Source organism: Paenibacillus sp. GYB003, from assembly GCF_036577625.1.
Classification (GTDB): Bacteria; Bacillota; Bacilli; order Paenibacillales; family NBRC-103111; genus Paenibacillus_AB.
Genome location: NZ_JARBDC010000005.1, coordinates 115,344 through 173,014, shown reverse-complemented (window position 1 = coordinate 173,014; position 57,671 = coordinate 115,344). Strand labels below are relative to the sequence as shown.

Here is a 57,671-nt window from a genome sequence, read left to right as displayed (position 1 = left end):
CGAACGCCCATGTCGTCAAAAATATGAGCAATATCGTCGTCGTCACGTCCGACGGCAAATCGTATCCGGGCAAAACGACCCACTTCGACGAGGAAAGCGATCTCGCGCTCGTCAAAATCGAGGCGTCGGGGCTGAAGGCGGCGGAATTCGCGGCTTCGGGCGACGTGAAGGTCGGCGAGACGGTCGTGGCGATCGGCACGCCGATTTCGTTCGCGCTGCGCAATTCGGTCACGGTCGGCATCATCAGCGGGATGGAGCGCTCGGTTCAATCGAAATACGAGCTGCTGCAAACGGACGCGGCGATCAATCCGGGCAACAGCGGCGGCGCTCTCGTCAATATGAAGGGCAAAGTCGTCGGCATCAATACGATGAAGTTCGTGGACAGCGCGATCGACAGTCTCGGCTTCGCCATTCCGGTCGATACGGTGCAATACGTGCTGCGTCATTTTTTTACATACGGCAAGGTGATGCGTCCTTATCTCGGCGTCGAGCTGGAGGAAAGCTGGGAGACGGTCGTCGGGCTGCCTTCCGAGGACGAGCTGCGGGTCGCCTACGTCGATCCCGACTCGCCGGCGGCGCTTGCAGGCATCAAGCAGGGCGACAAGCTGCTGAAGTTCGGCGAAACTTCCGTCAAGACGACGGTGCAGTTCAATGAATTGATGAAACACTATTTGCCGAATCAAACGGTGAAAGTAACGGTCGAATCGGGCGGCCGGACGGTCGAGCGCGAGGTGAAGCTCGGCGAAGAGGAAAGCGACGACGAAGGCTGGGTGAAGACGTCGGACGGCTCGTACATCGATTCGGACCGAGGCAAGACGCGAATCGGCGACAGCCATTACGGCTGGTCGCTCCATTACCCGGCCGGACTGATGAAGGTTCGCCAGTCCGAGGAAGGGGACGCGGTCATGTTCGCCGACGCCAAGGGCGAGTTCGCGCTCAGCATATCCGTGGAGGAGAAGCAGAGCGAGGATTTGTCCCCGGTCGGCCTGCTGCGCAAGGCGGCGGCCAAGTCGGGCGACATTTTGCTGGAAAAGCGTTACGTCGAGCAGGGCGACCATGCTTACGCGAAAGTCGTCGGCAAAACGTCCACGGGCGGCTACTACCAGACTCGGGCTTTTTTGAAGGGCGACAACATTTATTACGCGCTGCTGTACGTGCAGAGCGAAGACAATTACAAGAACGGGTTCAAGCCTAACATGTACGTCGATCTGCTCGACAGCTTCCGGCTGACGTTCGACGCGAAGGACGACGCGCTGAAGGACATTTCCGTTTACAAGGAAGGCGACGTCTCCTACACGAACGAATACGGCTTGTCGTTCGAGCTTCCGGCCGATTGGACCGAGAACGCGTACGCCGACCGGCCGACCTATACGAACAAGGACGAGACGGTGCAGGCGACCGTCACGGTCACGTCCGCTTCGTCGGGCGATACGCTGGACGCCTGGACCGGGCGCGAGCAGAAACGGTTCGAGGAAAGCTACGTGGAGAGCAGCCGCAAAGCGTCCGGCTGGCACGAGTTCGAGATCGCCGGAGGCGTGCCGGCGAAAGAAAACCGGTTCGCGTCGGCATTGGGCGACGAATGGGACTACCGGCATTCGATCTATTTCATCAAAGACAAATACAAATACGAGATCGCGGTCGAATACGGGGAAGACGAAGAAGGCTCCGACACGGAAAGCTTCCTTCGCAAGCTGAAGGATTCCTTGTCGGTGTCCAAGGATCGGATGAATCCGAACCTCGGCGTCATTCAGGACGAGAACGAGCTGCTCGATCCGAACCGGACGGTTACGGTCCGCAACGCCAAATACAAGTATACGGTGCAAATTCCGGAGACGTGGGAGCGGCTGTACGGCTATTACGGCAAGGAGGACGAGGCGGAAGCCGTTTATACGTTTACCGGCGGCGAGTTCGAAATTCGCGCCGACGACCGCGGCCGTCTGGACGACGCGGTGAAAAACCTCGAGCAATCGTACAAGAAGAGCTCCGAAAACGATGCGGAGTTCCGCTACGAGTCGACCGACGAAACGGTGCTCGGGCAGGAAGGGAAAAAGTTCACGGTCGTCTACAAGCAGAAGCAGGCGCCGTACGAGGAAACCGCGTACGTGTTCGCCAAAGGCGATATCGTTTATACGGTGACGCTTCGTCTCGATGACGCCGCGCATACGGAAGCCAATGCCGAGAGGCTCGAGAAGGCGTTCCGTTCGCTCGCGCTCGATTGACGGCAAGCCGGCGGCAAAGGGGGGATCCCGGGTATGAACGGCCCGGGCTCCCCGTTTACGCTATTTTCGACGAAAACGACGATCGAAAGGAGGGGCTATCGATGGATTGGACCATTACGGGGGCGGAGATGACGCACAGCAAGGAGGATGGCTATTCGGGCAAAGTCCGATTCACGCTCGAAGGGCATCGGTCGGCCTACGAAGTGACGCTGCTGAGCAAAAAAGGCACCGACTGGGACTACAGCCTGAGCTTCGCCAAGGAGTCCGGGAGCGAGCAGGAAATCGAGACCGCCGAGCGCCGGCTCGAGGAAGACGACGAGCTGTTCGACGCTTTGGTCGAAGCGGCCGTTCACGCGTCGCAAACGAAATAGGAGGGATGGGCGATGGAGTCGTTTCGGGCGTTTATCGTGGAGAAGGAAGGCGATCGCTGCGTCACCCGGGTCGGCGCGATTACGGAAAACGAGCTGCCGCCGGGAGACGTGACAATCCGGGTCGCCTATTCCTGCGTTAACTTTAAAGACGGGCTCGCCGTATTGGCTGACGGCAAAATCGTCTCCCGCTATCCGTTCATTCCCGGCATCGATTTGTCCGGCACCGTCGTGCGGTCCGACGACGAGCGGTACCGCGAGGGCGACCGCGTTCTCGTGACGGGCTACGGTCTCGGTGTTTCCCGCGAGGGCGGCTACAGCGAGCTGGCGCGCGTGCCCGGCGACTGGGTCGTTCCGCTGCCGGACGGGTTGAGCCTGCGGGAAGCGATGATCGTCGGGACGGCCGGCTTCACGGCGGCGCTGTCGATCGAGCGGCTGCGGGAGCAGGGCGTGCTTCCGGACCGCGGGCCGGTCGCGGTCGCAGGGGCGACCGGCGGCGTCGGCAGCATGGCCGTCGCGCTGCTCGCCGCGCTCGGCTACGAAGTCGTCGCGGGCAGCGGCAAGGCGGATGCGGCCGATTACTTGCGGGAGCTCGGCGCCTCGAGCGTCGTCTCTCGGGAGGAGCTGGCGGGGACGGTCCGCAAGCCGCTGCAGAAGGAGCGGTGGGCCGGAGCGATCGATCCCGTCGGCGGCGCCGGTTTGGCGGGGCTGCTTAGCGCGGTCCGCTACGGCGGGACCGTCGCGGTCAGCGGGTTGACCGGCGGCGCCGACGTGCCGACGACGGTATACCCGTTCATCCTGAGAGGCGTCAGCCTGCTCGGCATCGATTCGGTGCAGTGCCCGCGCGACTTGCGGGAGCGGATGTGGCGGCGGCTGGCGCGGGAGTGGAAGCCGTCCGGCGGGTACGAGCGGCTCGTCGCGGAGGAGACGGGATTGGACGGCCTGGCCCGTCCGCTCGCGGCGATCGTGCAAGGCGGGCTGAAGGGCCGCGTGCTGGTGAGGATATAAGTTTTTTGGCGGATTGACGCGGGCGGGCACTAGTCAGCATACCCGGAAGGTGTGTTAAAATAGGTAGAAGGATCCAGAGCGATAAGGGGATAGACGGCCTATGAAATTTCACGGTTTTGCCGGACCACTGCTTGCCGCCGCGATTCCGCTGCTGCTGTTTCAATTGTTGAGCTCGTGGTCGTCGATGGACGTGTCGATGCACCATCCTCGCGGCCACTTTTACATCGTCAGCTCGGTCGCGCTGCTGGCAACCGTCATCGCCCTGCTGGCGGGAGTCGCCGGAAGCCGGCTGCGCAACATCGAAGTCAGCTTCCTTTCGCTCGCCTTCATATCGCTCGCCGAAATGTTTACGGTTCACGGCTTCTCCACGCCGGGACTCGTCATGGGGCCTTCCTCCTTGACCGGGATATCCGCGCAGCTCAGCGTCCTGCTTGCGGCGCTCTGGCTGGCGCTGTCGACGCTGTCGTCGGATCATCCGGTCGTGGTCCGCTTATCCCGCTGGAAAAACAGCCTCGTGCCGGTCTGGACGATCGCGCTCGGCTTGTTCGCCGCCGCCGGGATCGCCTTCCCGGGCATCGTCGATATCGTCCCGTGGAACCGCAATCCGCTCAAAGCAGTCGTCGTCGTCGCCACGATCGCGCTCAATCTCGTCACGATCTATCGCTATTACCAATCGTACCGGTATTCCCGGTTTCCGCTGCAGCTGTCCATCGTCTACAGCTCGGCTTGGCTCATCGCCGCGCAGCTGATTATGGTGTCCGGCCAAACGTGGATGCTCAGCTGGTGGCTGTACCATTTCCTGCTGCTCGGCTCGATGATCGTCATGATCGTCGGTCTCGTGCTGCAGTACGCTTCCAAAAAATCGATCGTCGGGGCGCTCAAGGCGCTGTTCACGCAGGATCCGATCGAGCGTATTACGAACAGCATATCGCCCAGCGTGAAAGCGCTTGTACTGGCCACCGAAACGAAAGATTCGTACACGGCCGGCCACAATTTCCGGGTGACGATGTACGCGCTGCGGCTGGCCGAGGAGATGCAGGCGACGCCCGAGCAGCTGCGGGCGTTGGCGCAGGGCGCGATCGTGCACGACGTCGGCAAAATCAACGTGCCGGATTCGATTTTAAACAAGCCGGGCAAGCTGACCGACGAGGAGCGCGCCGTTATCGAGCAGCATCCGGTCAAAGGCTACGAGCTGTGCCGCAATCTCGGCTTCATGAAGGAAGAGCTGGAGATCATACGCCATCATCACGAGCGTTGGGACGGATCGGGCTACCCCGACCGGCTGCGGGGGGAGCAAATTCCGCTGCTTGCCCGCATTATCGCGGTAGCCGACGTATACGACGCGCTCACGTCGAACCGTTCGTACCGTCAGGCGCGTTCGCACGACGAGACGCTGACGTTTCTGATCGAACAGAAAGAAAAGCATTTCGATCCCGACTGCGTCGACGCCTGGGTGCGTCTGTGCGAGCGCGATCCGGGGGCGTACCAATACCCGGCGGCGATGATCCGCGAAGGCGGCATGCCCGCAGCCGCAGCCGTTTCCGGCGGCGCCGCCGTTTGAGCGGGGGCGGCCCCGCGCTTCATTCGCCGCCGCCCGGGCTCGGCTCGTACAGCCGCGACCGTCTCCGGAGCCAGCGGAACAGGTGGACGGCGACGACCTTCAGGATGGCGTAGCCGGGAATGGCGAGAATGATCCCGACGATGCCGAACAGCTTTCCGGCGGTCAAGATGACGAACAAGATCGTGATCGGATGGATGTGCAAGTTTTTGCCCATAATTTGCGGCGAGATGAACTTCCCTTCGACCAGCTGGACGATCGTCCAGACGACGACCATTTTCAGCAGCATGATCGGCGACGTGACGATGGCGATAATAAGCGCCGGCGCGATCGCGATGGCCGGCCCGAGATACGGAACGACGCTCGTGCATGCGGCGAAAACGGCCAGCACGAGCGAATAATCGAGGCCGATGACGAGATAGCCGACATAAAGCAGCAGGCCGATGCAGAAGCTGACGATAATTTGGCCGCGAATGTAGGAGCTGATCTGTTGGTTCATCTCCGACATGACGTCCAGCGTTTGACCGCGCAGCGCGGTCGGCACGAATTTGACGATATAGCGGGGCAGCCGCCGTCCGTCCCGGAGCAGGTAAAACAAGATGAGCGGCGTCATGACGACCGACAGCACCACCTCGGTGACCGCGCCGACCACGGCTCCGATGCGGGTCCAGGCGTTATTGAAAAAACCGGCCAAGTACCCCGCCGCCCGCTGCATATATTCGGCCGGATCGAAGCTGAACGTTTGCCGCAGCCGCTCGAACAGGCCGCTTCCGACGATTTCCGCGACCTGCAGCTCGACCTGCTTGCTGTATCTCGGAAAATTGTCCAGCAGGCTTTCGATTTGAACGCGGATGAACGGGACGACGATCGTCACGAGCAGGGCAATCAAGGCGACGACAATCAAATAAAGCAGGACGATCGAAGCCGATCGCCGAATCCCCCTTTTTTCCAGCAAATCGACGATCGGATTCAGCAAGTAATAGGCGATGCCGGTCAGCAAAACCGGCAAAAACATTGTCTTCACGAGCGCGATGACGGGCAAAAAAATGTACGATACCGTCGCATACACCCGAATGTTGAGCCCGATCAGCAGCAGGACGAGCAAGCTGAGCACGAACCGGTTGTTCAGGAAAAAGCGTTTGAACCGTTCCGTCCAAATCGTCGTCGAATTCATCCGTTCGATCGCCTCCGTGCGGATCTATCACTCTTGCTTATCGTTACAATCTGATGCGAAAGCCGTTTTTCCGAACGATTGCGCGCCGGCCGTTCCGCCCGAATAGCTTCGATCATAAGCTTTGCTTAACGTTATACAATTTATAAATTTTCGGGGAATAGGGGACGAAAAAAGTAAATTGTATACCAAGAATAAGCTACCGCTGAAACACGAATGCACATCGTCGAAAAGCTGCGATCATAAGCTTTTCTTATACAAATCCGAAAGCAAAACCGATTAAAGATTCAATAATAAACTGTTTTCGGCGAATTATCTGACTTTTCGTGCGGATATGACTCGATAAGAACGTTCGAGCGCTTTGATCTTTACTGACGTTTCTTTATAATGAATACTATAATGGTTCTACTTATACTATTGGGAGGTGAACCTGTCCGCCTCAAGAAAGGCGGGTAGGAACGTATTTGGAAAGTGACCCTGGTCCGATAATCCTGAATTTGTCCTTGGCGTTAGTTTTGGTGCTTCTGAACGGCTTTTTCGTGGCGGCGGAATTTGCCATGGTGAAAGCGAGAAGCAGCCGCATCGATGCTTTGGCCCTGGAGGGAAACATTAGGGCGAAATTCGCGAGCCGGATATTGGGCGACATGAACGCATATTTATCCGCTTGCCAGTTAGGGATTACGCTCACGTCGCTTGTACTCGGCTGGCTGGGCGAACCGACGATCGCCAGAATTATCGAGCCGCTATTGACTGAAATCGGAATGCCGGAAAGTGTTATTCATATTATTGCCTTTATTATCGGATTTACTATCGTTACCGCCTTCCACATTACGATCGGCGAGCAGGTGCCGAAAACGTACGCGATCCGCAAGTCCGAAGCGGTCACGCTATGGTCGGCGATTCCGATGATCGTCTTCTTCAAAATCATGTATCCGTTTATCTGGTTGCTCAACGGCGCTTCCAACTGGATGCTGCGCAAATCCGGGGTCGAGCCGGAATCCGAGCACGACGCGGTGCATACCGAGGAAGAAATTCGACTGCTCGTGAAAGAGAGCCACAAAGGCGGCTATATCGACAACACGGAGCTGACGCTCGTCGATAACGTCTTCGAATTTACCGAAACCGTCGCGCGCGAAATCATGATCCCCCGTACGGAGCTCGCTTGCTTGTACGCCGATCGCACGTTCGACGAGAATATGGAAATCGCCACGACGGAAATGCGCACGCGCTATCCGGTGGCCGATCCCGACAAAGACAATATTATCGGCTTTATTCACATTAAAGATTTGCTGAAGGCGAGAGACGGACTCGACAACATCCGCTCGATCGTTCGGCCGATCATGAGCATTCCCGAATCGATGCCGATCAGCGCCCTGCTGAAAATGATGCAGAAGAAGCGGACCGAGGTCGCGCTGCTCATCGACGAATACGGCGGCACGTCGGGACTTGTGACGATGGAAGACATCTTGGAGGAGCTGGTCGGGGAAATCCACGACGAGTTTGACGAAGAGCGGTCCAGCATCGAGAAAAAAGACGAAAATACTCACTCCGTGGACGGACTACTCCATATCGAAGAGTTCAACGACTATTTCGGGCTGGATATCGAAACGGATGATTACGATACGATAGGCGGCTGGGTCTATTCCCAGGTGGAAATCCCGCCGAAAAAAAATCAACGGGTGCAATTCAAAGGATTCGAGATGATCGTCGACGAAGTCGACCATATGCGCGTCTCCCGTCTGATCGTCCGCAAGCTGGCGGACGACGAGGACCGGATGGACGACGCGGCGATGCCGGTCGTCTCGTAACCGAATCGCCCCGAAAAGCTGGCTGACGAAGCGGCGCATGCGAAAGCGTGCGGCCGCTTCTTTCTCGTTTCGGGGCCGGACCTCCGCTAACCGCCGGCCCCGCCCTAGGACCGGCAGCGATCCAACCTTGCGACCGTGTCGGCGTTTTGCCGCCGCGAGTTACAATGTAGACGCCAATCAGGTTCGAGGAGGGGTTTCGAGATGTATTCGGTTGCGACGATGGCGGAATATTCGGCGGTGCTGCTTCTGCTCATCGTATCATGGATCGCCGGGGGGAAAGCGTCGAAGCTGCTGTTCAGCGGGTCGGTCGGCCGGCTTCGCAAGCGGGCGCGCGGCCTGCTGTTCTGGGCCGGGGGCGTCGCGCTGCTTACGTGCGCGATCATCGGCATAAACGCGTATATGGCGGCTTCGTACGATATGCTGTTTTGGATCGACCGGATCGCGGTGCACGATCCGCTCGTGGGCGTGCCGCTGCTTCTGCTGGCGGTAAGCGCCGTGCCGAAGCTCGCGAAGCTGCAGCGGGCGACGAAGGAGGGGGGCGACGGGCAAGCCGGTCCGCAGCTGCTCGCCGAGGCTTCGCACCCGGGGATCGTCGTCCCGTTTCAAATGTCGGCGCTCGGGGCGCTGACGACGTTTTATTTCGCAATGGTGCCGCCGGTCCCGTTCCGGTTGCCGGAGGTTGCGATTCCGGTTGCGCTGTACGCGCTGCTGTCGGCGCTGCTGTGGTGGCTGCATACGCTCCGCTCGCGCAAGGCGGCTCGCCACGAAGCGAAGTTCGCGACGCGCTTCTGGGCGGTACGGGTCGCGCGCAACGCGCTCGTGCTGGCCGTCTGCGGCGCGATCGCGTGGCCGTTGTTCGCGGCGGCGATGGAGCGAAGCCGGCTGCCGGCCGAGCTGGATATGATGGCCGGCGTCGCCGATTACGGCGGCGGAGCCGTATCGGCCGGCGGAGCGCATCATCATCATGCCGGCCACGCGGCCGTGCAAACGGCCGGCGCGCAGGGCGGGGCCGTTTCCGTCGACTCGCTCGCCGGGCCGCGGACCGGCAAGCCGGACCGTACGTTTGCGCTGACCGCCGAAAAAAAGAACGTGCAACTCAGCTCGGGCAAAACGGTCGAGGCATGGACGTACAACGGGCAAATTCCCGGCCCCGAGCTGCGGATGAAGCAGGGCGAGCTTGTCGAGGTGACGCTGACGAACAAGAACATCGAGGACGGCGTGACGATTCATTGGCACGGCCTGGACGTGCCGAACGCCGAGGACGGGGTGGCGGGCGCGACGCAAAACGCGGTCATGCCCGGCGAAACGTATACGTATCGGTTCGTGGCGGAGCAGGTCGGTACGTTCTGGTACCATTCGCACCAAAACTCCAAGACGGCCGTCGAGAAAGGGCTGTTCGGCGCCCTCGTCGTCGAGCAGAAGCAGCCGGAGCCGAACGTGAAGGATATCACCGTCATGACCCACGTATGGGAGGACGCCGGCTTCGCCATCGGCGCGTCGGATACGATTCAGCGCATGGCGATCGCGCCCGGCACCCCGGTACGGATGCGCCTGATCAATACGGACAATTGGGTCCGGCAAACGTATACGCTCGTCGGCGCCGAGTTCCAGGTCGTCGCCATCGACGGAACCGACTTGAACGAACCGGGGTCGCTGCGCGATACGCATCTGACGCTGACGACGGGCGGGCGGTACGACATCGCGTTCCGGATGCCGAACGGCCCCGTCTATTTGAGCGTCGGCCACAGCGGCATGAAGCTCGGCATATTCATGAGCCCGGACGGTCAAGGGGAGCCGCCGGCCATTCCGTCCACCGTGCCGTTCGAGCCGCAGCGTTACGGCCGCCCCGCGCCGACGCCGTTCGATGCGGACAGCAAGTTCGACCGCGAATTTACGATGGTGCTCGACAACAAGCTCGGATTTTACAACGGCACCTTCAACTCCAACTATACGATTAATGGAGCGATATTTCCGAATACGCCGATGTATATGGTAAGGGAAGGCGATCTGGTCAAAACGACGATCGTGGGTCGCGGCCAGGTCGACCATCCGATGCATTTGCACGGCCACCATATGCTCGTGCTGTCGCGAAACGGCGAGCCGGTTACCGGCAGTCCGTGGTGGTCGGATACGCTCGACGTGTCTCCGGGCGAAACGTACGTGGTCGCGTTCCGGGCCGACAACCCGGGCATCTGGATGGATCACTGCCACAATTTGGCCCATGCGGCCGTAGGGATGACGATGCATCTGGCGTACGAAGGCGTCACGACGCCATATAAGATCGGAAGCGCGACGAACAACCATCCCGAGTAAAACGACCGGCTTTTACAACTTCTTCATATGCGCGAAATATTCCGATTACATTTCTCGAGTATCGTGGACGTTAAGAGAACTCGTACAGGAGGAATGTTTCGTGGCGAAAAAGATCAACCGACGCACGTTTTTATCGTACATGGGTACCGGAGCCGCCGCGCTTGCCGCCGCTTCCGCGGGACTCGGCGTATTGGAGGGCAGCGCTTCCGCGAAGTCGCCGACGGCCGACCATTTATTCGGCTTCAAGACGAACAAGGTCAGCGGATATTTCGAGCCGATCGAGCCGTCGAAGGAAGATCGGCTGCTGCTTCCGAAAGGGTACAAATACGACGTCGTCGCCGCTTTCGACGATGTGATCAACGAGGCGGGCGAGAAGTTCGGCCAAGGCTCCGACTATAACGCCTACTTCCCGATCGACGGCTCGAACACGCGCGGCCTTCTCGTCAACAACCACGAATATACGAACATTTTCTCCATCGGACCGATCGCCGAGGACGGCAAATGGACGCGCGAGCAAATCGAGAAAGATTTGTATTACCAGGGGATGTCCGTCATCGAAGTGTATCAGGACGCGGACGGCGTCTGGAAAATGGATACGGCGTCCAAGTACGCCCGCCGCATTCACGGGAAAACCCCGTTCGAGCTGACCGGACCGGCCAGAGGGAGCACCGCCGTCGGGTATGCGACGAAGGCGACCGGCACGTTCGCCAACTGCTCGGGCGGCGTGACGTTCTGGAACACGGTGCTGTCGTGCGAAGAAAACTTCTCGGAGACGGCCGAACGGGCCGGATTGCCGCTTGCGCATTACGGCTGGGTCGTGGAAATCGATCCGTTCGACGGCAGCTTCTTGAAGAAGCATACGGCGCTCGGCCGGTTCAACCATGAGAATACGGCGATGGGCAAGACGGCCGACGGCCGCATCGTCGTCTATATGGGCGACGATAAGAAGGACGCGTGCGTCTACAAATTCGTAAGCGCGGGCAAATACGACGAGTCGAAGGGGCGCGCCAATTCCGCGCTGCTCGAGGACGGAACGCTGTACGTCGCCAACCTGAAATCGGGCAAATGGGTGCCGGTAACGTACGAGGCGATCGCGAAGCTGCTGGAAAATCCGAACTACAAAGCGCCGACCGGCGTCAAAGGAACGCGGGAGGAGCTGCTCGCGAAGTTCAAAAACCAGGGCGACGTCGTCACGAACTGTCACGAAGCGGCGCTGATGGTAGGCGGGACGCCGACCGACCGGCCGGAAGACATCGAAATTTCCCCGTTCGACAATACGGTGTTCGTCAGCCATACGAACAACGACGCGCACGGCAACATTCACGGACACATCACGCGCATTTTCGAAAAAGACGACGATTTGGGCGCGACCGAATTCGACTTCGAAATTTTTATCGCCGGCGGCCGCCAATCGGGCTTCAGCTCGCCGGACAACCTGGCGTTCGATTCGAGCGGCAATTTGTGGGTCGTCACCGACATTTCGTCGAGCAGCCATAACAAGGGCGTCTACAAAACGTTCATGAACAACGGTCTGTTCGTCGTGCCGACGCACGGGCCCGCCAAAGCGGAGGCGATGCAGTTCGCTTCGGCTCCCGTCGAGAGCGAGCTGACCGGTCCGTTCTTCACCCCGGACGAAAACACGCTGTTTTTGTCCGTGCAGCATCCGGGCGAGATGACGACCGATCTGAGCAAGCCGACCAGCCTGTGGCCGCATCGCGAAGGCGATACGATCGCCAGGTGCGGAGTCGTGGCGATTCGCGGCTTCCGTTTCGGCGTCTAATTCCCGCCATGTCATCCCCCAAGAAGCATCCGACCGGACCCGAGGGCCGACGCGGATGCTTTTTTGTCGTCCCGAAGCCGCTTGAAACAGCCTATTCATCGCGCGGGGGGGCTGGTACAATGGATTACAAATGATGACATCAGGCAGGGATGAAGGCGGGTCGTCCGGGCTCGATACCGCGGGCGCTCCGCCTGCCGACACGAAGAGGTGGTTCCGCATCCATGAGCTTCAAGAAATGGGCCTATCCGGCCGGGACGAATAAGCTGTATTTTCGCATCTTGTCGTACTTTTTATTTTTGCTGGTCCCCACGGTCGTCATCGGCTCGGCGATTTACGCGGCGAATATCGCGGTGTTCAAGCGGCAGACGATCGACCGAATCGATGCGAACCTGATTTCCTCCTCGAAGGCGATCGACAACATGCTGCGGACGACGGAACAAACCGGGATGAACGTGCTCATGAACGATACGGTGCAGCGGTATTTGGTTCCGTACGACCGGCAAAGCGTCAACGAGAAGGAAAAAATCCCGAGCATCGTCAAGTGGCTCGCCGTAAGTCGCAACATCGTAAGCCCTTATCTCGACGACATGTTCGTCTATACCGATCGCGAGTGGGTATACAAAAGCGACGGGGTCGAAAGCTTTTCATCGTTTTTCAATCAATTCAGCCGGTTCGAAGGCTACGGGGAAGCGTATTGGGCGGACCTGCTGGCGAGCGACTTCTCGTTTCGCGTGCTCGAGCCGACGAACGTCCGCAAATCGTTCAAGGACGGGAGCGAACCGGTCGTTCCGTTCGTGCTCTCCCAATACATTGCCGGAAACCGGGTCGTGCTCGTCGCTACGATATCCGCCTCCAAATTGAATCAGTTTCTGATCCAGAACCGAGCGGTCGATTCCAGCGAGTTCCTCGTGACGGATCAGCAGCATCGCGTGGTGACGGGCTCGCCTTCGAATCTGCAGCCGGGCGTTTTGCGACAGCTGACGGAAGGGCTGCGGGATCGGGATTCCGGGTATGCCGAGCTGAAGCTGAATAACCGGCGTTCCGTCGTTACCGTGAACCGTTCGGAATACGGCTGGCACTATTACTCGATAACGCCGACCAGCGAATATACGAAGCTGGCAGGCGGCATCTTGTCGTTGATCGTATGGATGTCGGTCATTTTGACCGTGCTGGGCGTGCTGTTTTCCTTCGTATTCAGCCGCAAGCTGTACAACCCGATCCGCAACCTGTTGGACGCTCAGCATCGGCGGGAGAAGTTTTCCGGCGAATTTTTGGAAAATGCGTTCACTTACGTGCTGAACGGCAGCCCTCTCAGCAAGCACGAGGCGCTTATGCACGAAATCGGCTTCGAGAGCGGACGGTATGTATGCGCTTGCATCAAATTTCATTTCAAGGACAAGTTTTACGAGGACATCCAGGACACGGATCGGCTGCTCATATTGGAAAATATGAAAAAGATTATCCAGGGCATTCTGCAGCGGCATATCTCCGCCTATGTGATCGATGTTCAAAAGAACCTGTACGCGGCGATGATCAATCTGAAACGGGAGGAAGACCGTTCCGCGCTCGACCGGGCGCTCGCGTCCTTGCTGGAAACGTTCGACTATGACACGAAATATTGCAGGCTGGTCGTCGGAGTGGGGAATGCGTACGAGCAGATCGGCGATTTGGCCAAATCGTACGGAGATTCCAGGATGGCGCTGGCCAAGGCCGACGAGACGGCGGACTGCCAAATTATCGACGCCTCGCGCTTCCCGCTCGGGCAATACTATCAGTTCGGCTTCGCCGAGGAGCGGAAAGTGATCAACGGCCTGCGCGGCGGAGATATGGCCGTGCTGGAAGCGGAAATACGCGCCATCGTCGACCTGAATGTGGAGAAGGGCACGTCCAATTGGTACATGAATTTGCTGCTCGTGGAGCTGTACCATATCGGGGTCAAATTTTTGCTCGAAAAAGGGATCGGTCCGCAGCGGATGCTGACGGAGCGCGATCATCTCATCCTGGTCGGCAAAGCGTCCCAGCTGCTCGACCTGCAGGAGCACCTTGCGCTGCTGCTCCGCTTTTTCCGGGAAATCGTCGAGACGGCCACGACGCAGGAGGATAACAAAGCGGCCAAAATCGTCGCCAAAATGGTCGCGTATATCGACGCCAATTATCGAAGCGATCTGTATCTCGAGTCGATCGCCTCGGAAATGAATTTGTCCGCGAAGTACGTATCCAAGCTGTTCAAAGAGTCGACCGGAACGAATATGACCGAATACATCCATATGAAGCGGATCGCCGAAGCGAAAAGACTGCTCGGCTCGACGACGATGAAGAACGAAGAAATCGCCGAAAGCGTCGGCATCGTAAGCCGATCCACCTTTTTCCGGTTGTTTAAAAAGTACGAGGGCGTCACCCCCCAGGACTACCGGAAAATGCTCCAGGACGGCGCCGTCACAGGCGATGAACCGATCTGAGACCGGGAAGGAAAAACGAGACTGCCGGCCGCAAGCGGGAAATTGAGACCGAATGCTCCGTACTGACAATAGGAATGGACGGACGCTTCCGGCTATGCTTGGGGTGCAACGACTACGGTACCCCGGGTACGGAAAGGAGCGTCAGCCGGATGATTGTCCGACATTTCAAGAATCGCGTTCTTTAATCGGGAACGACAACTTGTCGCATGTGCGAGTATTCGATTGGAGGCTTGCGAGTGGGCGGCGCACAACATGCCGGGGGCATTCGGTCAACCCCCCATTGGAAGAAGCAGCTGAGAAGAAGCAAGTATTTGTACGCCATGTTTGCTTTACCGGCAGCATATTTCGTTTTATTTCACTTTATCCCGATTTTCGGCAACGTTATCGCGTTTCAGGATTACAACGTGTTCAGCGGCTTTATTAAAAGCCCCTGGGTCGGTTTCAAGCATTTCAAGACGTTTCTGTACGATCCTTACTTTTGGAAGCTTGTGCGCAATACGCTCATGCTCAATTTGTACGGGCTCGTCTTTAATTTTCCCGCGCCGATCGTGCTGGCGCTGCTGCTGAACGAGCTGCGGGCGAACGTTTTCAAGCGGTTCGTGCAGTCGGTCGCCTATTTGCCCCATTTTTTGTCCACGGTCGTCATCTCCGGCATGATCGTCAATTTTTTGGCGATCGACGGCGTTCTCAACCGGCTGGTCGAATGGTTCGGCGGCCGGCAGCTGCAATTTCTGATCGAGCCTTCGTGGTTCCGTACGATCTATACGGCGTCGGATATTTGGCAGCAGGTCGGCTGGGGAACGATCATTTATTTGGCCGCGCTGACCGGCATCGATCCGCAGCTGTACGAAGCCGCGCGGATGGACGGGGCCAACCGGTGGAAGCAGATGCTGCACGTCACGCTGCCGAGCTTGTTCCCGGTCATTACGATACTGTTTCTGCTTACGATCGGCAACTTTTTGTCCGTCGGCTACGAGAAAATATTGCTGCTGTATAACGGCTCCACGTACGAAACGGCGGACGTGATCCAAACTTACGTATACCGGAGAGGCCTGCTCGGCAGCGATTTGAGCTTCGCGGCGGCGGTGGGCGTATTTCAATCGGTCGTGGCCTATATCCTCGTGGTCGGGGCGAACCGGTTCACGAAATGGCTGGGTGGGACGAGTTTATGGTGAAAAACGGGAGTCCGGTCGTGTCTCGCTTCGGTAATAAGAACGTTTCGCTATTCGATCTGATCAACATGGTGTTCATGCTCGGCGTCGTTTTCATCATGCTGTATCCGCTCTATTACATGGCCATTGTGTCGATCAGCGCAGGGGGACCGGTTTCCCGCGGAGAGGTCGGATTTTATCCGGTGCAGCTCTCCTTGAAAGCGTACGAAATCATTTTCTCCAGCGCTCCGATCGTGCAGGCTTATCAAAACACGCTGCTGTACACGACGGTGGGCGTGGCGATCAATCTGATCATGACGGCGCTTTGCGCCTATCCGCTGTCCCGAAGCCATTTTTACGGCAAGCATCTGTTCGCGATGCTGATCGTCTTTACGATGTTTTTCGACGGAGGCATGATTCCGCGATATTTGGTCGTCGACAGTCTCGGTCTGCTCAATTCGCTATGGGCGATCGTGCTGCCGCCCGCGATCAACGTGTTCTACATGGTCATGATGCGAACGTTTTTCCAGGCCATCCCGGAAGCGTTGATCGAATCGGCGCATATCGACGGGGCGAACGATCTTAAAGCGTTCGTGAAAGTCGTCGTTCCGCTGTCGGCGCCGCTCATCGCCACGATGATTTTGTTTTACGCCGTCGGGCATTGGAACAGCTTCTTTTCCGCACTTATTTACTTGAACGAAAGCAGCAAGTTTCCGATCCAGCTCATCCTGCGGAACATCGTCATTCAGGGCGATATGTCGGCCCAGTCCACGGAAATGAGCGGCGTCGTCGGCACGATGGTCGTCGATCAAAATATTAAATACGCGGTCGTCATGATCGCCATCCTGCCGATTTTGGTGCTGTATCCGTTCCTGCAAAAATATTTTGTCAAAGGCTCGATGGTCGGCTCTTTGAAAGGGTAACGCAAACGAGAAGTGAAAAAGGGGTGCAGCCATGAAACTGAACAAACGGTACGTTCCCGCGGCGCTGAGCGTATTGCTGCCGGCCGCGGTCGTTATGTCGGCCTGTTCCGCGTCCAAGGGGACGGACAAACCGGCCGGAGACGGTTCCGACGCTTCCAAATCGGCGAATGCCAGAACGATAACGGTGATGCGAAGCGACAGCTCGATCCAGCCCGTATTGAAAGATTCTCCGGCGCTGAAGCAAATTTTGGCCAAAACGAACGTGAAAATCAATATGGAAGGCGTGCCGAGCAGCGATTACGAAGCGAAAAAGAAAACGCTGATCGCCACCAACAATATACCGGACGTGCTTCATGTCACCCGCGCGGATATTACGAACTATGCGGGAACGGGCATCTTCCTGAACTTGTCTCCGCTGATCGACCAGTACGCCCCCAATTTCAAGAAAAGGCTGGAGGCCGAGCCCGAGGCGAACAAGCTGAAAATCGACGGCAGCTTGTACGGGTTTCCCATTATGGCCCGAAAATCGGTCGCCGCCAACGTCGGCAGCTTTCCGATGATCCGCACCGATATTTTGCAGGAGCTGAACTTGCCGACGCCGACTACGTTCGAGGAGCTGTACGAGGTGCTGAAGGCGGTCAAGAAGGCGTATCCGGATTCGTATCCCTGGACGATGCGCAGCGGCTCCCAGTACAATTTGCGGTTTCTCGCCTATGCGTTCGGGAGCGGGTTCTCCATCTATTACGAGCCCAAACAAGATAAATATTTGTACGGTCCGGCTCACCCGGAGTTCAAGGAAGCGATCGCGTATCTCGCCAAGCTGTACAAGGAAAAGCTGCTCGACCCCAACTTCACGAACTTGACGGCGCAGCAATGGCAGCAAAATTTAAGCTCTGGGAAATCGGTGTTTTTCTACGACAATTACACGTTTGCCGTCAACTTTAACGCCGCGCTGAAGCAGGCGAACCCGAAGGCGAAGTTCGACATGCTGCCGCTGTTCAAGAATTCGGCGGGCCACAAGCGCAACTATATGGATAACCCGTCCAGCTTCAACTCGTACGCGATCAGCAGCAAAATCAAAAATCCCGAGGAGATCGTCAAAATGTTCGATTGGATGTATTCCGACGAAGGCGCGGACATTACGAACTTCGGCGTCCCCGGCGAGCATTTTACGCGGTCCGGCGATAAGGTGACGATCAGCCAAAGCTTGCTCGACCAGTTCAAGGATAAGCAGGATCCGTACCGGGCGATGCAGTCGTTCCTCGGAACCGGGCTGCTGGCGTTCAGCACGTTTACCGACGATACGCCGATGCTGACCATATCGCCGCCGGAGCTGAAGCAGTGGTCCGATACCGTCAAGCAGCAGAAGGACCGCAAGGAAGTGGTCGAGAAGCCGCTCGACCCGCCTTTCAACGCCGAAGAGATCGAGAAGCTGAAGCAGCTGACGACGAAGGTCGATACGGTCGTCACCCAAAACATCGACAAGTTCATTCTCGGCAGCCGGCCGCTCAGCGAGCTTGACGCCTTCGCGAAGGAAGTCGCCGCCAGCGGCTCGGGCGAGATCGAGGACATTTACAACAAAGCGTGGAGCAGAATGAAGTGAGGAGCATGCGGGGATCATGGACATTCGTTTGTTGACGCCGGAGGAGACGGAGGAAGCGATTCGGCTCGCCGACGGCACGTTTCGGGGGGATGGCCGCCCTTCGCTGGCGGTTTCCTCGCCGAAACTGTTTTCGCCGGGTTTGGGGCAATCGATCGGCGGATTTGCGGGCGGCCGCCTCGTATCGTTCGCCGGTTTGGTGCCGTCGGTCGTTCGGGTAGGAGCGGCCCGCCTTCAAGTGTACTCGTACGGGGCGGTATGCACGCATCCCGATTTCAGGGGCAAAGGGATCGCGAGCGCCGTTTTGGACTACGCCAAGCTGCATGTGCGCCGGGCGGACGCTTCGTTGCTGCTTGTGTCCGGCACGCGCTCCCTTTATACGAGCGCCGGCTGCTTCCCGTTCGGAACGTTTCGTAATTACACGCTGCTGCCGGAGCATGGACCGCTGCTCGCCTCGCGGCTATCGCCCGAAGCGGGCTGCAGAACGACCGACGCGGCCGACTGGTTTCGTCTGCGGCGGCTATCGGCGGAGAAGCCGGCGCATTACGAACAAAGCTTATGGGATTTGGCCGATCTTCTCCGCGCCAAGGGAGTGGCCTCCATGCGGCGAATGGAACAGATCGCTTTAATCGCCGAGCAGGACGGGGAGGCAACCGCCTTCTGCGTGCTTGCGCTCAAGCGCGAAGGGGACGGTTCCGGCGCTCGGAACGGTTTCGTCATCGAGTGGGCCGGCGGGGCGGGCGGCTTCTGTTCGCTCCTGCGCCATGCGTTGGAAACGAAGCTGGCGGATCGGCTGGACGTCACCGTTTCGTGGCACGAGACGGAAGTCGCGGAGCTGCTCGGGGACATCGGTGCGGAATCGGCCGAAGCGGACAATTCGGGTACGGTTCATATCGCGGACGCCGAGAAGCTGTTCCGGCAGCTGCAGCCTTACTGGGAGCAGCGGGCCGGCCGCGGGGCCGTCATGCCGGCCGTCCGGCTCGGGGCCGAAGGCGCATGCGAGGTTACGCTGGACGGCTGCCGGCCTGCGGTATTGAACGCGAAGCAGCTGGCGTCGCTCGTGTTCGACAAGGAGCCCGAGGGGCTGCCGCCCGATGCGGAATGGCGCCGGAGGGCGGCGTCCTGGTTTCCGATCCCGTTCCCGTATACGAAAGGCTTGAATTATGTGTAACGGCGCAAGCAATCATCGAACGGGCGGCATGACGGTCCCCGAAGCCGCCCGAATGGAGGAATCGACTATGAAGCATGTCATTGTATACAAAGAGGCGGGACGATATGCGGGCTGGCCGGCCAACTACGGCATCTGGTCCTGGGGCGACGAGATCGTTGTCGGCTTTACGCTCGGTTACCACAATACGGACGGCGGGTTTCACGCGCGCGACAAGACGAAGCCGATGGTGGCGATGCAGGCCCGCAGCCCGGACGGGGGCGAAAGCTGGGAGACCGTCGTCACTCCGGTGCGTACGCCGGGCAATCGGGGCTTGTCGGCGGGCGAGCATTCGTCGGCGAAGAACGGCGGAGGCGAAGAGGAGCATGCGAACGAGCCGGTTCCCGTGCAGGAGGCGATCGACTTCGCCCATCCGGATTTTGCCATGATGTGCGCGAGAGAAGACGTCGTCTCGGGCTCCGGCTCCTGGTTTTACGTATCGTACGATCGCTGCCGTTCCTGGCAAGGTCCGTATTCCATTCCGATGATGGGGCTGCTCGGCATCGCGGCGCGCACCGATTATTTGGTCTCGGGCCCGCGGGAATGTATGTATTTCCTGACGGCCCCGACGATGGAAGGGACGGAGACGGGAAGCCGCACGTTTTGCGCGAAAACCGAGGACGGCGGCAAAACGATACAATTCGTCTCCTGGATCAGCCCCGAGGCGAACAACGGCTTCAGCATTATGCCCGCGAGCGTTCGCCTGCCCGATAACCGCATATTGGTCGCCACCCGCGACCGGCAAGTCGCCCCGGACGATCGGGCGAGCAACTGGATCGACCTGTACGAATCTTCGAATGAAGGAAAAACCTGGACGTATCTGAACCGGCCCGTCGCCGATACGGGACGGGGCGGCAATCCGCCGACATTGACCCGGCTGCTGGACGGCCGTCTATGCATCACCTATGCGTACCGGGACGCTCCTTACGGAATCAGGGCCAAGCTGAGCTCGGACAACGGGGCCACCTGGGGCGAGGAAATCGTCCTGCGGTCGGACGCGGGGAGCCACGACATCGGGTATGCGCGCACGGTGCAGCGGAAGGACGGCGCCCTGGTAACCGCCTATTATTATAACGACGAGCTTGGAGGAGCCTGCTATATCGCCGCTACGTTGTGGAAGCCTTGACGGCGAACGCGCCGAAACGAACAAGCATCCGCGGTCCAGAGACCGCCGGATGCTTGTTTGTTTTTATTTTTTGAAGCCGGGCCGCTGGAATTGGATGTACTTGGAAGCTCCCCGCGTTTGATGGAGCCCTGCAAATATGGTAAACTGCAACCTGAAGCCGGTAACAAGTCTCGTTGGAAAGCGGTTTCAAAAGTTCCTCCGTCATCCAGTTTCCGATTCCGACCGGGGAGGTCCCAGGCATGATTCGACGCCGCAAAAGCGTTTTTTTGACGCTGCTTTTTTCTTATCTCGTCATTCTCATGATTCCGGTGACCGTATCGGCCGTCATGTATACGAATATGGAGAACGCGATGGTGCAAAACGCGAGCCGCTCCAATTTGGCCATGCTGGAGCAGGTGCGCCAAATCACGGACAACCATTTGCAGGAAATCGACCAGATGATCGTGCAAATCGCCACGCATCCGAAGCTGCAAACGCTGTGGACGATTCCGGAAAACGAAAAATATATCCAGTACGAGGAAGCGGTCAAGTCGCTGCGCAACATTCGCAGCGGAGCCGGCTTCGTCAGCGATTTTTACATTCATCTGCGCCAAGGGGACATCATCTTGTCCCCGTCGCTCAAGACGGATACGGATACGTTTTTCACCCAGCTGTACCCGTACGCGGACAAAAGCCTGGAGCAGGTGCGCGAGCAACTATTGTCCGGCTATCATTTCAAAACGTTTTGGCCGGTTACCGGCATCAAGGAAAACGCCACGAACAAAAACGTCATCCAGACCGCCGTGTCGCTTCCGCTCGGCGAGAAAGAAAACGTATGGGGCACGCTCGTCATGAGCATCGAGGACCAGCAAATTTTCGACCTGCTGAAGCAGATCGAATGGGCGAACAGCGGCTCGATGTTCATTATCGACGATAAAGGGCAGGTGCTCCTCTCTTCGTCGGGCAACTACGATTTGCCGAAAGGCTTGCTGGACGAAATCGCCGCGGGCAGCGGCTTCCATGCGTACGGCGTGAGCGGACAGCCGAATATGCTGTCGTATACGACCGGGCAGAGCGGCTGGAAATACGTGTCGCTCGTCCCCCAATCGGTCATGCTCGAGAGGGTGAACGATATCAAGGCGTGGGCGCTCACGCTGCTCGGCGTCGCCTTGGCGGCCGGGGCGGTCGCCTGCTACTGGATGGCGTACCGCAGCTACAGCCCGATCCGCGACATGATGATGGCGGTCATGAACGGCAAGCAGCCGGGCCAGCCGGTGCTCGTCAACGAATACGAGTTCATCAAGACGTCGATCGCCGAGACGCTGGCCGAAGGCAAAGAAATAAAGGAAAAGCTGGAAGGGCACATCCCCGTCGTTCGCGCCTATTTCCTGACGCGGCTGCTGAAGGGGCAGGCCGATGCGGCGGCGCTGGAGGAGCGGTCGCTTCAGTTGGTGGGCGTCCGGTTTCCGCACGACTGCGTCTGCGTCGCGCTGATCGAGGTGGACGAAAGCAGCGAGTTTTTGATCGACCGCAGCGAGCGCGATTGGGCGCTGCTGCGATTCGTCTTGTACAATCTGAGCAGCGAGCTGCTCGGGGACCGCGGCTATGTGATGGAAACGGACCGCAACCGGCTGGCGCTGCTGCTTAATTTGCCGGACGCCTCCGACGATTCGCGGAGCGAGAGGGACGCGCTGATCGAAGAGCTGAAACAGATGAGCGAAGGGCGGTTCCGCACGAAAATCGCCGTCGGCGTCAGCTCGATCCGCCGCGGGTTGCCGGAAACGGGACGCTGCTACGAGGAGGCGCTGAACGCGCTCGATTACCGCATCATTCACGGCGCCAGCTCGCTCGTGCATTACGAGACGATTCAGGACAAGGGCGGAACGTTTTACCATTACCCGATGGAAACCGAAGCGCAGCTCATGAATTATGTCAAAAGCGGGGATTATAACAGCGTTGCCGCCTTGCTGGACGAGCTGTACGAGCAAAACGTCGTCTCCCGCGGCATGACCCCGGAAATGGGGAAATGTTTGTTTTTCGACCTGCTGAGCACCGTTTTGAAAGTGCTGAATGCGCTCAAAATCGACGAGCAGCAGCTGTTCGGCACGCACGATCCGGTGAAAAGCATCGCCGCCAGCTCGTCGGCAGAATCGATGCTCCGCAAGCTGAAGGAGCTGTGCAGGACGGTATGCGACAACGTCCGAGAGGCGAGAACGGATCAGAACGAGCGGCTCAGCCTTCACCTGAAGCAATATATCGACGACCATTACGCCGATCACGGCTTAAGCCTCACTTCGATCGCCGACCATTTCGGGATGACGCCGCAATACGTATCCGGCTTTTTCAAAAAGCAAAACGGCGAAAACTTGACCGACTACATGCTCGCCGTCCGCATTCGGGAAGCGAAGCGGATGCTTGCCGATCCGGAGCTTACGGTGCTGCAAATCGCCCAGCAGGTCGGGTACGCGACCGACATCGGATTCATTCGCGTATTCAAAAAGATCGAAGGAATCACGCCCGGCAAATTCCGGGAAACGCTGCTCCAGACGGGCGATGTGAAGAACGGTTCGCCTTGATGAAAATCGGTTTGTGCCGGATGTGAAGCGCGGTTGGCGGTCTGGAAGAACGGACTGTAGCCGGTTTCCCCGGCTTTTTCTATCCTTAAGGAGCGGGTTCGGCCCGCAGGCTTAAATCGAATTATGGGAGGGTCCAAGCATATGGTCAGAAAGATGAAAGTGCTTACAACGACCGTCGTCGCGGCGTCGCTCTTGACCGTTTTGGCGGCGTGCGGAGGAAAAGGAGAACCGAACCAGGGAGCGAACAACGCGCCGGGCAATGCGGCCGGCACGACGAATCCCGCCGACGTGAAGTACCCGGACTCGCTGACGTATTGGGTCAGCTTAAACCCGAACGCGGCCGCCACCATGAAAAGCTACAATGAAATCGCCGCTTATAAAGAGCTCGAGAAACGGACCGGAACGAAGGTCGAGTTCCAGCATCCGCCGGCCGGTCAAGAGAAAGACCAGTTCAACCTGATGCTCGCCTCCGGCAAGCTGCCGGACGTCATCGAGTACACTTGGAACGCCGCACCGAAGGGCGCCGACAGCCTGATCAAGGAAAAACGCATTATCCGTCTGAACGAGCTGATCGACAAGCACGCTCCGAACTTGTCCAAGGTGCTGAAGGACAATCCGGAATTCCGCAAGCTGATTACGACCGACGAAGGCAATATCTATGTGATGCCGTTCCTGCTCGGCGACGAGCTGCTGAAGGTTGTCCATGGTCCCGTGCTGCGGAAGGACTGGCTCGACAAACTGAATTTGAAGGTGCCTACGACCATTTCCGAGTGGGAAACGGTATTGACCGCGTTCCGCGACAACGATCCCAACGGCAACGGCAAGAAGGATGAAATCCCTTACTACTTCTCGATCGGCGACCTGGATACGAACCATCTGTTTGTCGGGGCATGGGGCATTACATCCGATTTCTACAACGAAAACGGCAAAATCAAATACGGTCCGATCGAGCCGCAATTCAAGGAGTTTTTGGCCACGATGGCCAAATGGTACAAGGAAGGCTTGATCGACAAAGACTATGCGACGACCGACTCGAAGCTGAAGGACGCCAAGGTGACGAACAATCAGCTCGGCTCGTTGTCCACGTATCCGGGCAGCGGCATTTCCCGGTATACGTCGCTGGTGAAGCCGAGCACGCCGGGCTTCCAATTGGTCGGAGCTCCGTATCCGGGCCTGAAGGCGGGAGACAAACCGCTCGGCCAATACACGATGCCGTTTACGGGTATAGGGGCGGCGATCTCCGCATCGGCGAAAAATCCGGAGCAAATCGTCAAATGGCTCGACTATAAGTACGGTCAGGAAGGGCACATGCTGTTCAATTTCGGGATCGAAGGGGAAAGCTACAAGCTGGAAAACGGCTACCCGAAATATACGGACACGATCATGAACAATCCGGATAAGCTGCCGATTACGCAAGCGATGGCCAAATATTTCATTGCGTCCTGGAGCGGTCCGATCGTACAGGACAAACGGTACATCGAGCAATATTTCACGATGCCGGAGCAGCGCGAAGCCGCGCAAACCTGGGCGAAGGCCGAGCATTCGAAGCAAATGCCGCCGATTACGCTGACGGCCGAAGAAAGCTCCAAAACGTCTTCGATCATGAACGACGTCAAAACGTATCGCGATGAAATGATCAACAAGTTCATTATGGGATCCGAACCGATCGAAAACTTCGATAAATTCGTCCAAACGATCAAGAGCATGGGCATCGACGAAGCGATCAAAGCCCGTCAGGCCGCATTGGACCGGTTTAACAACCGGAAGTAATTTGAGATGCAGGATCCGCCGGAGGCGCGAAGAATACAGTTCTCCGCGCCCGGCGGACGCGCTCTATAAAGCCCGTTATATTCAAGAAATCGACAGACAGGAGGGCTGCGTAATGTCCGTTGCGGTCAAGGATAAGCCCGAAGCATTGAAACCTACGGTCGACAAAAACGCGTTCAAGTATCGCGCCATCCGCGACTTGAAGCTTAATAAATACGTATATTTGATGCTCATACCGGTAGTGGCCTACTACATCGTGTTTTACTACGTGCCGATGTACGGCCTGCAAATCGCTTTCAAAGATTTTTCGCCGGGACTAGGCTTGTGGGACAGCCCTTGGGTCGGCTTTCAGCATTTTGAAAGCTTTTTCAACAGCTATTACTTTTGGCGGCTGCTGCGCAACACGCTGCTGCTCAGCTTCTACGAGCTGCTGTTCGGCTTCCCGGCTCCGATCATCCTGGCGCTGCTGCTGAACGAGCTCCGCAGCAACGTGTTCAAGCGGGCGGTCCAGACGATCACGTACATGCCGCACTTTATTTCGATCGTCGTCATCGCCGGGATGATGGTCGACTTTTTGGCCCGCGACGGCCTCGTCAACATCGTCCTCGGCTGGTTCGGCGTCGAGCCGATCGCCTTCCTCCGGGAAAGCGAATGGTTCCGGACGATCTTCGTTTCCTCGAACATTTGGCAGAGCGTCGGCTGGGGCTCGATCATTTATTTGTCGGCCATGTCCGGGATCGACCCGTCGCTGTACGAGGCGGCGAAGGTGGACGGCGCGTCCCGCTGGAAGCAGACGATGCACATTACGCTGCCCGGCATTATGCCGACGGTCATCATTTTGCTTATTTTGCAGATGGGCAACCTGATGTCGGTCGGCACCGAAAAAATATTGCTGCTGTACAACAGCACGACGTACGAAACGGCGGACGTCATCGGCACGTTCGTATACCGGAAAGGGATTTTGGAATCCGACTTCAGCTACAGCTCGGCCGTCGGGTTGTTCAACTCTGTCATCAATTTCATCATGCTCATACTCGCCAATGCGATCAGCAAACGCACGAGCGAAACGAAGCTTTGGTAAAGGAGGGCGACAATCATGAATCAGCGCAGCTTCGGCGAACGCGCGTTCGACGCGGCGAACGTCATCTTCATGATCGGACTGTCGATCGTGACGATTTATCCGTTTCTGTTCGTCCTGATCGCCTCCTTGAGCGATCCGGCCTGGGTCGTGCAAATGCGCGGGCTGATCTGGTTTCCGCACGGCTTCAACCTGGAGGCGTACCGGCTCGTTTTCGATAATCCTTCGATTTTGACCGGCTATATCAACACGCTTTTCTATGTCGTCATCGGCACCGCTCTCAATATTTTGATGACGTCGCTCGGCGCCTACGCGCTTTCCCGCCAAAACGTCATGTGGGGCACACCGATCATGTTCATGATCGTCTTTACGATGTTTTTCAGCGGCGGACTCATTCCGACTTATTTGCTCATCAACAATCTGGGCATGCTCGACAGCCGCTGGGCGCTCATTATTCCGAGCGCGATGAGCGCCTACAACCTGATCATTATGCGGACGTCGTTCCAGGGCATCCCGGTCAGCCTCGAAGAGTCGGCCCGACTCGACGGCGCGAACGATTTCACGATTTTGTTCCGAATCGTGCTGCCGCTGTCGATGCCGGTCGTCGCCGTCATGATTTTGTTTTACGGCGTCGGGCATTGGAACTCGTGGTTTCCCGCGCTCATTTATTTGCGGACGCGGGATCTGTATCCGCTGCAGCTCATCCTGCGGGAAATACTCATTACGAACAGCACCGACTCGATGATGACGGGCGTAGGCGGCGGCGATAAAATGCCGATCGGCGAAACGATCAAGTACGCGACGATTATCGTGGCGACGATCCCGATTTTGCTGCTGTACCCGTTCCTGCAAAAGTATTTCGTCAAAGGGGTGATGATCGGCGCGATCAAAGGCTGACGCCCGGCAAAAACATAACCGGCGGGAAGCGCGACGGCATCGCATCGACATCCGGGAAAAGCTCCTCAGGGGGCTTTTTTTGCTCCCGCGCTTTGCTCGCGCGCCGCTTCCCGCCGGAATCGGGCGATTTTCCAAAACAATCGGGAGGGAAAAAATGATGGTTTCCTCGTTAAAACGATGGGTAAGCCTCATGCTCGTTTGGACGATGGCCGCGGGGCTCGTTGCGGCGATCGGGCCCGGAGCGGCCGGGGCGGACGGCACGGCGAACGCGAATGTGCTTGCCAACCCCGGGTTCGAAACGACGGCTGCGAACGCCGCTTGGGCGGGGGGGACCGGCGCGGCAAGCTGGACGCCCTACATATTCGCCGGGACCCCGGCATTCGCGGTCGATCAGGCGGTGTACCGTACCGGGAGCCGCTCGGTTCGCATAAGCTCCTCTTCGCAAGCGAGAGGGGCGATTTATCAGCAGACGAACGCCGTCGCTCCGGGCAAGACGTACCGGGTCAGCGGCTGGATGAAGACGGAGGGCGTATCGGGCAAAGCGCTCGTCCGCATTCAGGCCGGAAGGACGTCGGGCGGCAATCTGCTGGTCAACTTGGCCGAGGCGAAAGGCTCGACGGATTGGACGCATTTCGCGCAACATGTAACGATGCCGACCAATGCAACGACTCCGGCATGGCTGAAGGTGGAGGCGTTTCTGGAAAACAGCAGCGGGACGGTCTGGTTCGACGATTTCGCCGTCGAGGAATGGATTGCGGCGCAAGGCGTGTCGCTGAACCCGGAGCTCCTTACGCTGCAGCCGGGAGAAACCGCTTCCATTACGGCGAACGTATCGCCGGCGGGCGCATCGGACCGCAGAGTGACCTGGTCGTCGTCCGACGAGACGGTCGCCTCGGTCAGCTCCGGCGGGGTCGTTACCGCCAAGGGGCCCGGATTCGCCGTCATTCGGGCGGTTACGGCGGACGGCGGCTTTACGGCCAGCGCGGTCGTTTCGATCGGCGCATCCGCAACGCTGAGCGCGAGTCCCTTTTCGGCCGAAATCGCCGAAGACGGAGGAGCGGAGGGGCGGCTGAACGCAACCGATACGAGCGGCGCGCCGGTCTCGTTCGCGAAGGCGACGGAGCCGGCACACGGCAAAGCTTTCGTCTATTCGGACGGGCGCTTTACGTATTATCCCGACGCGAATTTCCACGGAACCGACAAATTCATGTACATGGCGTCCAACGGACAAGGGGGGCCGCGGTTCGCCGTCGTGACGGTCCTAGTAACGCCGGTCAACGACGTTCCGGCGCTCGACCTGATCTGGTATTCGACGGGCAAAAATAAAGCTCTCAGCGATCGTTTGCAGCAGGCGGCCGATGTCGACCATACGACGCTGTCCTGGAGCAAAACGGCCGAGCCGGAACACGGCACGCTCGCGCTGAACGCGGACGGTACGTTCGTGTATACGCCCCGATCCGGCTTCGTCGGCTACGATAAGTTCCGCGTCGCGGCGGCGGACGGCGGAGGCGGGACCGCCGAGGGCGGCGTCGCGATCGTCGTCGTTCCGGATGCGGAGGATTTCGTGGCGCAATTCCGCAGCCGGCCGAGCTACGGGCAGCATCCGCGCCTGCTTGCGGACAAGGCGGATTTCGACCGGGCGCGCGCCTGGATCGAATCCGACCCGAACATGGCCGGATGGTACGAAAGGCTGCGTCAGGAAGCCGAGCCGATTTTGCAAACGTCTCCGCTGCCTTATGCCGCGAACGGCGGCAATAACGGGGCGATCCGCGACCGGCTGCTGCGGACGTCCTTGATGTACCAGCTGAGCGGCGATGCCCGGTACGCGGCCCGGACGATTCGCGAGCTGGAGGCGCTGGCCGGCTATGCGGATTGGGGCGGGCGCTACAACAACATTTTGGCGATGGCGGAGCTGTCGCATGCGGTGTCGCTCGCCTACGACTGGGTGTACGAAGCGATGACGCCGGCCCAGCGGGACGCGATCGCGGAGTCGATCCGCGTCAAGGTGCTGAACGTCGCTTTGGACTGGTACCGCGGGGTGTTTCGCCACAACGGGGAGTATAACAACATCAATCTGGTCGACAACGGCAACTTCGGCATGGCGGCGCTGGCGATTATCGATGCGAGCCCGGCGGCGGAAGCGGCGGCGACGGAGACGCTGGCCGGCATGTACCGCAAGCTGCAGCAGTCGCTCCGGCATTACACGCCGGACGGGGCGTGGCCGGAAGGGCCCGCTTACTGGCATTACGGCGGCCAATATTTGACGTACTTGATGGCGTCGCTCCACAACGTCCTCGGCACCGACTACGGGTTGTCCGCCCTGGACGGGATCGAGCAGTCGGGCGATTATCCGTACCACCTGCTCGGCGAAGGCGGATTTTTCGACTTTTACGACGGCGGCATTTCCATGGCCCAGCCCGAGTCGATGTGGTTCGCCGACTTTTTCGGCAAGCCGGAGCATGCGTGGCATCTCGGCGATTTGTACCGGCGCAAAGGCGTCTATCATCCGCTCTACCTCGTCCTGTATCGACCGGGCATGTTCGATGTGAAGCCGACGGAGCTGGACCGGTTCTACTCGTCGATCGAATCCGGTTCGATGCGCAGCGGCTGGGACGATCCGGATGCGCTGTTCGCCTCGATGAAAGGCGTAAACGAGACGCTCAAAAGCCATTTCGACCTGGACGCGGGCACGTTCGTGTTCGACGCGCTGGGCGTCCGCTGGGCGATGGATACGGGCAACGAAAGTTACGACCTGCCCGGTTTTTGGGACTACAACAACCAGCGCTGGACGTATTACCGGAAAAAAACCGAAGGCCATAATACGATCGTCGTCAATCCGGCGCGGCATCCGGTCGTGCAGCAGGAGCCGTTCGGCAAAGCGCTGCGCGTCGCCGGGCAGTCGAAGCCGCGAGGCGCGTTCTCGATCCTGGATATGACGGATATGTACAGAGACGAGGCCGTCAGCATGAAGCGGGGCATGATGCTCGCGGGCGATCGGACGCAGCTGCTCGTTCAGGACGAGATGAAGCTGAAAGAGCCGTCCGAGCTGTATTGGTTCATGCATACGAAAGCATCGATCGAAATCGTGGAAAACGGCCGCGCCGCCATTTTGAGGCAGGGCGACAAACGGCTGTACGCGAAGCTGGCGGAAGCGCCGGCGGGCGCCGTCTTCTCGGTCATGGACGCGGAGCCGCTGCCGACATCGCCGAATCCGGAAGGGCAATCGAGCAATTTCGGCGTGCGCAAGCTGACCGTTCATTTGACGGACGTCAGCGAGGCGAATGTGGCCGTGTGGCTCGTGCCGCTTTACGAAGCCGATCCGCTGCCGGCGACCGTTCCGGCGTTTACGCCGCTCGCTTCGTGGTCGATCCCCGACGGGGAACTGCCGCCTCGTCCGGTACGTCCCGTTCTGGATCAAATTACGGTAGACGGCGTTCCGCTGGCGGGCTTTTCGCCCAAAACGACTTACTACGAAGCGCACGTGCCGTTCGAATCGACGGCGGTGCCGGTCGTCGGGGCGTCGGCCGCCCATCCGTTCACGGTCGTCCAGGCGACCGGCGTACCCGGCACGGCCCGAATCGTCGTTCAGGATGCGTCGAATCCGTCGAACCGGAACGCCTATACGGTGGCGTTCAAGCGGCTGCCGCTGATCGGCGTTCCGCCGGGCATGCCGAAGCATGCCGTCGCCGGCGTCGAGGCGAGCGCCGTCCCCGAAGCCGCGCAAGGCAATACGCCGGACAAGACGATCGACGGAGACTTGAATACGCGCTGGTCGGCTCCCGGCAAGCAGTGGATTCGGTACGACCTGGGCGAGACGAAGCCCGTGAGCGCGATTTCCGTCGCGATCTATAACGGCAATACCCGCAGGGCGTATTTCGACCTGGAAGCTTCCGTGGACGGGCTGCAGTGGACGACGCTGTTCAGCGGAACGAGCTCGGGAACGACCGTTCAGCCGGAAACGTTTCTCGTGCCGACGACGCAAGCCCGCTACGTCCGATTGGTCGGCAGCGGCAACTCGTCGAACAATTACAACAGCATTACCGAGGTAGCGATGTACGGGCCGGCGCCCGTAACCGGCGTGGAGCTCGACCGCAGCGAGCTGCTGCTGACGTCGGCCGGCGAGCGCCAAAAGCTGACCGCGCGGGTGCTGCCGGATGGGGCGTCCGATCAAACGGTGCGCTGGACGTCGGAGCATCCGGGCATAGCGTCGGTCGATGCGGACGGCACCGTCACGGCGGCGGCCGAAGGGCGGACGACCGTGACCGCCCGGACGGAGGAAGGGGGCTTTGCCGCATCCGCCTCGGTCGTCGTGGACTTGAACGGACCGAGCATCGCGCTACATGCGCCAAACCCGGTTTATCAGAACGAAACGGTCGCTTTATCCGTGTATGCGGACGACGCCGTAACCGGCGTCGCCTTCTTGACGGTGTCGCTGGACGACGGCGCTCCCTGGCGGCAGCCGACCGTTTCCTTGCCGCCGCTCGGCCTGTCGGCCGGCGAGCATACGGTGCGCGCCGTGGCGACGGATCGGGCCGGTCACGAGACGGTCCGCGATTTCCGCTTCACCGTCATCGTTACGCCGGACCGGCTGGACGAGGTGCTCGACATCGGCTTCGAGCGGGGTTTGCTGAAGAACGAAGGCATACTGCAAAGCTTGAAAGCGAAGGCGCGGCAAATCGCGGACGCGGCGGGGGATCCCCGCAAGCTCGAGCAGGCGCTGAAGCCGTTCGACAACGAAGTGAACGCGCAAGCGGGGAAAGGGATCGACGAAGCGTTCGCCCGATTGCTCCTGGCGGACAGCCGATCGATTCGGGACGCCGCATCCAATCCGTAGCCGCTTGAGCGGCAGCCGCCGGCGCGGTATGCTTATGCATGCCGCAGCCGCGGCTTTTTTTCGTTTCGAGCGCCGCAAAGCCGCAGCCGGGGGCGGCTTGCCTGCGCGGTTGACAGCCGCCCCGAACGGTGCAAGAATGGGGGTAGCCCGTCGACCTTTGGAGGTGCGCATCTTGAACGTCGTTCGCCGCTTCTCCGCCATGCTCACTTTCAAGCGAAAGCTGTTTGCCGTGATCGTCCTTCTGAGCATCGCGCCCATTCCATTGTTCGGATTGTTTTCGTACTATACCGTATCGAACAGCGTGGAAGAGGAAGTCGACCTGAATCATCGGATGATTTTGGCGCAAATCGAAAACCACGTCGATACGTTTCTGCAGTCGCTGGGCAAATCTTCTCTTGAAATCGCTTCCAATCCTTCCGTCGAATTGTCGGTCCGCCACGGCATTTCCATCGAGCGCCATTTGACGGAGTCGACCGACATGATGGACGCCCTGCAAAAGTACCGCAGCTTGTCGGACATCGCCTTCGACGTATCGATCATTTACAATCAATTCGACAAAGTATATTCCAACCGGTACGGATATATCGATCTGGATCAGTTTCCGTATCGCGAAATCGTCCGGAACAGCCCGATGAAATACAACGGCTTCGTGGCCGTCTCCCCGGAAACGTACCCGAACCAGAACGAGATTTTGATCGTCCGGCCGATCCCGGCGACGAGCTTGCCGGGAATCGGGACGCTCGTCCTCCATGTCGATCCGGACAATTTGACGGCTTTTTTGAAGGAGCTTCACATCGGTCCGAAAATTTTGTTCATTCTCGACGAGAAAGGCAAAGTGGTGGCGGCCAGCAACGCGACCGCGGCGGAATACGATTTGGCCGCCTCCGTCCGGCTGTACGAATATTGGTCGCAGCCCGGCGACCGGCCGAGCCGGATCAGCTTCAACCATAAGCAGTACGATTTGTCGGCGCTCCGGTCCGCCTTCACGAACTGGACGTACGTGACGATGACGCCGACGGCCGAGCTGAACCGGAAGCTGACCGGCATCCAGCAGGCCACCTTCGGGATGGTCGTCCTGCTGTCCGGCATATGGCTGCTGCTCGCGATCGCCGGCTCGAACCGGCTGTACGTGCCGATTCAGCGGTTATTGTCCATCTTCGGCGCCGGGCCGTCGGAGCGGAACGACGCGATCCAGACGCTGGACCGCCAGCTCCGGCAAATGATGGCCGCCAACAAGCAGCTGCAGGTGCGGCTCGGCGAGCAGCTTCCGTATTGGCGGGAAGGCGTGTTTCTGCGTCTGCTTCGCGGCGATATGTCGGATCACGAGTTTCGCCTGCAAACGGAGCATTACGGCTTTCCGTTCGAAGGGAAATGGATTTGCGTCTGCATCGTCGAAGTCGACCGGTTCGACGAATTTCAGCGCGTGTACCCGAAGAAGGACCGGTCCTTGATCGCCTATGCGCTCAGCAAATTGATCGAAGAAATCGGCACGGCCGACTGCGCGGGCGTTACGGTCATCCCGCGTTCCGGGCAGTTCGCCCTGCTGCTCGGCATCGACCGTTGGGACGAGGAGGCCGAGTCGTCCGTCCTGGCGGTCTGCGACGAAATACGGCTGAAGGTGGCCGAATATTTTCCGTTTACCGTGTCCGTATCGATGAGCGGGGGGAAGCGGGATTACGGCGGCTTGATCGATTGTTACCAGGAAGCGCTGTCGCTGATGGGCTACCGGCTGCTGCTCGGGACGAATGTGACGATCACGCGGGAAACGATCGCCACATCCGTCAAGTCGTCCGGCCGTCCGCTCATCGAATCGCAAAAAATGATCATGCACAGCATCGCGCAAGGCGATTTCGAGCAGGCGGAAAGGCGGCTCGAGGAGCTGATGCGGCTCGTGCCGAAGTCGGTGCCGAACAAGGAAGCCGCGCTCGCGCTGTTCGCCTATTTGATCGGCGAGCTCGACGGATTTATTCACGAGCTCGGCTACGAGCTGGACGACTTTTTCGAAGCCGATCTGTACCGGTCGTTGTACGAGCTCCATTCGCTAGAGGACGTCGAGCGGTGGCTCAAGGAAACCGTTTTTCGCTCGATTCGGGAAAAGCTGGACACGCTCCAGGTTCGCAAGCAGAAACGGCTGCTCCATCAAGCGCTCGCGTACATTCACGACCGGTACGACCAGGATTTGTCGCTGCAGGGCGTGGCCGACCATTTCGGCGTCTCGACGAGCCAGATCGGCCGGGCGTTCAAGGACGGGCTCGATACGAATTTCAGCCACTATTTGATCGAATACCGGATCAACAAAGCGAAGGAATGGCTCGTCCATACCGATATGCCGATCAAAGAAATCGCCGAACGGCTGCGCTATACGACCGTCCACAACTTCACCCGCATCTTCACGAAAACGGTCGGCATGCCGCCGGCCGCGTACCGCAAACGCAATCGCGACGACAAGCCGAAAGACGAAGGACTGCCGTCCTGACCGCCGCCGCGCGCCCTTGCCCAAGGGCGCTATTTTTATGGGCGAAAAAAATGTTCGGACCGCGAACGAGACGAAGTCCTGTTCGCCGGCCGCGGCTCCTGCGCGTTATACGCGTTAACGGAACCGGATTCGTTTTTCTTGCCGCCTCCGTACGAAAAAGGAGGACTTTTTATCCGTATCGTCGCGCTTTTATCCGCAGCGGCGGGCGGCTGCGGGAAGTGATAATTGCGCGTTAAAAAGGCGCCGTGGTTCGATGAGGTTGAGCGTTACGAACGATAGCGGCTGTCGAGCGAAAAGGGACGGCCCCGATACCGCATAAGGGGAGGTGCGCGGGATGGACGATCGCAAGGCGGCGCTTCGAGCAGCGACAGCGCCGGAAGACGTATGGCGGTGGTTCGCCGGCAACGTGGAGTCCGAGTTCGGCAAGCTCGACCCGCGAACGGGACGATTTATGGAAGGCGAAGGGTGGGCGGTCACGAACCAGGACATTATGCTGTGCATGGCCGTCCTGTATACGAATCCGGCTGCCGGCAATCCGTTGTACGGGGATGAATCGCTTCTCGAACGGATCGGTTTGGCCGGGGACGCGCTGAGACGGTTTCAATATCCGGACGGCAAAGTCGAATTCGTGAAGGTGGACGGGTCCAAATGGGGTCCCATTTACATGCCGTGGTCGATGTACCATTGGCTCGAAACGTATCGGCTGCTCGCCGGCAAGCTGCCCGCGGAACGCGTCTCCGACTGGCGGGAAGGTTTGACGCTCGCCTTCGCGGGGATCGACCGCGAAATGGCGGAGCTGCTGGAGCGAAACGGCTATGGGACGTCGGCGGTGCACAACATCCCGACCTGGAACGCGATGGCGCTTCACCGCGCGTCGTCCGTGCTGGGGCGGCCGGAATGGAAGCGGACGGCGGAGACGATGATCCGGCTCGCGCTGGAGGCGCAGGACGCGGACGGGTTTTGGCCCGAACACCACGGACCGACGACGCTGTACAATCTCGTTTACGTGCACGCGCTCGGCTTGTACGGCCGCCATGGCGGGGAAATCGACGTGAAACCCGCCCTGGACAAAGCGCTCCGCTTCCATGAGCTGTTCACGTACCCCGACGGGTCCAAGGTCGAGACGGTGGACGGCCGGACGAAATACGACAGCCATCCGAGCCCGATGGGGCTCGCCGGCTTCACGCTGCTGCCGCGCGGCGAAGCGTACGCGCGCAGCCTGATCGCCTTGGCGATGGCGCGCGGCGTCAAGTGGAGGGCGCCTCATCTGGCCGACCTGCTGCAATATTGGAACGTCGGCGGCGAAGCGGGCAAGGGAGAGGCCGGCCGCTCGCCGACCGCATTCGATGAGCCGTACGTCGCGGACAGTCTGGCGCGCTCGCTCGTCGTCAAGCAGGACGGCTGGTACGTTTGCCTGAGCGCCTATGCCGCTCCGCGCGTCGAATCCCGCTGGGGACAAGACCGGCAAAGCTTCATCGGCGTATGGCACGAGACGACCGGCCTGATCGTCGGCGGAGGCAATTCCAAAAGCCAGCCGGAATGGAGCACGTTCGAGGTCCGAACGGCGGACGGCGGCCACGATTACGTCCCCCGCGCGGCGGCGCTCGACGTTCCCGCCCGCGAAGCGCGTCTTACGTGCGGATCGCGCACGCTGACCGTAACGCTGCGTTCGCTGAGCGCGGCTGCCGCGGAGCTCGAATTCCGCTCGGACATCGCCGCGGAGGACGAGGGGCTCGTCCATATCCCGCTTCGGCTGAAGCCGGGGCAGCCGCTTGCGGCCGGGGAGGACGGGCAGGCCGAGCCCGTGTCCGAGCGATCGTTTCGCATCGGCGAAGCGTCCGGTCCGCACGTCATCGGACACGCGGGCTGGCAGCTGCGGCTGGAAGGCGCGTACGAGCTGAGCTGGCCGTCGTACCCGTTCAATCCGTACGCCGAAGACGGCAAAGCGAAGCTGAGCGAGGCGGTCGCCGTTTTGACGCTGCCGCTCCGGGCGGGCGAAGCGCGGCGGCTGCATATACGCGCCGCGGACCGTTCCGGTTAGCCGGAACGGCCGGCCGGGCGACGGAGCCGCTTTTGCAACAATTATGAAAACGCTAACAAATCGAGATCCGGGAGGTTTGTCATGCCGCAATCCGCACCAACCGCCCCTAAAGCTTCCGGAGCGCCGATTTCTCCGGGCAAAAAAGTCGCTCTGAAGCTGTGGCGAGACCGGTTTCTGTACTTTCTCGTCCTGCCCGGCCTTGTTTATTTCATCGTGTACCGGTACGTTCCGATGCTCGGCATGGTGATCGCGTTCCAGGACTACAGCCCGTTCCTCGGCTTTACCGGCAGCGAATGGGTCGGCATGCGCCACTTCGGCAAAATATTCGCCGACCCGGAGGTAGTCCGGGTGCTGTGGAACACGCTGTACTTGTCGCTGCTGCAAATCGTGTTCGCCTTTCCCGCCCCGATCGTCCTCGCCATCCTGCTGAACGAGGTGCGCAGCCAGCTGTACAAACGGCTCATCCAGACGATCGTCTATTTGCCGCATTTTTTGTCCTGGGTCATCGTCGTCGGACTGTTTTTCATCTTTCTGCGCTCGGGCGGCATCATTAACCGGATATTGCAGGCGTATTTCGGCTTCGATGCGCCGATCGACTTTTTGATCGAGCCGGCCTTTTTCCGGCCGCTCATCATTTTGCAGGTCATCTGGAAGGAAGTCGGCTGGGGGACGATCATTTTCCTGGCCGCTCTGGCCGGCGTCAACCCCGATCTGTACGAAGCCGCGATCGTCGACGGCGCGAACCGGTGGCGGCAAATTTGGCACATTACGCTGCCCGGCATACGCAGCACGATCGTCATCCTGCTCATTTTGCGGCTCGGCAACGTGCTGGACAGCGGGTTCGAGCAAATTTTTCTGATGCTGAACGCCTTCAATATGGAGATCGGAAACGTGCTCGACACGTACGTGTACTACAAAGGGATTCAGCAGTCCGACTTCAGCTTCGCCACCGCGGTCGGGATGTTCAAGGGCATCGTCGGGCTCATTCTCGTGGGCGGCGCCAACTACGCGGCCAAAAAGTTCGGCGAGGACGGCATTTATTGACAGAAAGCGAGGATTCCGATGAAATACCGAACGTTGTCCGACAGGCTGTTCGACGGACTCAATTATTTGTTTCTGGCTTTGCTGGCGCTTACGATGCTGTTTCCGTTTCTGTACATTTTCTCCGTCTCGTTCACCACGTTCGACGAATTTTTGAAGAGCGAAATATTGCTCTGGCCGAAAGTATGGGTGACCGACGCCTACCAATACATTTTCCAGTCGAAGCCGTTCGTGCGGGCGATGGGCATGACCGTCTACCTGACGGTCGTCGGCACGATCGTCAACCTGCTGTTCACCGCTTCGATGGCGTACGCCTTGTCGCGAAACATTTACGGGCAGAAGCTGATGATGTTTATGGTGCTGTTCACGCTGCTGTTCTCGGCCGGAATGATCCCGACGTATTTGATCGTCAAGGCGACGGGGCTGCTCAACTCCATATGGGCGCTCATTTTGCCTTCCGCGATCGGCCCGTTCAGCCTGATCGTCGTCCGGCAGTTTTTCCTGAACATCCCGAACGAGCTGTACGAGGCGGCCGTCGTCGACGGGGCGAACGAGTTCACCATTTTCGGCAAGGTCATCCTGCCGCTGTCGAAGCCGGTATTGGCCGCCTTCGGCCTGTTTTACGCGGTAGGCCATTGGAACACGTACTTCGCCGGCATTTTGTACTTGAACGATCCGCGGCAGTGGCCGATCCAGGTCATTTTGCGGCAAATCGTCATCCAGAGCGACGCGAAAAACGCGCTCGGCGCCGCCGAGCAAATGATGCTGGAAAACCCGCCGCCGCCGGAAACGATCCAGATGGCGGCGATATTGGTCGCGACGCTGCCGATCTTGATCGTCTACCCGTTTCTGCAAAAGCATTTCGCCAAGGGGGTGATGCTCGGATCGGTGAAAGGGTGAATCGTTTCGGCTCTCGATACTTATTTGACGAAGGGTGGTTTTCGGTCTATGAAACGGACAAAAGCGTGGATCTATCCCGCGATAACGGCGCTGCTCGCCGCGAGCGCGGTCGGCTGTTCCTCGGGCGGAACGAAGAAGGACGATGCGGCGGGAACGCCGCCGGCGGGCGGGACCTCCTCGGACGCGAACAAAACATATACGATCACCGGCATGCGGTACGTGTACGGCGACGTTCCCGGCCTCGACGGGCGCGGCCTCAAAATGATCAACGAAAAATTCAACGTCGACTACAAGCCGAACCTCGTGCCGCAGGGCACTTACGACGAGAAGCTGACGGCGACGCTCGCATCCGGCACGATTCCGGACGTGACGCTGTTCCAGTCGGGCGATTTGACGGGCAAATTCAACAAATTCGCCAAGCAGGGCGCCTTTACGCCGCTCGACGAATATATCGACCAGTACCCGTCCTTGAAACGGATTCCGAAGTTCGTGCTCGACCAGTTCCGCGTAAACGGCAAGCTGTACGCGATTCCGCAATATTATCCGAAATTCGGCTTCACGACGATCATTCGCAAGGACTGGCTGGACAATCTCGGCTTGAAGGTGCCCACGAGCTACGAAGAGCTGAAGCAGGTGGCGATCGCCTTCACGAAAAACGATCCGGACAAAAACGGCAAAAACGACACGTACGGCATGGCCATCGGCAAAGACGTCAATCCGCCGTTTACGCAGGGCGCGTATTGGGATCCGGGCGCCTGGTACCATAAAGACGAGCAGGGGCGCTTCATTCCGGGCTTGATCGGACCCGGGCGCAAAGAGATCGTGACGATGCTTGCGGACTTGTACAAGGAAGGCGCGATTACCCGCGACTTCGCCACGATCGACTGGGCGAATACGAACAAAGAGTTTTACTCCGGCATCGCCGGCATCTTCATCGGGACGCCGCGCGGCATGTCGCAGGCGTACATGGACGGCTTGATGAAGATCAATCCGCAGGCGAAATTCGTCCATCTCGAGCAGTTCAAGGCGCCGGACGGCTCCCAAGGGATGACCGCCAGCTCCGGTTTTATCGGCTTCGAGGTCATTTCCGCCGAAGCGGGCAAGGACAAAGGCAAAGTCAGGCGCATTCTGGGTATGCTGGAGGCCGGACGCACGTTTTTCCCGGACGATCAGAAAAACGAAAAGAACGCCGCCTTCGACTGGCTGAACGGCAACGTGGGGACCGGCTACGACATGGTGGACGGAAAGCCGGTCGTCCGCAAGGAAACGGCGCCCCAAGGCTTGTATCCGCTCGCGTATTTGCCCGACGGCATCGCGTGGCCGGAAAAAGATTCCGACGTCAACTATTTGAGCGGGTACCAGGAGCCGCTCCGGCAGCTGGCCGCCGACATCATGAAGTCGTACTCGACGCTGAAATATTACGCCAATCCGAGCAACGGCATCGTGTCCGACACCTTGATCTCGAAAGGCGCGGAGCTGAACAAATATTTGTACGACGAGCAGACGAAAATGATAGCCGGCCAGCGCCCGATCTCCGACTGGGACAAAATGGTCGCGGAATGGAAAGCGAAGGGCGGAGAGCAGCTGATCAAGGAAATCAATGCCGAAATTAAAATCAAGGACGCCAAGGAAGGCTGGAACTGAAAAAAGCGAATGTCCGCGAAACCTGCCCGAGCCGCCGTTCGGGCGGGTTTTTCGCCATTCCCGCGCCCGGATGACCAAAGACATCCCCGCCGACTCGTGGTTTAATAAGGATAGAGGAGGTGCGAAGCCATGAGCGTTCATCGATCGGCCCAAACGGCCGCCGTCGTTATCGCCGCGCTCGCCGCCGCCGTCGCCCTGGCGGCCGGCTGCGACATCGCCCGCAAGCCGCCCGGCGGCAAAGCTTCCGATCCGGGCGGCGGAGCCGCGAGCGAGACGATCCGGACGGTCAGCTTCATCAATTACGTCTACGACGATATTCCTCCTCTGGAGGGCGAATCGCTCCGGATGATCCGCGACCGGTTCCGCATCCAGATCAAGCCGCGGTTCGTGCCGCAGTCCGACTATACGAGCAAGCTGTCCGTCCTGATGGCTTCGGGCACGATCCCGGACGTCGTCTCGCTCAAGGATCTCGATTCCAACTTTTTCAACTGGGCGAAGCAAGGGGCGTTTTTGCCGCTGGACGACTATTACGACAAATATCCGACGCTGAAGCAGGTACCCGCTCACATTCGCGACCAATTTTACGTGAACGGCCATATTTACGGCATTCCCCGCTACTACCCGAACCAATACACGTTCGTCATCGTTTTGCGCAAAGATTGGCTTGACCGGCTGAAGCTTCCCGTTCCGACGAGCTACGAGGAGCTGAAACGAACGGCGCTTGCGTTTACGAAGGACGATCCGGACGGCAACGGCAAAGCCGATACGTACGGCATGGCGCTGTCGCAGGATATCGGTCCCGATTACAATGCCGGAGCGTACTGGGCGGCGGACGCCTGGTACCATAAAAACGGCGACGGCGACTTCGTTCCCGGTCTGATCGGCCCCGGCCGCCGCGAAGTGATCCAAATGCTGGCCGACCTGTACAAGGAGGGCGCGGTGACGAAAGATTTCGCCGTCCTGAACTGGGCGCAGGGCAACAAAGAGTTTTACGGCGGCAAAGCCGGCATTTTCATCGGCACGCCGAGAGGCATGTCGGAGACGTACATGGAAAGCTTGCTGAACGCGAACCCGAACGCCCAATTCGCCTTCGTGGAGCCGTTCGAAGCTCCCGACGGCTCGCGGGGGTATACGTCGCAGTCCGGCTTTCTCGGCATCACGGCGCTGTCGTCCGAGCTGGCCCGCGATCCGGACAAGGTGAAGCAAATTATGGCCGTGATCGATTTCGGCCGCATGTTCATCCCTCCCGCGGAGCGCAAACCGAACAATCCCGATTACGATTGGAGGCTCGGCGGGCTCGGCAGCGGCTATTTCGTCGACAGCAAAGGAACGTTGACGTTCACGAAGCCGGCGGAAGGCAAAATCCCCTCCTCCTATTTGTTCGATTCGTTCATGTGGGCGCCCGGCGACGAGGCGAACCAGTATTCGGCCTATTACCAAAATCCGAAGCTCAAGGAGCTGACCGCCGGGCTCGAGCGCATGTTCGTCAAATACAAGGACAAAACGTACATCAACCCCGCGCGCGGCATCGTCACTCCGACGCGGTCCCAGAAAGAAACGGAGCTGGTCAAATATGTGCTCGCCGAACAGACGAAGATGATCGTCGGCCAGCGGCCGGTGGCGGAATGGGACGCGATGGTGAAGGAATGGATGGACCGCGGCGGCGCGGATTTGATCAAGGAAGTGAACGAAGCGATCCGGCAGCGCGGGCCATGAACGGGCTCGGCTGACCGTCCGAGCCGTGCACGGCGGGGCTTTACGCCGCCGTTCCCGATTGAGTAAGATAAGTCGTAGAACGAACGGGCGAGAGGGAGCGATGGAATGGATGCGTTGCGGTACGGTTTGGGGGAGCGGGTCTTCGCCCGCATGCTGGCGGTTTGCGGCTTTGCGCTGTTCGGCTGGATGCTGTGGCATTCGTTCGCGAACGCGTCGACGCATTTCGCCGGCTCGGCGGGGACGGTCGCGACGCTCGTCTTGGGGGCTTCGGCGATCGCGCTGGCGCTGGCGTACGCGATGGACCGCCGGCTCGGCCGGACCGCTTCGCTCGCCGTCGTGCTGGCGATCGCGGTCGGACTGCGGCTGGTCTGGATTTTCGCGGTCGATACGCAGCCGGTTTCCGACTTTCTCGATATGCACGCGGCCGCATTAAGCGCGGCAAACGGCGATGTTTCGTTCGGCACGAACGACTATTTTTCCCGCTGGGCGCACCAGCTCGGCTTTACGTTTTACGAGGCGCTCGTCATCAAGCTGTTCGGCCCGGACATGATCGTGCTCAAGCTGTTCAACGTGCTGTTTCAGGCGGGAACCGCGGTCGTCGTCTATTTGTCGGCGGCGAAAGCGTTCGGGGAAGCGGCGGGGAAAACGGCTGCGCTCTTGTACGCGCTGTACGTGCCGCATATTATGATGTGCTCCGTGCTGACCAATCAGCATATTTCGGTGTTTTTTTACTTTCTCGGCCTTTACTTGCTGATCCGCAACCGGTTCGCCGGCACCGTCGACTGGCTGCTGATCGGCCTATGCTTCGGCATCGGCAATTGGATGAGGCCGCTCGGCAGCTTTTTTCTCGTCGGCCTGCTCGCCTATGCCGGGCTCTTCCTGCTGGCGCCGCGTATCCGCGAACGGAAATGGCCGGGGCTCGTCGCCAAATGCTTCGGCGTGCTGGCCGTCTATTGGCTGCTGCAGCAGGCGGCGGGCTTCGCGCTCACGCAGGCCGGCGTCACGCCTTATCCGCTGTCGATCCAGGAGCCGTATTGGAAATTGATGATCGGGCTCAATCCGGACACGAACGGCGTCTGGTCGTACGACGATACGGTGTACGTGATGCAGTTTCCTCTGGGCGAGGAACGAAACCGGGCGGAGCTGGAGCTGCTGAAGGAGCGGCTGCGGGACAAAGGCAAGGTGGCGGCCCTGTTCGTCAGCAAGACGAAAGCGATGTGGGGGGCGGAGGATTCGGCCCCGATGTGGAGCTTGGCCGAGCTCGACAAGCCGGAGCTGTACAAAAGGACGGTGCAGGCCGAGCGGATTCAGTACGTCGTGATGGCGCTGTTCGGCCTGATCGCGACGGCGGCGCTCGCGTATCGCGGCATGTCCGCCGAAGCAAGCCTGTTTGCGCTGCTGCTGCTCGGCTATGCGGCGCTGCATGTCGTGATCGAGGTGCAGACGCGCTACCGGTTCGACATTTTTCCTTGCGTCTTCGTGCTGCAAAGCTTCGGAGCGGCCGTTTTGCTGAACGCCCTGAAGAAGCGGCTTCAACGATAAAAAGGCCCGGATTCCGGGGTCGTCCGGCGGGAATCCGCAGCCTTTTTGGCTTATAAATACATTCGATGAGTCCGGAGCGGGGACGGGCCGAAAATCGGACGCCGGTGCGGCTATTTGGTGTTCCGTGAGCGGCTAGCGGCGGCAGGGCGATCCGTCGACCGCCGAAACGGAGGAGCGGCGCGGCAAACGTCGATGCTGACGCGGGATGCGGACCTTGGTCTGTCGAAGTCCCGTATAATACTCGTTCAGGAGCAGATCAAGCCGTTCCGACAGCGTAAGGATCGTCGGATCGTTCAGCGGCACTTCGTTGAGTTCCATTCGAACACGCTCGATTTCCTTCAAAAGCATGGAGCTTGTCATCGACACACACCTCCCCGTATAGTTACCGATTATTAACCGCTTTCCCTCCGTTTGAACCATGATTCCAAGCCGTTCCGGCACGCGCTTCGTGCGGCTTTTTTTCCTTTTTGGACGAGCCCTTTGTATAATGAAAACAAAGCAGCGTTCCGGAAGGTGGTTTGCAGCGGTATGTACAAAATGATGATCGTCGAGGACGACGACAAAATCGCGACGATACTCGGAAGCTATTTGGACAAATACGGCTACGAGCCGGTTCGCGTCACCGATTATCGCAACGTCAAGCAGGCGTTCGTCCGGCTGGAGCCGCACCTCGTGCTGCTCGACATCAATTTGCCGCAGTACGACGGGTTTTACTGGTGCCGCCAAATTCGCACGGTTTCGAACGTGCCGATTTTGTTTTTGTCCGCGCGCGTAGGCGAGATGGATCAGGTGATGGCGATCGAGAACGGCGGGGACGACTACATTACGAAGCCGTTTCACCTCGAAGTCGTCATGGCGAAAATCAAAAGCGCGCTGCGCCGCACGTACGGCGAATACGCGTCCGCTCCGCAGGCGGCGTCCGACCTGGTCGAAGTGGAAGGCTTGCTGCTCGACCGAGGGCGGGGGACGCTCGAATGGCAAGGACGGAAAACGGAGCTGAGCCGCAACGAAGCGAAGCTGGCCGAGCAGCTGATGCGTCGGGCCGGACAGATCGCCACCCGGGAACAGCTGCTGGAGGCGCTGTGGGACGACGTGTCGTTCGTCGACGACAATACGCTGAACGTCAACGTGACGCGGGTGCGCAAAAAGCTCGAGGAGATCGGCATCGAGAAGGCGATCGATACGGTTCGCGGTCAAGGCTACCGGCTGCTCGTCACCTGGAGGGAACCGACGTGAGCCTGAAACAGTACTTGGCCGACCGGATCGGCTATATCGCGCTCTATTTGCTTCAAACGGCGCTGATCCTGCTCGTCGTCGAACTCGACCTGCTGGGGCAGCACGCCGCGCTCGGCTTCGACAACGTGCTTTACGTGGCGATCTTGACCGTCGTCGGCCTTCTCGTCTTCCTGACGGTCGACTATGTCCGGAACCGCCCGTTTTACCGGCAGCTGTCCGGCCTGCTCGAGCAAAGCTCGGACATCGACGACGCGCTGCGGCTGCAGGACGCCGCGACGCGGGAGCAGCAGGCGGTGCGGGCGTTCGTCATGGCCCAGTACGGCCGATATATCGAGCGGCTCGAGCAGTTCAAGCAGCAGCAGCAGCTGCACCAGACGTTCGTGCGCCAGTGGGTGCACCAGATGAAGACGCCGGTGTCGGTCATCGACCTGCTCGCCCAGCAGGCGGAAGGGGCGGGCAAGGAGGAGACGGCGGCGCTCGTCGCCAGCATGCAGGAGGAGAACGAGAAGCTGGCGCACGGGCTGGACATGATGCTGCACACGGCCCGGATCGAAAAGTTCGAGCTCGATCTGCACGTCAAGCGCGTGGAGCTGATCGGCGCGATTCGCGGCGTCATCAACGAGCATAAGAAAGCGTGCATCCGCTACCGCATTTTCCCGAAAATCGAAGCCGGCGCGGACGAGCTATGGGCGGAAACGGACGAGAAATGGATCGGCTTCGTGCTGAACCAGCTCATAACGAACGCGATCAAATATTCGAAGCCGAAGGAAGGCGCGAAGACGCTGCTCGTGACGGCCGAGGAGGGCGGCGGGCTTTGCCGCATCGTCGTGAAGGACGAAGGCATCGGCATCGCCGAGCAAGATTTGCCGCGCATTTTTCAGCCCTTTTTTACCGGGGAAAACGGCAGGCGCGTGGCGGAGTCGACGGGAATGGGTCTTTATTTGGCGCAGCAGGTGTGCGGCCGGCTCGGCCATCGGCTGGAAGCGAGCTCGACGCTCGGCGTGGGCACCGAGATGACGCTGACGATCGCGCAGCAGGCGGGCATTCATCGGTTTGGCTGAAGCCTGAGCATACCGATCGGGAACGCAAAAAGGAATACTCGTGTATCGAATCCGCGGATTCGATTTTTTTCTTTTCAAGCTTGAGATGGAATGGCGGCATGAAAGGATGGTCGAGGAGGAGGGTGCGGAAAGGAGCGAGTAAAAAGAGGGCGGCCGCCCTCTTACTCCGGAAGCAGCCCGCTATCTTGGATTTCCCGATGAATGACGTCGGTGAATCGGTCCAAGCAGTTGCAAAAGTAATCTCTGCGGCAGATCGGACACGGGACGGTCAGCAATCTGGTGACGCTGCTAATTTTCCAATCGGGATTTTTCTCGTAAAAAATCCGGCATTTCGTCTTGTCGGCGAACGTGGCTACGAACTGGTACAGTCCCTGCTCCTCGTTCGAATCCGATTTTTGAAGGTCGGTAACATAAAATTGATGCAAGTTCATCACCCTACAATTCGTATGGACTGGACGTGATGCTTTATAGTATACCATATTTGCTTGCCGTGCAAACCGGTTGTTTTGCAGGTTCCCGCAATTTCCGGCGACCATCCGGCGGAAGCCGGTCGGATGCAATAAGACCGTAAGCCGAGTATGACAAAACTGTAAGGTTGCTTCCGACGGTTGAAAGCTTGATCGATAGAGCCGGGCCGCCCGCCCTTGGTAGACTGGAGCAGGAACGAATCGCAAGGCAAGCCGGGGGAGGAAACTGCAATGACCGTTTTAAAAGCGCAGGCGTTATCGAAAATATACGGAGCGAAGCATAGCGGCGTCACCTATCGGGCGCTGGATCAGTTCGACCTGGAGGTCGGGCGGGGGGAATTCGTCGGCGTCATGGGACCGTCCGGCAGCGGCAAAACGACGCTGCTGAACCTGCTGTCCACGATCGACAAGCCGACGTCGGGACGCATCGAAGTGAACGGCACCGACCCGGGCAAGCTGAACAACAAGCAGCTCGCCCTGTTTCGCCGCAGGGAGCTAGGGTTTATTTTCCAGGATTTCAACCTGCTCGAAACGCTTTCGATTAAGGAAAACATCGTGCTGCCGCTCGTGCTGGACAATACGAAGGTCGACGAAATCGAGCGGAGGCTGGCGGAGATCGCCGACGTGCTCGGCATCTCGCATATTTTGAACAAGCGCACGTACGAGGTGTCCGGCGGGCAGCAGCAGCGGGCGGCGATCGCGCGCGCGATCATCCACCGGCCGTCGATCGTGCTGGCCGACGAGCTGACGGGCAATTTGGACTCGAAGTCGGCGAAGGATGCGATGGAATCGCTGCAGCGGCTGAACGAGGAGCGGGAGACGACGATCCTGATGGTGACGCACGATCCGTTCGCCGCGAGCTATTGCCGGCGCATCGTCTTCATCAAGGACGGGAAGCTGTTCTCGGAAATTCGCCGAGGCACGAACCGCCCGGCGTTTTTCGAGCAAATACTCGACGCGCTCAGCGTGCTGGGAGGGAATTTCGATGACGTTTCGACATCTCGCCCGGAGTAACGTAAGAGGCAATTGGCGCCGGTACATCGCCTTCTTTTTGAGCAGCACGTTTTCGGTCATGATCTTTTTCATTTACGCGGCGTTTCTGTTTCACCCCGACGTCATCAGCGGCAATATCCGCGCGGCGGACAAAGTGCGGTACGGCATGATTTTGTGCGAATACATCATCGTCATCTTCTCGTTTTTTTTCGTGCTGTATTCGATGTCGGCGTTTCTGAAGTCGCGGAAAAAAGAGTTCGGGCTGCTCAGCTTGTTCGGCATGACGAACAGGCAAATCGCCAAGCTAGTCGTCTATGAAAATACGCTGATCGCCGTGCTCGCGATCGCGGTCGGCATCGGCTTCGGCGCTTTGTTTTCCAAGCTGTTTTTCATGGCGCTGGCGGAGCTGCTGCAGGTGGAAAGTCCGATCCGTTTCATTCTCGCGCCGAAGGCGATCTGGCTGACGATCGTCGGCTTCCTCGCGCTGTTCGAGCTCATTACGCTGTTTACGCTTCGCAGCGTCGGCCGCAGCCAAATCGTCGAGCTGCTGAAGGCGGCCAAAAAGCCGAAAAGCTTGCCGGCCGCGTCCAAATGGCTGACGGCGCTGTCCGCCGTTTGTCTCGCCGCGGGCTATTATATGGCGTTTCAGGCGAAGCTGCAGACGATCCTGATTTACATGCTGCCGATTTTGGCGACGGTCATTCTCGGCACGTACTTTTTGTTCACGCAGGCGAGCGTCGCGATATTGCGGCGGCTGCAGAAGGCGAGCGGGCTGTATTACCGGCATACGAACCTGGTGACGATCGCGCAGCTCGTGTTCAAAATGAAAGACAATGCGCGCACGCTGTTTATGGTGTCGATTTTGAGCGCGGTCATTTTGACGGCGACCGGTACGTTTTACGTGATGTACCAGGATACGACCAACCGGACCGTAGGCAATAATCCGCAAACGTTCGGTTTCGCCGAGCGCGGAGTCGGCGCGCACAACATCATTCATCCGGACGAGCTGAAACGGATCGTGGCGGACAACGGATTCCAGCTGGCGTACGAAATCCGGCTGACCGGCGTGCCGGTTCCGATTACGCTGGAGCAAATGAACAACACGCAGACGAAAACGCTGCTCGTGCCGGAAGCCGAATATAACCGGGGCGCCGGGCTGACGAACCGCAAACCGCTTCAGGTCGAGCCGGGGCATGCGTCGTACGTGTTTCCTTACAAGGAAGTCGCCGTCGATTTTTTCGCAAAGGGCGCGAAGCTGGAAACGAATGCGGCCGGCAAGCCGGTGTCCGTGCAGATCGACGGGCAAATCAACGGAGGCGTGATCAACGCGAACATCGGCTTCACGGGCATGCTCGTCGTGGACGACGGCGATTACGCCGAATGGACGAAAGGCATACCGGACAACGACAAAGTCGTTTATTACGGCTTTGAAATCGGCAACTGGGAAAAATCGCTCCCCTTATCGAAATCGATCGAGAGCGCAATCCCGCCGAGCGAGCGGAAATATTTCGTCAACCGGGTCGAAGATTATTTGAACTACAAGCAGTTCAATTCGCTCACGCTGTTTATCGGCATGCTCGTCAGCGTCCTGTTTTTCGTCGCGTCGGGAAGCATGCTGTACTTCAAGCTGTTTACGGAAATTCAGGACGACCAGGCGCAGTTCAAAGCGCTCGCCAGAGTCGGCATGTCGGACGAAGAAATCCGTTCCGTGACCGGCAGGCAAATCGGACTTATTTTCTTCATTCCCGTCGCCGTCGGCGCCGTCCATGCCGCATTCGCCTACAAGTCGCTCGGCAACATGCTCGGCACGGCCGTATGGCATTACGGATTGGTCGTCATGGGCATTTACGCGGCGATGCAGTTCGGGTACTTCGCGTTGGCGCGCCGGGCGTATATGAAGCAGCTCAAGCAAGGGTAGCGCAAAAGCCGCGGAGGACTGGCCGTCGCCGATCCCGTCCGCATGCAGGAGCCCGCAATACGGCCCCGGAATCATGGCGATTTCGGGGCTGTCACTTTGGGCTCGGCCGGCTTCATTACAAGCTTCGCCTCGATCGGTTCCCGGCGGCGTGCTCGCATAAGCTGCGGAACAACGTCGGGCCGGCCAGCAGCTCCTCGTACGTGCCGCTTTCCGCGAGCGAGCCTCCCTGCAGGACGAGGATGCGGTCCGACCGCTTCGCGACCTGGAGCCGGTGCGTAATGAACAGCAGCGTGCAGCCCTTCAGGCCGCCGGTCAGGTTGAGCAGCAGCCGATGCTCGGTTCCCGGATCGAGCGCCGAAGTCGCTTCGTCGAGAACGAGTATCGAAGGCTTGCGAAGCAGCGCGCGGGCGATGGCGATACGCTGGCGCTCTCCGCCGGACAGCTGCAGCCCTTGCTCGCCGACCCGGGTGAACCAGCCGTCCGGCAGACGGGATATCCATTCCTCCAGCTCCGCCAACCGAACCGCTTCGCGGACCGCCTCCGGATCGGCATCCTCGCTGCCATAGACGAGATTGTCCCGGATCGTGCCGCTTCGGAGGCGCGTCTCCTGCGTGATGCAGAGCAGGTGACGGCGCAGCCAGTCGCGGTCGAGAGCGGGAAGCGGGACGCCGTTCACGCTGATGATGCCCGACGAAGGCCGGCGAAGTCCGAGCAGCAGGTCGGCGAGCGTCGATTTGCCGGAGCCGCGGTGCCCGACGACGGAGACGACGGAGCCCGGAGCGATCCGGAAGCTTACATCGCGCAGAGCGAGCTTCCCGACGCCGTCTCCTTCCGCGCCTTCGGGGTAACGGAAGGAAAGCCGGTCCGCTTCCAGCGTAAGCGGCCCTGCCGGAACGGCGCTTCCGCCTTCGCGGGCCGCCGGGCAGGCGATCTCGGCGACCCGGTCGACGGCGGGCGCTACTTTGATCGCCGCGAGCGCCATCCCGATGAGCGATACGCCGAACGGCCGCAGCCAAGTATAGACGGCCACGAAGGCGACGAGCGAGCCGACGGTCATCCGGCCTTCCAGCACGAGCCAGCCACCGGCCCCGTACATGATGACGAGGAAAGAGGCGCCCAGCGCGGCGTTTGCGAGCTGCACCCGGTAATCGGTCATTTGTCCGCGCTTCGTATGGCCCCATTCCCGGCGCAGGCAGTCCCGCAGCGCGGCGAGCGCCTTGCCCTCTTGACCGGCCGCTTTCAGGAAGGGGGCGGCGGAGACGATCTCCCGCACCGTTTCGGCGACGAGCGAATTATGACGCGCCGTTTCCGCCGCTCTTTGTTTGACGCGGCCGCCGAGCGACGATAGGAGGAAGGCTTGGCCGGCCCACAGCAGCAGCACGACCGCTCCGAGGCCGGGGTGCAGCGCGAGCAGAACGGCCGAACCGACAACGATCGTCACGACATGGAACAGCATGAAGCCGAGGTTTCCGTTCGCCAATTCGCCGATCGCATACGTATCGTTCAACATGCGAGCAAGCAGGTCGCCCGGCGAATGACGGAGCTTCCCGAGCGGAAGACGCTGAATGCCGTCGTACAGCTCGGCCCGCCCTTGTCCGGTCAGACGGATCATGAACCGGCCGAAGTAGTCCTCGGCGATGATCATCGCGCTCCCCGCGATCGGCGCGGCCACCATGACGATGGCGACGATGACGAGAAAGCTCCAGTCGCGCGACGGCAGCACGGTTTCCAGCATATATTTGGTTAGGAGCGGCGGTACCATGTAGAGCAAGCTTCCGATCACGTTTTTCAGCAAAATAAGGACGAGATTCGGCCAGCGAGGTCCGATATGCGTCTTGACATACGTCCATACGGCCGACCGGCTAGCGGACGGCGCCCGCATGCTGCCGTTCATGTGCCGGACCTCCTTCCGGGTCGAATTCGATCGCATCCCCGCCGAAAGCCGAGTCTTGCTCGCGCTCCCGCCGCCACAGCTCGGCGTACAAGCCTTGCCGGCGCAGAAGCTGTTCGTGCGTGCCTTGCTCGACAAGCTCGCCGCGATCCAGCACGAGAATCCGGTCGGCCAGGGCCGCTCCCCGCAGTCGATGGGTGACGCTGATTCGGGTTATGTCGGACGCGTATAGGCGAAGCGCTTCGTACACGGCCGTTTCGGCCTTTTGATCCAGCGAGGAGGTCGCCTCGTCGAGCAGAAGCAGGTCCGGCCGCTTCACCATCGTTTGCGTCAGCGATACGAGCTGGCGCTGTCCGCCGGACAGCCGTCCGCCGGCCGCGCCGATATCGGAGTCGTAGCCTTCGGGCAGCATCGACACGATGTCCGCCGCGCCGAACGCTTCCATCCACCGATCGAGCGTCCGGCGGTCGGCTTCCGCCAAATAAGTCAAATTGCGCTCCAGGCTGCCGCCGAACAAAGCCCCCTCCTGCATCACATAGCCGACGCGCGAACGCAGCCGCGTCGCGTCAAGTTCGCGAAGCGGCACGCCGCCGATCGCAATCTCGCCTTCCGAAGGCTCGCGGAGACGCACGATCAGCTGGAGCAGCGTGCTTTTGCCCGCGCCGCTCGGACCTACGATCGCTACATGCTCCCCGGGAGCGACCGTAAACGTAACGCGGCGCAGCAAATCCCCCCGGTCGCCGGCGACCCGTACGTTATGAAACGAAATCGGCAGCCCGCGGCCGCGCGGCAGCTCGCGAAGACCGTCCCGCAGTCCCGGCTCCGCCGGCAGTCGGGCGTAGTCCATGATGCCCTGGATTCTTACCCGGATATCGGCGAAGTTCACGTATAGGCCGAAAAACGAGCGTACCGGCGCGTTAAGGGCCGGAATATAGGCGATGATCGTGACGAGCTGCCCGACGGTCGCGTCGCCCGAAACCGTCTGCCAGCCGGCGAACAGGAAGACGAGCGCGGGAGCCAGCGAATCCGGAATGCGCGGAAAGGTGCGGTACAAGCTGTCCGCGACGTTTTCCTGAAATTTCAGATCGCCCCATCGGCTTTGTTCGGCGGCAACCGTTTCGTATTCCCGGCGTTCGGTCCCGTACAGCTTGATCTGCTTCACCGTTTCCAGCTTCTCCAGCAAGCTTTGCCGAATGCGGGCGTCGTGGGCGGCCAGTTCCTTCCGGGCCTGTCCGCGCTTGCGGCCGAATCGGTGAACCGGGATGAACAGAATGACGTATGCGGCAGCGAGACTGACGGCCAAAAGCCAGTTCCAGCCGCCGATGACGACGATCGCCGCGCAGGCGAGCAGCAGCTCCTGCATGAAGGCGGGAAGCGAGGACAAGCCGAACTGCTGGATCATGCGCGTATCCTGCGTGAGCCGCTGCAGCAGTTCGCCTCGCGGCGTTCGCGCGAAGAAGGAGGACGACGTGCGCAAAACGGCCGAAAGCGTATGTTCGGTCAGCTCGTAGGTCAGACGGAGCATCGTCTTGGACGATACGTAGCCGCGAAGCTGCGAGCAAAGCTCCAGCGCGAGCAGCGCGGCGAGAAGCGTCGCGGCAAGCGGGACGAGACCGTTTCCTGCATGCATGGCGATCGCGTCCGTCAGTCGGCCGATGAGCAGCGGGGCCGCAGCGCCGCATGCGGAAGCGGCGACCGTCAAAGCCGTAATGACCAGCAGCGATCGCTTGGAGCGGCGAAATTGCTTGAAGAAGAACAGGAACCATTCGGGAATCGGCATGAGCCTCATTTTGTATTCACCGCCCCTAAAAGATGGAAAGTGCCCCTATCGTAGCAGTCCGATTTCGGGAGGGTCAAACGCGAAAAACAAGTGTTCGTTTTTTTGCAAAAAAGCGAATATACGTTCGTTAGGCCGGGCGGCGACATTTTCAGAAAATGAAAGCTCGCGATTGCTCGTCCGTTCTTTTCTTTTCGAACGATTTGGCCGGCTTGACGGAGAGGGCGGGGCAATCCCGCAAGCGGCAGGGGACCGGCGCCGATTCGATGTTCGTGCTTTACAGAGAGAGGAACGGTCTTCTATAATAGTGGAGGATAGCTCCTTTTTTGAATTGTTAATATGGAAAAAGTTTTCGAAACAAGCGGTTTAACTCCGTTCCGTGCTAGTTCGGGGGGTTCCCTAATGCAGTAACAACCAGACAGGAAAAATCCGCCTTAAGCGGCAATTCGCAAGGAGGAGATACGAGGATGGAAGCGGACGGCTCCATTCGCCTGCTCGACACGGAGCAGGTCAACCCGCGCACGCGGCATCTCGATCAATGTTCGACGCTGGAGCTGCTCCAGCTGATGAACGCGGAAGATTTTCGCGTCCCCGCCGCCGTGGCGGAGGCGCTTCCCGCCGTGGCGGAAGCGGTCGAGCTGATCGCCGCCGCCCTGCGCGCCGGCGGGCGCCTGTTCTACGTCGGCGCGGGCACGAGCGGGCGTCTCGGCATGCTCGACGCATACGAGTGCCCGCCGACGTTCGGCACGGCGCCCGGGCTCGTGCAGGCGCTCGTCGCGGGCGGCGTGGCGCGGGATCGGGCCGACGAATCGGCCGAGGACGATCCCGCGCTGGGCGCCGCCGACTTGGCCGGCCGCGGGCTCGCGGCGGGCGACGTCGTCGTCGGCATCGCGGTCGGCGCGATGCGCCGCGCCAAGGCGCTCGGCGCCTCCGTCGTCGGCTTGTGCAACAACCACAATACGCCGATGGTCGGCATTGCCGACCTGGTGATCGAAGCGGTCGTCGGTCCCGAGGTGATTCTCGGCTCGACCCGGATGAAAGCGGGTACCGCCCAGAAGCTCGTGCTGAACATGCTGACGACGACGGCGATGATCCGCATCGGCAAAGTATACGGCAACCTGATGGTCGACCTGCAGCCTACGAACGAGAAGCTCGTCTACCGGTCGAAACGCATTATCCGCATGGCGACCGGGGCTTCGCCGGAGCAAGTCGACGAAGCGTACCGGCTCGCCGGCGGCCACGTGAAGACGGCGATCGTGATGATTTTGGCCGGCGTCGGCAAGGATGAGGCGTGCAGGCTGCTCGAGCGAAGCGGCGGCTTCGTCAGCGGCGCGATCGACCCCGCGGCGCAAAAAAGCTGAATAGCCTAAAAAAACGGAGCCCGAAATCGTATCGGCTCCGTTTTTGTTTCGCGAACAAACGAAAAGCCCTCCCGCTTCTGCCTGACAAACGGAGGGCTTTTTGCCGGCCGGTCAAGCCGGATGTGAAAAGCTACAGCAGCTTGATGCCGCTGATCAAAATAAGCGACGCCATCACGGCGCGAAGCGGTTTGGCCGGTACCTTGGCGCTGAGCGAGCTGCCGACCCAGACGCCGGGGATCGAGCCGATCAGCAGCTGGAAGGCGAGGCCGAAATCGACGTTGCCGTAGCTGGCGTGCAGCAGCCCGGCCGCCGTCACGAGCAGCAGCGCATGGGCGATATCGGTGCCGACCAGCCTCGCCGCGGAAATCCGGTACAAATACATCAGCGCGATCGCGAACAGCGAGCCCGAGCCGATCGACGTCAATCCGACGATAAAGCCGAGCACGAAGCCGATCGCGATCGTCAGCAGCTTTTTTTGCTCGACCGGCTTTTGCTGAATCCGGTTTTCTTTCCCGTTCCGGTCCAGCAGCTGCTTGACGATCGTCATGACCGCCACGACGATCAGCATCATGCCGAGCGCGTTGCGGACGATTTGCTCCTGATGACGATACAGCGATTCGAACTGATGGAGCGCCAAGATCGAGACGACCGCTCCCGGAATGCTGCCGACCGCCAAGTACAGCACGAGCCGCATTTCGACCGTCTTCTGGCGCAAATGCTGAATCGTCCCGAACAGCTTCGTGACCGAATTGTAAAAGAGGTCGGTTCCGACCGCGAGCGTCGGATTGATGCCGACCAGCACGAGAACGGGCGTCAGCAGCGAAGCGCCACCGACGCCGGTCAATCCGACCAAAAAGCCGACAAGCAATCCGAGCAGCGAGATGCCCCAGTCCATCTCCATCGTTTCATCCTCCGCGCAAATCCGATAATTATACTAGGATTATAGGGGATTTCATCCAACCTGTAAACCATTTATTTTATGCGCGGACGCCCATCCTCGTTTCTTGTCCGCGAACGTCCCGGCGCGATTTGCGTTTTTCCGCGCCGCGCCCTTACAATGAAGGCAAAACGTTCGTCCGACAAACGAAGGGAAGCGTGAAACGATGCAGTGCGAAGTGCTCACCGCCGGTTATTCGTACCATACGAAAGCGTTCGTATCGGCCCGGCAAGTTCTTCCCCACTATTTGATCCGGTTCCAGTCCGAAGGGCGCTGCAAGGCGCTGATCGGCGGCGAGCTGCGCACGGTTGCGGCCGGCGATCTGATGCTGTTCAAGCCGGGCGATCCGTACGAGCTGCGCGTCGAAGCCGAGCCGCAGCCGTCCGGCGAGGTGGCCGTCGCCAGCGGCGACTACTACTTTTTTTGCCGCGGCGGCTGGCTCGACGAATGGTGGGCGCAGCGGTCCCGCCCGACCGTCGCGACCATCCCGCTCCACGACACCGTGCTCGCGATTTGCCGGCAAATCGTGCTCGAGCATTACCGCGGCAAGCGGACGTACAAGCCGATCGCCGACTATTATATGCGCATTTTTTGCATGACCGTCGATCGCGAAATGACCGAGCACACCGCTTCGGAAAGCGGCGGCAAGTCGTTTCTCGCCCAGCGGATGCGCAATTACGTGGAAGAGCGCGCCCTTGCGTCGTTCAAGCTGGAGGACGTGGCGCAAAGCGTCGGGCTCAGCCCTTCCCGCGCCGTCCATCTGTTCAAGGCGTGCTTCGGGCAAAGCATCATGCAGTACGCGCTGCAAATCCGGCTCTCGATCGCGAAGGAGCGCATGCTGTACAGCCCGATGTCGCTCGAGCAGATCGCCGAGCAGTCCGGCTTCAGCAGCTACTCGTATTTTCACCGCATGTTCCGGGCGCACTTCGGCCTGTCGCCGAAACGGTTCCGGCAACAGCTGCTCGGCCAGACGGCCGGCGGGAAGACGGACGCGAACCATGTCGAACGATAGCGGTTTCGCCAACGAAAAGACCGCTCCCGGCCTCCCCAGGCCGAAAGCGGTCCTTCAATGCGGCTGTTCAATCCCGCCGCCGACCGACGCGACGCTTGCCGGACATCCGGAGGCCGTCAGGCCAAGCCGTTGTCCTTGATCCATTTCATGCTGTTCGCCATCGCGACGAACGGCGGATTTTGCGTGTTGTCCTGCTCGTAAATGAGCCATTCGACGCCGGCCGCGGCCGACGCTTCGGCGATCGCGTGCAAGTTCACGTCGCCCGTGCCGAGCTCGACCGTCAGCCATTTGCCCTCTTCCGTGCGGCGGACGTCCTTGAAATGAACGAGCGGTACGCGGCCGCTGTACTTGCCGAGATAAGCGACCGGATCGTAGCCGGCGACATAAGCCCAGCAAGCGTCCAGCTCGACCTTCACCGCATCGGAAGGCGCCGCGGCGAACAGAGCGTCGAACGCCGTCTCCCCGCCCACCTGATCCTCGAACTCGAAGGAATGGTTATGGTAGCCGAACGCGATGCCTTGCTCCGCACATTTGCGGCCGATCGTCTCCAGCAGGGCGAACGTTTCCTTCCACGCCTGCTCGCTGTCCCGGTATTCTTTGCCGAGCCCCGGACAAACGATATATCGGCTGCCGATCGTCTTGTTGAAGGCGATTTCTTCGTCCAGCGCGTCCCGCAGCCGTCCGATGCCGACATGGCTGGCGATCGACACGAGGCCGAGCTCGTCCAGCAGCTCCTTCAGCTTGCCCGCTTCCATTCCGCCGTAGCCGGCGAATTCCACTCCGGCGAAGCCCGCTTCCGCCACTTTGCGAAGCGCTCCTTCGAAATCTTTGGACGTTTCGTCGCGCAGCGTATACAATTGAATCCCGACTTTACAGGAACTCATGCCCGTTCACCCCGTTTACAGTTTGTTCGTAACCATCTAACCATAGCGCGCGCGCGTTTGTACATGCAGGAATCGGGAAAAAGATGGCGAATCTGGCTATCAATCTGTCGCTAAGCATTCTCCGCATGACGAGCGGATAGGCAAAAGCCCCGTTCGGACATCGTTGTCCGGACGGGGCCTTGCTTGCCTCCATGCGCAGCCGCGGAAACCGTCACGCCGAATGGGCGCGAATCGCCTCGTTGATCCGCTCGCGGCAGGCGAGCAGCCACGCCGCGTCTTTCGGGTAATCGTCGAACGTGATCGGCGCTTCCGCGCCCTGCTCCATCAGGGCGATCGTCTTCTCCCGCCCGACGAGCGATTCGAGCAGCGTCAGCGCGCGCAAATCCTGCAGCGCCTCGCGGAACACCTCGAACCGGAGCGATTCGACCGGCGAGCCGTCCTCCCCCGGATAGACGACGAACGGGTCGCCCGACGGGAACGCATGATTCGCGTCCGTATTGCGGTACGGATCGATCGGGAAGCGCGAATATTGCGCGTACCAGAAATTGTAGCCCCAATGCAGGAAGCCGGCGATTTGAAACTTGTACAGCTGCAGGCCGAGCACGCGGTTGCGGGCGGACGGCATGCAGATGAACCGGTTGGACACCGTTTTGTACTGCGAGCAGCAGTAATACGTCCACAAGCCGGGAACCCCGTTTTCCAAAAATGGCTTGATATGGTTGCTGGCCGGAATCGGCGTCGGCACGAGACCTTTTTCGTAAAAGTCGTAATCGGACAAGGCGTCGATCGTCGGAAAGCCGCCGACAAACGTTTTCAGCCAGCCGCTGGCGCTCTCGTACCACGGAATATGATCCTTGTGAGGCTCGTCGGAAACGTGGAAATAAACCCGCCGTTCGAGGCCGCGCTCCTTGATGAAGCCGACCAGCCCGGGCAAAAATTGCCCCAGAAAGCT

General features: G+C 59.7%; 39 protein-coding genes (2 of these 39 cut by a window edge). 31 read left to right on the top strand and 8 right to left on the bottom strand.

Features of this window, described 5'->3' with window-relative positions; all coding sequences use genetic code 11:
- The 4 genes from PV407_RS04195 to PV407_RS04180 form a co-directional block, all read left to right on the top strand.
- Positions 1-2,219, top strand: partial view of a S1C family serine protease gene (locus tag PV407_RS04195; protein WP_332088615.1) — the 3' portion only. Its footprint begins 250 nt before the window's first position; only the last 2,219 of its 2,469 coding nucleotides appear in the window; its start codon lies off the left edge, out of view; its stop codon occupies positions 2,217-2,219.
- A 101-nt stretch (positions 2,220-2,320) separates the two neighbouring features.
- Positions 2,321-2,590: a hypothetical protein gene (locus PV407_RS04190; protein WP_332088614.1), complete on the top strand. Its 270-nt coding sequence runs from the start codon at positions 2,321-2,323 to the stop codon at positions 2,588-2,590.
- A gap of 12 nt (positions 2,591-2,602) precedes the next feature.
- On the top strand, positions 2,603-3,595 hold the full coding sequence (locus PV407_RS04185; protein ID WP_332088613.1) for an acrylyl-CoA reductase family protein: 993 nt from the start codon (positions 2,603-2,605) through the stop codon (positions 3,593-3,595).
- A gap of 100 nt (positions 3,596-3,695) precedes the next feature.
- The gene (locus PV407_RS04180) at positions 3,696-5,156 is read left to right on the top strand and encodes an HD-GYP domain-containing protein (RefSeq protein WP_332088612.1); all 1,461 of its coding nucleotides are present in this window, start codon (positions 3,696-3,698) and stop codon (positions 5,154-5,156) included.
- Between the two features lie 19 nt (positions 5,157-5,175).
- On the opposite strand, the gene PV407_RS04175 is transcribed toward PV407_RS04180, so the two are convergent.
- A complete protein-coding gene (locus tag PV407_RS04175; protein ID WP_332088611.1) occupies positions 5,176-6,327 on the bottom strand; it encodes an AI-2E family transporter in 1,152 nt (383 codons plus the stop codon).
- A gap of 461 nt (positions 6,328-6,788) precedes the next feature.
- Between PV407_RS04175 and PV407_RS04170 the strand changes: the two genes are divergently transcribed.
- The 21 genes from PV407_RS04170 (at position 6,789) to PV407_RS04070 (ending at position 43,182) form a co-directional block, all read left to right on the top strand.
- Positions 6,789-8,132 (top strand): hemolysin family protein, encoded by a 1,344-nt coding sequence (locus tag PV407_RS04170; protein ID WP_332088610.1) that lies wholly within the window; start codon positions 6,789-6,791, stop codon positions 8,130-8,132.
- A 201-nt stretch (positions 8,133-8,333) separates the two neighbouring features.
- On the top strand, positions 8,334-10,445 hold the full coding sequence (locus PV407_RS04165; RefSeq protein WP_332088609.1) for a multicopper oxidase family protein: 2,112 nt from the start codon (positions 8,334-8,336) through the stop codon (positions 10,443-10,445).
- Between the two features lie 139 nt (positions 10,446-10,584).
- On the top strand, positions 10,585-12,225 hold the full coding sequence (locus PV407_RS04160; RefSeq protein ID WP_332088703.1) for a PhoX family protein: 1,641 nt from the start codon (positions 10,585-10,587) through the stop codon (positions 12,223-12,225).
- 221 nt (positions 12,226-12,446) lie between these two features.
- Entirely contained in the window at positions 12,447-14,684 is a 2,238-nt protein-coding gene (locus PV407_RS04155) for a helix-turn-helix domain-containing protein (protein WP_332088608.1), read from the top strand.
- A gap of 236 nt (positions 14,685-14,920) precedes the next feature.
- A complete protein-coding gene (locus tag PV407_RS04150; protein WP_332088607.1) occupies positions 14,921-15,859 on the top strand; it encodes an ABC transporter permease in 939 nt (312 codons plus the stop codon).
- A 17-nt stretch (positions 15,860-15,876) separates the two neighbouring features.
- Entirely contained in the window at positions 15,877-16,758 is an 882-nt protein-coding gene (locus tag PV407_RS04145; protein WP_332088606.1) for a carbohydrate ABC transporter permease, read from the top strand.
- Between the two features lie 31 nt (positions 16,759-16,789).
- Entirely contained in the window at positions 16,790-18,361 is a 1,572-nt protein-coding gene (locus tag PV407_RS04140) for an extracellular solute-binding protein (RefSeq protein WP_332088605.1), read from the top strand.
- Positions 18,362-18,377: 16 nt separating this feature from the next.
- A complete protein-coding gene (locus PV407_RS04135) occupies positions 18,378-19,529 on the top strand; it encodes a GNAT family N-acetyltransferase (protein WP_332088604.1) in 1,152 nt (383 codons plus the stop codon).
- A gap of 67 nt (positions 19,530-19,596) precedes the next feature.
- Positions 19,597-20,691 (top strand): sialidase family protein, encoded by a 1,095-nt coding sequence (locus PV407_RS04130; protein ID WP_332088603.1) that lies wholly within the window; start codon positions 19,597-19,599, stop codon positions 20,689-20,691.
- A 239-nt stretch (positions 20,692-20,930) separates the two neighbouring features.
- On the top strand, positions 20,931-23,246 hold the full coding sequence (locus PV407_RS04125; RefSeq protein ID WP_332088602.1) for a helix-turn-helix domain-containing protein: 2,316 nt from the start codon (positions 20,931-20,933) through the stop codon (positions 23,244-23,246).
- Positions 23,247-23,387: 141 nt separating this feature from the next.
- The gene (locus PV407_RS04120; RefSeq protein WP_332088601.1) at positions 23,388-25,016 is read left to right on the top strand and encodes an extracellular solute-binding protein; all 1,629 of its coding nucleotides are present in this window, start codon (positions 23,388-23,390) and stop codon (positions 25,014-25,016) included.
- 112 nt (positions 25,017-25,128) lie between these two features.
- On the top strand, positions 25,129-26,094 hold the full coding sequence (locus PV407_RS04115; RefSeq protein ID WP_332088600.1) for an ABC transporter permease: 966 nt from the start codon (positions 25,129-25,131) through the stop codon (positions 26,092-26,094).
- A 15-nt stretch (positions 26,095-26,109) separates the two neighbouring features.
- Entirely contained in the window at positions 26,110-26,988 is an 879-nt protein-coding gene (locus PV407_RS04110) for a carbohydrate ABC transporter permease (RefSeq protein ID WP_332088599.1), read from the top strand.
- Positions 26,989-27,142: 154 nt separating this feature from the next.
- The gene (locus tag PV407_RS04105; protein WP_332088598.1) at positions 27,143-31,822 is read left to right on the top strand and encodes a tandem-95 repeat protein; all 4,680 of its coding nucleotides are present in this window, start codon (positions 27,143-27,145) and stop codon (positions 31,820-31,822) included.
- Positions 31,823-31,994: 172 nt separating this feature from the next.
- On the top strand, positions 31,995-34,298 hold the full coding sequence (locus tag PV407_RS04100; RefSeq protein WP_332088597.1) for an AraC family transcriptional regulator: 2,304 nt from the start codon (positions 31,995-31,997) through the stop codon (positions 34,296-34,298).
- A gap of 334 nt (positions 34,299-34,632) precedes the next feature.
- Positions 34,633-36,339, top strand: coding sequence for a hypothetical protein (locus PV407_RS04095; protein ID WP_332088596.1), 1,707 nt, complete (start codon positions 34,633-34,635; stop codon positions 36,337-36,339).
- Positions 36,340-36,420: 81 nt separating this feature from the next.
- On the top strand, positions 36,421-37,383 hold the full coding sequence (locus PV407_RS04090) for an ABC transporter permease (protein WP_332088595.1): 963 nt from the start codon (positions 36,421-36,423) through the stop codon (positions 37,381-37,383).
- A gap of 18 nt (positions 37,384-37,401) precedes the next feature.
- A complete protein-coding gene (locus PV407_RS04085) occupies positions 37,402-38,280 on the top strand; it encodes a carbohydrate ABC transporter permease (protein ID WP_332088594.1) in 879 nt (292 codons plus the stop codon).
- Between the two features lie 48 nt (positions 38,281-38,328).
- Positions 38,329-39,924, top strand: a complete 1,596-nt coding sequence (locus PV407_RS04080) for an extracellular solute-binding protein (protein WP_332088593.1) — start codon at positions 38,329-38,331, stop codon at positions 39,922-39,924.
- Between the two features lie 129 nt (positions 39,925-40,053).
- A complete protein-coding gene (locus PV407_RS04075) occupies positions 40,054-41,640 on the top strand; it encodes an extracellular solute-binding protein (RefSeq protein ID WP_332088592.1) in 1,587 nt (528 codons plus the stop codon).
- Between the two features lie 105 nt (positions 41,641-41,745).
- Positions 41,746-43,182: an ArnT family glycosyltransferase gene (locus tag PV407_RS04070; protein ID WP_332088591.1), complete on the top strand. Its 1,437-nt coding sequence runs from the start codon at positions 41,746-41,748 to the stop codon at positions 43,180-43,182.
- Positions 43,183-43,314: 132 nt separating this feature from the next.
- Here PV407_RS04070 and PV407_RS04065 read toward each other — a convergent pair whose 3' ends face one another.
- Entirely contained in the window at positions 43,315-43,542 is a 228-nt protein-coding gene (locus tag PV407_RS04065; RefSeq protein WP_332088590.1) for an aspartyl-phosphate phosphatase Spo0E family protein, read from the bottom strand.
- 168 nt (positions 43,543-43,710) lie between these two features.
- Between PV407_RS04065 and PV407_RS04060 the strand changes: the two genes are divergently transcribed.
- Together PV407_RS04060 and PV407_RS04055 are read left to right on the top strand one after the other, a co-directional pair.
- Positions 43,711-44,418, top strand: coding sequence for a response regulator transcription factor (locus PV407_RS04060; protein ID WP_332088589.1), 708 nt, complete (start codon positions 43,711-43,713; stop codon positions 44,416-44,418).
- The gene (locus PV407_RS04055; protein ID WP_332088588.1) at positions 44,415-45,479 is read left to right on the top strand and encodes a sensor histidine kinase; all 1,065 of its coding nucleotides are present in this window, start codon (positions 44,415-44,417) and stop codon (positions 45,477-45,479) included. The genes PV407_RS04060 and PV407_RS04055 overlap by 4 nt, the downstream gene beginning before the upstream one ends.
- A gap of 161 nt (positions 45,480-45,640) precedes the next feature.
- On the opposite strand, the gene PV407_RS04050 is transcribed toward PV407_RS04055, so the two are convergent.
- A complete protein-coding gene (locus PV407_RS04050) occupies positions 45,641-45,904 on the bottom strand; it encodes a hypothetical protein (protein ID WP_332088587.1) in 264 nt (87 codons plus the stop codon).
- Between the two features lie 273 nt (positions 45,905-46,177).
- On the opposite strand from PV407_RS04050, the gene PV407_RS04045 reads away from it, so the two are divergent.
- Together PV407_RS04045 and PV407_RS04040 are read left to right on the top strand one after the other, a co-directional pair.
- Positions 46,178-46,960: an ABC transporter ATP-binding protein gene (locus PV407_RS04045; protein WP_332088586.1), complete on the top strand. Its 783-nt coding sequence runs from the start codon at positions 46,178-46,180 to the stop codon at positions 46,958-46,960.
- Complete coding sequence (locus PV407_RS04040; RefSeq protein WP_332088585.1) at positions 46,932-48,857, top strand: ABC transporter permease; 1,926 nt, start codon at positions 46,932-46,934, stop codon at positions 48,855-48,857. Before PV407_RS04045 ends, PV407_RS04040 begins: the two co-directional genes overlap by 29 nt.
- A gap of 115 nt (positions 48,858-48,972) precedes the next feature.
- On the opposite strand, the gene PV407_RS04035 is transcribed toward PV407_RS04040, so the two are convergent.
- Together PV407_RS04035 and PV407_RS04030 are read right to left on the bottom strand one after the other, a co-directional pair.
- Positions 48,973-50,751, bottom strand: coding sequence for an ABC transporter ATP-binding protein (locus PV407_RS04035; RefSeq protein WP_332088584.1), 1,779 nt, complete (start codon positions 50,749-50,751; stop codon positions 48,973-48,975).
- Positions 50,720-52,537 carry an ABC transporter ATP-binding protein gene (locus PV407_RS04030; RefSeq protein WP_332088583.1) on the bottom strand — a complete coding sequence of 606 codons (1,818 nt, stop codon included), beginning with the start codon at positions 52,535-52,537 and terminating at the stop codon, positions 50,720-50,722. The genes PV407_RS04035 and PV407_RS04030 overlap by 32 nt, the downstream gene beginning before the upstream one ends.
- Before the next feature lie 455 nt (positions 52,538-52,992).
- Here PV407_RS04030 and murQ point away from each other — a divergent pair, with 455 nt between their 5' ends.
- Positions 52,993-53,886 carry an N-acetylmuramic acid 6-phosphate etherase gene (gene murQ, locus PV407_RS04025; protein ID WP_332088582.1) on the top strand — a complete coding sequence of 298 codons (894 nt, stop codon included), beginning with the start codon at positions 52,993-52,995 and terminating at the stop codon, positions 53,884-53,886.
- A gap of 130 nt (positions 53,887-54,016) precedes the next feature.
- Here the strand turns inward: murQ and PV407_RS04020 are convergent, their stop codons facing one another.
- The gene (locus tag PV407_RS04020) at positions 54,017-54,781 is read right to left on the bottom strand and encodes a sulfite exporter TauE/SafE family protein (RefSeq protein WP_332088702.1); all 765 of its coding nucleotides are present in this window, start codon (positions 54,779-54,781) and stop codon (positions 54,017-54,019) included.
- A 208-nt stretch (positions 54,782-54,989) separates the two neighbouring features.
- Here PV407_RS04020 and PV407_RS04015 point away from each other — a divergent pair, with 208 nt between their 5' ends.
- Positions 54,990-55,835, top strand: a complete 846-nt coding sequence (locus tag PV407_RS04015) for an AraC family transcriptional regulator (RefSeq protein WP_332088581.1) — start codon at positions 54,990-54,992, stop codon at positions 55,833-55,835.
- 116 nt (positions 55,836-55,951) lie between these two features.
- Here PV407_RS04015 and PV407_RS04010 read toward each other — a convergent pair whose 3' ends face one another.
- Both PV407_RS04010 and PV407_RS04005 read right to left on the bottom strand, forming a co-directional pair.
- Entirely contained in the window at positions 55,952-56,719 is a 768-nt protein-coding gene (locus PV407_RS04010; protein ID WP_332088580.1) for a sugar phosphate isomerase/epimerase family protein, read from the bottom strand.
- A gap of 211 nt (positions 56,720-56,930) precedes the next feature.
- On the bottom strand, positions 56,931-57,671 hold the end of the coding sequence (locus PV407_RS04005; protein ID WP_332088579.1) for a DUF4091 domain-containing protein. 921 nt of this gene lie beyond the right edge of the window; only the last 741 of its 1,662 coding nucleotides appear in the window; its start codon lies off the right edge, out of view — the gene reads right to left on this strand; it ends in the stop codon at positions 56,931-56,933.

Coding starts and splice junctions, on each gene's coding strand:
- PV407_RS04190 (WP_332088614.1), top strand. CDS start 2,321: ATGGATTGGACCATTACGGGGGCGGAGATGACGCACAGCAAGGAGGAT.
- PV407_RS04185 (WP_332088613.1), top strand. CDS start 2,603: ATGGAGTCGTTTCGGGCGTTTATCGTGGAGAAGGAAGGCGATCGCTGC.
- PV407_RS04180 (WP_332088612.1), top strand. CDS start 3,696: ATGAAATTTCACGGTTTTGCCGGACCACTGCTTGCCGCCGCGATTCCG.
- PV407_RS04175 (WP_332088611.1), bottom strand. CDS start 6,327: ATGAATTCGACGACGATTTGGACGGAACGGTTCAAACGCTTTTTCCTG.
- PV407_RS04165 (WP_332088609.1), top strand. CDS start 8,334: ATGTATTCGGTTGCGACGATGGCGGAATATTCGGCGGTGCTGCTTCTG.
- PV407_RS04160 (WP_332088703.1), top strand. CDS start 10,585: ATGGGTACCGGAGCCGCCGCGCTTGCCGCCGCTTCCGCGGGACTCGGC.
- PV407_RS04155 (WP_332088608.1), top strand. CDS start 12,447: ATGAGCTTCAAGAAATGGGCCTATCCGGCCGGGACGAATAAGCTGTAT.
- PV407_RS04140 (WP_332088605.1), top strand. CDS start 16,790: ATGAAACTGAACAAACGGTACGTTCCCGCGGCGCTGAGCGTATTGCTG.
- PV407_RS04135 (WP_332088604.1), top strand. CDS start 18,378: ATGGACATTCGTTTGTTGACGCCGGAGGAGACGGAGGAAGCGATTCGG.
- PV407_RS04130 (WP_332088603.1), top strand. CDS start 19,597: ATGAAGCATGTCATTGTATACAAAGAGGCGGGACGATATGCGGGCTGG.
- PV407_RS04125 (WP_332088602.1), top strand. CDS start 20,931: ATGATTCGACGCCGCAAAAGCGTTTTTTTGACGCTGCTTTTTTCTTAT.
- PV407_RS04120 (WP_332088601.1), top strand. CDS start 23,388: ATGGTCAGAAAGATGAAAGTGCTTACAACGACCGTCGTCGCGGCGTCG.
- PV407_RS04115 (WP_332088600.1), top strand. CDS start 25,129: ATGTCCGTTGCGGTCAAGGATAAGCCCGAAGCATTGAAACCTACGGTC.
- PV407_RS04110 (WP_332088599.1), top strand. CDS start 26,110: ATGAATCAGCGCAGCTTCGGCGAACGCGCGTTCGACGCGGCGAACGTC.
- PV407_RS04105 (WP_332088598.1), top strand. CDS start 27,143: ATGATGGTTTCCTCGTTAAAACGATGGGTAAGCCTCATGCTCGTTTGG.
- PV407_RS04095 (WP_332088596.1), top strand. CDS start 34,633: ATGGACGATCGCAAGGCGGCGCTTCGAGCAGCGACAGCGCCGGAAGAC.
- PV407_RS04090 (WP_332088595.1), top strand. CDS start 36,421: ATGCCGCAATCCGCACCAACCGCCCCTAAAGCTTCCGGAGCGCCGATT.
- PV407_RS04085 (WP_332088594.1), top strand. CDS start 37,402: ATGAAATACCGAACGTTGTCCGACAGGCTGTTCGACGGACTCAATTAT.
- PV407_RS04080 (WP_332088593.1), top strand. CDS start 38,329: ATGAAACGGACAAAAGCGTGGATCTATCCCGCGATAACGGCGCTGCTC.
- PV407_RS04075 (WP_332088592.1), top strand. CDS start 40,054: ATGAGCGTTCATCGATCGGCCCAAACGGCCGCCGTCGTTATCGCCGCG.
- PV407_RS04070 (WP_332088591.1), top strand. CDS start 41,746: ATGGATGCGTTGCGGTACGGTTTGGGGGAGCGGGTCTTCGCCCGCATG.
- PV407_RS04065 (WP_332088590.1), bottom strand. CDS start 43,542: ATGACAAGCTCCATGCTTTTGAAGGAAATCGAGCGTGTTCGAATGGAA.
- PV407_RS04060 (WP_332088589.1), top strand. CDS start 43,711: ATGTACAAAATGATGATCGTCGAGGACGACGACAAAATCGCGACGATA.
- PV407_RS04045 (WP_332088586.1), top strand. CDS start 46,178: ATGACCGTTTTAAAAGCGCAGGCGTTATCGAAAATATACGGAGCGAAG.
- PV407_RS04040 (WP_332088585.1), top strand. CDS start 46,932: ATGACGTTTCGACATCTCGCCCGGAGTAACGTAAGAGGCAATTGGCGC.
- PV407_RS04035 (WP_332088584.1), bottom strand. CDS start 50,751: ATGAACGGCAGCATGCGGGCGCCGTCCGCTAGCCGGTCGGCCGTATGG.
- PV407_RS04030 (WP_332088583.1), bottom strand. CDS start 52,537: ATGAGGCTCATGCCGATTCCCGAATGGTTCCTGTTCTTCTTCAAGCAA.
- murQ (WP_332088582.1), top strand. CDS start 52,993: ATGGAAGCGGACGGCTCCATTCGCCTGCTCGACACGGAGCAGGTCAAC.
- PV407_RS04020 (WP_332088702.1), bottom strand. CDS start 54,781: ATGGACTGGGGCATCTCGCTGCTCGGATTGCTTGTCGGCTTTTTGGTC.
- PV407_RS04015 (WP_332088581.1), top strand. CDS start 54,990: ATGCAGTGCGAAGTGCTCACCGCCGGTTATTCGTACCATACGAAAGCG.
- PV407_RS04010 (WP_332088580.1), bottom strand. CDS start 56,719: ATGAGTTCCTGTAAAGTCGGGATTCAATTGTATACGCTGCGCGACGAA.